Origin of the sequence: Hypnocyclicus thermotrophus (genome assembly GCF_004365575.1) — a bacterium.
GTDB lineage: Bacteria > Fusobacteriota > Fusobacteriia > Fusobacteriales > Fusobacteriaceae > Hypnocyclicus > Hypnocyclicus thermotrophus.
Genome location: NZ_SOBG01000001.1, coordinates 230687 through 288357, shown reverse-complemented (window position 1 = coordinate 288357; position 57671 = coordinate 230687). Strand labels below are relative to the sequence as shown.

Sequence of the window (57671 nt, the reverse complement as noted above, 5' to 3'; positions counted from 1 at the left end):
TATTGTTTTTTATATTTTTTTTATAATATAATATATATACAAGAGAACCTTAATATTCTCCCCTTTTAGTTTTCTAATTTTTGTGTAGAGTCACATGTCTGACTCTACTTTTTTTATTTGAATTTTAATATAAAAATGTTAAAATATATATAATATATTATTTAAAATATTTTATAAGAGGTGACTATGAAAAGAAAATTTATTATTTATATAATAACAATATTATTTATATCAAATTCTATTTTATTTTCATTTATTAGAATTTATGAAAATTATCATATGAAAAATTTTATTGATACTGAAGAAAAAAAATATGAAGCTTACTTAATAAGTGATATAAAATATTATTTAAAAGAAAATTTTTTAGAATCAAAAACATTTTTAATAAAAAAAGTAAATGAAATAGAAAATGAATTAATAAATTTAAATAAAATAAGTAAAACTCGAAGTAAATGGAATGAAGATGAATTGAATTATATTAATAAAAATAATCAATTTGAAGACATAATTATTTTTAATAAAAATAATAAAGTTGTTTTTTCAAGTAATGAAAAAAAATATTTAAATAAAAACATTTCCTCTATTCTTAGTGATCATACAAATTATTACTTTAATAAATTAAAAAAACAAGATTTTTATATTGGAGACATTTTTTTTGAAAATACTCAAAAAAAAGTATACTCAATATACAGAGATAAAAATTTTAATATAATTATTGGTGTAATTAATTTAGATAATTATTTAAACAAAGAGTTTTACCCAAATTATTTTAAAAATAATATTTTAAAAAAAATAGATAATTATAAATTTAATTTTTTCTTAAAATATATAAATATTTATGATGGTAAAAATGGTAGCTCTCTAATAAATGATAAAAATATTAATTTAGTTACATTAAATGAAATAAAAAATAAAGGTAAATTATCATTAGATGAAAAAAATTGGCATAAAAAATATATATTAGTTTCTGTAGATAGAGAAGGATTTATTAAAAACTACATTTTAGAAACTCATTATGATTTTTCTATCCTTTCACAATATACAAATGAACTCTTTCTTGTATTAGTTATAGAGTTTATTATTTTAATAATTGTTTTTGTATTTCTTTCTTCTATTATTTTTAATAATACTGTAACTAAAAAAATGGAACATATCATTTCAAATATCGAAGAATTAAAAAAAGGAAATTATAATATACACGATATTAATTTAATATCACAAGATGAAATATCTAGTATCGCTACTGAAATAAATAGATTAAAAAAAGAAGTAATCAGTAGAGAAAAAAAATTAATAAAATATGCTGTGACTGATGAGCTCACTAAAGTATACAATAGAAAATTTATTTTTTTAAGATTAAAAGAGCTTATTGATAGAAATATTCCTTTTTCTATTGCACTTATTGATTTAGACCATTTTAAACAAGTAAATGATAAATATGGTCATCAAATGGGCGATAAAATCTTACATGAATTTGCTAAATTATTAAAAAAATTCACTACTAAAAATGATATTGTTGGTAGATATGGTGGCGAAGAATTTATAATTATTTTACCTCATAAAAATATAGTAGAAAGTTATTTGATTCTTGAAGACATTCAAACTTATTTAAATAAAAAACCATTAACTCATAAAATAAATATTACTATGAGTGTAGGTATAACTGAGTTTATAGAAAATATTGATAAAACCATTGCAAAAGCTGATGAACTTTTATACTATGCCAAAGCAAATGGAAGAAATAGAATTGAGGTTGAAAATAATGAAAAAGATATTATTCAATAGTTTAATCCCTTTTATAATTGGATTATTTATATTCTGGAGTATTTCTTTTTATAATGATTTAGATAATTTTTCTATTAAAGTAGGAAGTAAAATTCCTTATGGGTATTATGTAATTTGGAGCATATATATAATCATTTTTATTTCTATGATATATCCTATTATTAAATTATTTTTATTGCAAAAATCTCTTAAAAGACCATATATTTATTCTAGTCCTGATGAAAAAAGAGATTTTTATTATAAATACAAAAAAAGAATACTCAAAGAATATAAAAAAAGATTAAAAAAAAATTATATGCAAGAATATATTAATCGTAATTTAATAAAATCTCTTGAAAATGCAAATAGTATAAATGGAATTAAAACCATTTTAAGAGAAATAGAAAAAACTACAGATAAAAAATGTGATAAACTTATAAAAGATTATGCAAAATCTATTTTTGTATCTACTGCCATATCACAAAATGGTACTTTAGATGCTATTTTTATATTAAAATTACAAGTTGAACTTATTTGGAAAATAGCTCATTTATATAATCAAAGACCAAAATTAAAAGAAATTCTTAATATTTATATTTCTGTTCTTGCAAATGTTTTAGCTGCATCAGCATTTTCAGATATAACTATTACTGAATTAGTTGATTCATTTTTAAAACAATTTTTATCCAGTTTTCCTATAATAAGTAAAATTGGTGGAAAAATAACTGATAGTATATTTGATGGTACTTGTAATGCACTACTTTCTTTAAGAGTTGGTTATCTTACAAAAGAATACTGCAAATATTCATCTGAATTTGATGAAAAATTAAGTAGAAAAATTAGCCGTGAAAATGCGTTAAAATCTATAAATGAAATAGGTATAAAAGATAATATTTCAAACATTTTTAAAAATAACATTAAAAAGTGATTAACAAAGGAGTAAATGATGATTGAATTGTTAAAAAGAGGTTTTTTAAGAAAAAATAATAGTTTAACTATTAAAGAAAATTTTTCTAAAATTAATATACAAAATACTGAAGATATTGAAAAAATAAAAGAAGAAATAGAAGCAATTAATTTAGTATTTGAAAAATTTAAAAAAAAATTTGATTTTTTAATTTTAATATGTTTAATTAGCTTATTTATAAATATTTTTTTACTTATTTATTTAATATTTTTTTTATTATAAGGTGATATTATGTATAAAACAGCTTTAATTACTGGTGCTAGTAGTGGAATGGGATATGAATATGCTAAATATTATGCTGAAAATCATTATAATCTTATTTTAATTGCTCGCAGAAAAAATATATTAAATAATATAAAATTTGATTTTGAAAATAAATATAATATTTATGTTACAGTCCTTCCCCTTGATTTATCTAAAAATAATTTTATTGAAATTTTAAATTCATCTATTAATAACATAACAATTGATTATTTTATTCATTGTGCTGGTATAGGAATTTTGAAAAAATTTATAAATTATGATATTGCAATAGATGAATCAATTATTCAAGTAAATATTTTATCAATAGTTAAATTATTAAAATATTTACTACAAAAAATGGAGAAACAAAATTATGGTAGAATATTAGTTGTTTCTTCAACGGCAAGTTTTCAGCCAGTACCATATATGAATACCTATTCAGCATCCAAATCTTTTGTTACAAATTTTATTATATCCTTAATTGAGGAAAATAAAAACAAAAATATCTTTATATCTTTATTTTGTCCAGGTGCTACTAATACAGAATTTTTAGAAAAATCAAATATTACGCCTAGTAAATGGAGAGGAAATATTCCTAACGCTGAAAAAGTAGTAAACTATTCTATTAAAAAATTTAATAATAACAAAAAACTTATTCTTTATGGCAATTATAATAAATTTTTAATTTTTATTCAAAAATTTTTACCACGTTTTTTTATCCCTAAAATAATTAGTTTAACTATAAAAAAAGGCTCATCATAATTAAAATAAAATTATTTTAAATACATTATTTTTTTAGAGTCATAATTTTCTTTAATAAATTTTTCTTTAATAAATTATTATTTATATTACTTTTTTTTATTAAAATTACAGATATTAATGCTGTTAATGGTACTGTTGAAATAATTCCTATACTTCCAGCAAAACCATTTATAGCTTCTGTAACAATAATTGGCATATTCATAAATTGTAAATATTGCATATTATATCCATAAATTAACATCATTAAATTTAAAGAACTTCCTACAAAAGCCAATATCAAAGTATTAGCCATAGTTCCAGTTATATCTTTTCCAATATTCATTAATGCAGTAAAAAGTTCTAATGTTGATATAGTTTTTTTATGTTTATATATTTCCGATGCAGAAGAAGCTATAGACATTCCTACATCCATTATCGCACCGTGAGATGCTATTAAAATTGATACAAATAGTAATCCTTTTATCTTTATATTATAATCTCTAGCTACATAAAGTAATTGTTGACCTTTATCCATTGTAACTCCAGATAAACCTGCTAATTTCCCTGCTATATAAACTAATGTCCCTGCTATAATACTTCCACCAACAGTTCCTAATATAGCAGATAGACTCTTTTTATTATATCCACTTATTAATAAAAAAGATATAATAGTTGTTATTGATATAGTTATTATAGAAACCATTATTGGATCTTGTCCTGCAAAAATACGTGGTAATATAATAAAAATTATATTACTTCCTGTAATAATTAAAGAAATTAAAGATCTAATTCCCTGCTTTTTACCTAACATTATTAATAACATCATAAATAATCCACCAAGTATATATACTACATAATCCCTTTTATAATTATAAACCCAAATAGAATCTTTCCCGTTCTCTTTTGTTATCCCTACAATCATTTTAATCCCTTTAACAGCCTTTGCATTATGCATTACACTCATTGGATTAATTACTACAAATTCTTTTCCTTTTAATCTCCCGGTTAAAATTTTTAATTTTAATGTTTGACTTCCATTATATCTATTGTCAATAACTTTATCTTTTTCCAATCTTTCTTTTATTATATTTTCTACAATTGCTACCTCAAATTCTTGTTTAAAGTATTTTTTTCTTTTACTTTGTTGATTTAAAAAATTAATTTGAAAAATAATTAAAATTAAAAACAAAATTGCAGAAATTATTAAATCCATATACTTTTTCATACATTATCTCCTTTTATTAATAATTAGAGAAGAGCCTTACGGCTCTTCTTTTAATAAAGATATATAATTTGTCCTACTTTCAATCTATTTGGATTTTTTAATCCATTTAATTGAGCAATATCTTTCCACTCAATATTTTTATCCTTAACTATTTTACTTAATGTATCTCCTGGTTTTACTTTATATCTTATAATCCCTTTTATATCAGAAAGTTTTATAATTCCTTTATTTTCTAAATCTCTTATATTTAATGATTTTATATTTTTTGTTCTTCCATCACTTGATGTAGGTATTTTTATTTCACCTTTTTTGACCATATCAAACACTTTATTTTTTAATGGATGTTCCAATATTACTCCTGTAATTTTCCAATTATTATCTACTTTTGGTGATATTACACCATTTTTTTCTTCTTGTACATATTTTATAATTAATGCTCTAATTCTTCCTGAATCTTGCATTGTAGCATAAGAATCATAATATTTATCTGCAGGTGTTACTAATTTTAACCCTAATAATGTTCCAAATCTATAATTATTTACAGCTAATTTATATATTTTGTTTTCATCTATCGGTTTCCCTTTAAATTTTAAATTTTCTATTCTATTTCCAGCTTCTTTAGATAAATTTATATCATAAGTAACTCCAGAAAACATATCATAATTATATCCTCTTACATTAGGATTAAAACTAACTGTTAAATCTCCATATTGATAAATATTATAATAAGATGCTGACCATTCCATATATTTTTTTAAATTTTTACCTGTTATCTTTACTCCTATTAAAGTATTAGGATATTTATAGATATATGCTACATCTTTTTTCTTAAATTCTCCTTTTTTCAAATTACTTCCAAAATTAAATAGTGCTGCCGATGAAACATCTGCTTTTGAATAAAACATTTGCACATCATTTATTAAATCTATTATAGCTGTATCTTCCACTTGTGCTGTTGGCATTGTTGTTACTTTATCAGCTTTTGTAATATAATCTACTCCTTTTATAAAATCATCTGTTATTTTTCCTACAACTTTATTAGCATCTTCTTTAGATTTTTTATCAACAAATTCAAATTTATCTAAGATTTCTTTATCTTCTTTAACTTTTATAGTATCAATATTTTCTAGTTTTATTGATGCAACTTTATATTTATCCTTATTTTCAGAAACTGTTATAACTGCTTTTGCTACTGCTGCACCATATTTCCCAGGTTCTATTAATTGTACTCCATTTCTGTTTTCTATATATTTAGCATGTTCATGTCCACCAAATAATACATCAAATTGAGGAAATTTATCAGCTATATCATAAAGTCCTGCTCCTCCATATTCCCCTTTTCTTCCTAAATGATAACTACCTATTAATACATCATATTTCCCATTTAATTCATTTAATACTTTTTCTGTTTCATCAATTAATTTTGTAAATCTTAACCCTTCAAAATGCTCTGGACTACTTGCTTCCCAACGCGTTACATTAGGTGTTATCATTCCAACAATTGCAACTCTAACTCCTTTTATATTAAATATTTTATATGCTTTTACAAATCTTTCTTCATTATCTGTATTGTAAATATTTCCTGCTAATACTGTTCCATTAAATCCTTTTATATTTCTTTTTAAAAAATTTAAATCAAAATTAAATTCATGATTACCTAATACCCATACATCATATTTCATTAAATTTAATGATTGAATCATTGGATGAGTTGGTAAATCATTAAATAATTCTGCACTATTATCTTGAACCGTATCTCCATTATCAATTAATATTGTATCTGGATCTTTGGCTTTTTCTTCTTTTATAATTGTCATGATTTTAGCTAATCCTGCATCTTTATCTGGTGCATCAATTGCATAATCATATGCATAAATTCTACCATGTATATCTGATGTTTCCATAATAGTAATCTTTTTATCTGCTCCAAATATCATAACACTTAATAAAAACATAAAAACTAATGATGCTCTTGCTTTTAAAAATATTTTTTCTTTTCTCATTGATTTCTCCTTTTTATAGTTTTTTATTACAAAATTAATATATTCTAAATTATATATCTAAAATACAATATTGTTATTTATTATTTATAGAAACTATTTTTTATAAAAATCAAATATATCTTTTTTAATATTTTAATAGAAATAACAAATTTTAATATAATTCTTTAACTTTATTCTAATATTTCTTTTGCAAAGCTTCCTTCAACTTCTTTATTTAATAAAATTTCTTCAATTGTAGCAGCTATATCTGCAAAAGTTTCTCTTTCTCCTATATTTACAGATTTTACTCCTTTTCCATATACTAATATAGGAATATATTCTCTAGTATGGTCTGTTCCTTTGTATGTAGGGTCACATCCATGATCAGCTGTAATTATCAATACCTCTTTTTCTTTCATATTTTCTATTATTTCTGGTAAATAATTATCAAATTCTATTAATGCGTTTGCATATCCTTCTGGATTTCTTCTATGACCATAAACCATATCAAAATCAACTAAATTTGTAAAAATCAATCCTTTTGTATCTTCTTTTAACGCTTTTATTGTTTTTAATATTCCATCTTTATTATCTTTATTTGTTCCTCTTGAATCAGTTACACCTTTTCCTGAGAAAATATCACTTGTTTTTCCAATCGCTATTACATCTAATCCTGCAGCTTTTACTTTATCAAGTATTGTTTCCTTTGGTGGTGCTATTGAATAATCATGTCTATTTGATGTACGAGTAAATTTACCTTTCCCTTCTCCTACATATGGTCTAGCTATTACTCTAGCCACTGGTGACATTTCATTACAAATTTCAAGAGCTATTTTACAAGCATTATATAATTCTTGTAAAGGAATTATTTCTTCGTGTGCTGCTATTTGAAAAACTGGATCAGCAGAAGTATAAACTATAAATGCTCCTGTTTTCATTTGTTCTTCTCCATATTCATCAAGTATAACAGTACCAGAAGATGGTTTATTCGCTAAAACTTTTCTTCCTGTTCTTTTTTCAAATTCTTCTATTACTTCTTTTGGAAATCCATTTGGATATGTAGGAAATGGTTTTTCTAAAATAACTCCTCCTATTTCCCAATGTCCAGTAGTTGTATCTTTTCCTTTTGAAGCTTCTTTAGCTTTTCCATAAGCTCCATTTGTTTCTACTAAAGGATCTACTCCTTTTATATTTGTTAAATTTCCAAGTCCCATTTTTTGCATATTTGGTAAACTTATTCCATCAACTGCTTCCGCTATATGTCCAAATGTATTTGAACCTTCGTCACCAAAATCTTTTGCATCTGGTAACTCTCCTACTCCAGCACTATCTAAAACTATAACTGTTACTCTTTCTATATCTTTCATATTATACCTCCTAATTCCTATATCTTATATTAATAGTAAAATATTAAATTTTTTATAAAATCTACTTAAAAAGCGCATTATTTTCTTTCTTTATACTATTTTTTTAATTACAAAAATAGTAAAAGGGGCGCTATAAACGCCCATATATTAATACTCTCCTTCTTTTGCTTTTCCTGTAGTCATTAATAATACTCCTGAACTAGTCCCTAGTCTAGTTACTCCCATATCAATATATTTTTTAGCAGTTTCAAAATCTCTTACTCCTCCAGAAGCTTTTATTTGTGCTTTATCCCCTACTACTTCTTTCATAAGTGCTACATCTTCAAAAGTTGCCCCACCTGTTCCAAATCCTGTAGATGTTTTTACAAAATCAGCTTTAGCATTTACAGATAATTCGCAAGCCTTTCTTTTTTCATCATCTGTTAAATAACAAGTTTCTAATATTACTTTTAATACATTATCTCCAATAGCTTCTTTGATTTCTCTAATTTCTTGCTCTACTTCATCATATTTTCCTGATTTAAGCAATCCAATATTTAAAACCATATCTATCTCATTTGCTCCATCTTCAATACATTTTTTTGCTTCAAATACTTTAGCCTCTTTACTCATAGCCCCTAAAGGAAATCCAATTACAGCAGCTACTTTTACATCGCTTCCTTCTAATTCTTTTTTAGCTAAATTAACATAGCTACCATTTACACAAACTGAAAAGAATTTATATTCTTTAGCTTCTGCACAAAGTTTTTTTATATCATTTACTGTTGTAGTTGCTTTCAATACTGTATGATCAATGTATTTATTTAATTCCATTATTATTCCTCCATCATTTATTTTAATTTATTTAAAAGCTGTTTTTTTTCATCTTCAGTTATAAATGCTGATTTAATTGCATTTTTATTAAATTTGTTTATATCTTCTAAATCTATATTAATATAGCTAGATAAAAAGTCTACCTCTTTTTGATAGTTAGTATTTGATACAGTCCTATTATCTGTATTTAAACAAGCATTTATATTATTTTCAACATAAAATTTTAGTGGATAATTACGAAAATCTTTTATAGCATGGGTATGCAAATTACTGATTGGACAACACTCTAACGCGATATCTTCTTTTTTTAAACAGTCTATTAATCTTTCATCTTCATATGATCTTATTCCGTGCCCTAATCGTTTCGCACCCAAGCTAATAGCTTCCCAAACACTTTCAGGACCTCTAGCTTCACCTGCATGTATCGTAAAAGGTATCCCTTTATTTCTAGCTACATTAAAAACTTTTTTAAATATAGTAGCTGGATAATTAAATTCATCTCCAGCAAGGTCAAGTCCTGATACCCCTTTTCCTATATATTTTTCTGTTAAATTTAATATTTCAAAAGCTTTTTCTAAAGAAAGATGTCTCATTATACAAAGTAGTAAAGTAATTTTTATATCATATTTTTTAGTAGCTTTTTCTATTCCTTTCAAAACAGCTTCTACCACTTCTTCTAAATTTAATCCTTTTTCTAAATGAAAATGTGGTGCAAATCTTATCTCAGCATAAATATAATTATCTTTTGCTAAATCTTCTACAAGTTCATAACTTACTCTTGAAAGATTTTCTTTTGTTTGCATAACTTTACCCGGTATTTCAAATTTTTTTAGATATTCTACTAAATCTTTATTATGCTCATCTACACTTAAATATTTTTTTAATTTATTTAAATCATATGTAGGTAATTCAATATCATCTTTTTTTGCTAATTCTAATACTGTACTCGGTCTAAGTGACCCATCTAAGTGAAGATGAAGCTCTACTTTTTTTATATTTTGTATATTCATGAGACTCCTCCTAATCTCTATATTAAAGCCATTAAATATTTACACTTTTTATATCTAAAATTACATCTTTTTTCTCTATTTCTTTTTCTGATATTTCATATGCTTCTTTTAAAAGTTTAATAGAAGAATTTAAATTTTTATCATCATTATAATAAATAGTAGCCAATAATTCTCCTTCTTTTATTTCATCACCAATTTTTTTATTAAGCACAAGCCCTACAGCATGATCTATAATATCTTCTTTTGTAGCTCTTCCTGCACCTAAAACCATAGCAGATTTTCCTATCATTTCAGCTTCTATTTTACTTACATGTCCTGTTTTATCTGATTTAACTTCAAGTTTATTTTTAGCTGTTGGTAATAATGAATAGTCATTTACAATACCTGGATTTCCTCCAGCTTCTTTAATAAATCCTTTTAACATTTCAAGAGGTTTTCCACTTTTGATCATGTCCCATACTTTTTCTCTACCCTCTTCTAATGTTTTTACATCTCCTTTTACTTGTAATCCAACTGCTGCTAAAGTTTCAACTAAATAAGTAAATTCTTCTGGCCCATTTCCTTTTAAAGTTTCTATTGCTTCAATAACTTCTAAAGTATTTCCAACTGCTCTTCCTAATGGTTGATCCATATCAGTAAGTACTGCTACTACTTTTCTATCAAAACTATCTCCTATATCAAGCATTGTATTAGCAAGGTCTGTAGCATCTTTAAGTGTTTTCATAAATGCTCCACTACCTACTTTTACATCTAATATTATTCCATCAGCATATACTGCTAATTTTTTACTCATTATACTACTAGCAATAAGAGGAATACTTGGAACAGTAGCTGTTACATCTCTTAAAGAGTATAATTTTTTATCAAGTGGAACTATTTTATCTGAATATCCCATAAGACCTATTCCAGTTTTATTTACCATATTTACAAGTTCATCTCTTGTTTCAGGAAAAGTAAACCCTTTTATTGATTCAAATTTATCAATTGTTCCTCCGGTATGTCCAAGACCTCTTCCAGAAAGTTTTGCAGTTCCTATATCAAAACTTGCAAATATTGGTGCTAATGCAATAGTAGTTTTATCTCCTACTCCACCAGTACTATGTTTATCTATTAAAAATTTATTTACACCTTCAAATTTTATTAAGTCTCCCGAATGCATCATTTTTTCTGTAAAAGTTTTTAATTCCTTTTTTTTCATACCATTAAAATATACAGCCATTAAAAATGATGACATTTGATAATCAGGTACATTTCCTTCTAAATATTCGTCTAATAAAAAACTAATCTCTTCACTAGTCAATTCAAAATTATCTCTTTTTTTTTGAATAATATCTACTGCTCTCATATTGCCATTCCTCCTAAACTATAATTTTATACCCTTAAACATTCTATATTAATATATTCTATTTTTTATTAACGAATCCTTCCCAATCTTTTAAAAATCTTTCTATTCCTGCATCAGTTAAATGATGTTGTGTCATTTTTTCTATTACTCCATATGGTATTGTTGCAATGTGTGCTCCTGCTTTTGCACACTCTTTTACATGTAGTCCATTTCTTACACTTGCTGCTATTATCTCTGTTTTTATACTATGTACTTTAAATATTTCTGATATCTCTTTTATTAAAGCTACTCCATCTACTCCTATATCATCAAGTCTTCCAGCAAATGGACTTACATAAGTTGCTCCTGCTCTTGCTGCTAATAATGCTTGATTTGCACTAAAAATTAATGTTACATTTGTTTTTATTCCTTTTTTAGTAAGTATATTACAAGCTTTTAGTCCATCTATTGTCATAGGTAATTTTATTACTATATTTTTATGAATTTTTACTAATTCTAATGCTTCTTCTACCATTTTATCTGCTTCTAATGATACTACTTCTGCACTAATAGGCCCATCAACAATAGTAGTAATTTCTGTAACTACTTCTTTAAAATCTCTACCTTCTCTAGCAATCAATGAAGGATTAGTTGTTACTCCACATATTACACCCATATCATTTGCTTTTTTTATATCTTCTACATTTGCTGTATCTATAAATATTTTCATATATTTATTCCTCCTATTTTTCTTTTTTTATTAATTCCAATATATCTAAATATCCAAAATTATAGATAAATTAATTATAATATGCTTATCACATTAAACATGTAATCGATTACAACATTTCTCTTCGAAATCCGGGATTTTCTCCCGGACTCTACTATATTTAATATTACCCTTAAATTTCCAATATTTCAAGTATAATTTTATTAATTTTTAAATAATATTATTAAGCTTCGTTTTTATCATATGGTTTCCCTGACGCACTAGGTGCTACCGCTTTACCAACTACCCCTGCAAGCGCAAGAAGTGTTAAAACATATGGTAACATTTGAATAAATTGCGGTGGAATAGCTTTTACATATTGTTGTGCTAAAGTTTGTAATCCATCAGCAAATCCAAATAATAAACTTGCTAAAAGTATTCCTTTTGGATTCCATTTACCAAATACTACCGCTGCTAAAGCAATAAATCCTCTTCCTGCTGACATATTTTTAGTAAATTGTGCTAAAGCTCCTATTGATAAATAAGCTCCTCCAAGTCCTGCAAACATTCCTGATAATATTACTCCAATATATCTTATTTTATCTACATTTATTCCTACTGTATCTGCCGCTAATGGATGTTCTCCAACTGCTCTCATTCTAAGCCCTATTACAGTTCTATATACTACAAATATTGCAACAAATGCTAATATATAAATAATATAAACTATTATTGACATCCCAAATAATTGTGGTGTTTTTGGTACAGATGGAGTATTTCCTGATTGATTAAACAATACTCTAAGCATAAATACTGTAAATCCTGATGCAAATAAATTTATCGCAACACCTGATACTGTTTGATTTCCTTTATATTTTATACTAAGTACTGCATGTACTGCTGCCATTAATCCTCCAGCTACCATACCAGATATAATTCCTATATAAGGATTTCCAGTATAATATGATCCAATTGCAGCACTAAATGCACCCATTAACATCATACCTTCAAGTCCTATATTTACAACACCTGTTATCTCTGAAAATGCTCCTCCAATAGCTGTTATTAAAATTGGAGCCGCTTGTCTTATTGTGGCTAAAATTAAACTAATAAATATACCCATTATGCTTTAGCCTCCTTTTTCTTAAATTTTTTAAGTAAATCAGAAAGCATATTTTCTGAAGCAATTAGTAATATAATTACTGCTTGAATTATTATAATGATTTGACTTGGAATAGAAGTGTTAAATTGCATTGCTCTTCCTCCAACTCTTAGTGTTGCAAATAAGAACGCTGATATTAATACTCCTATAGGAGTATTTTTACCTAAAAGTGCAACTGCTATACCATCAAATCCATATTCTGCCATTAATCCTTGTCTATATGTATATTGTCCAACTCCTCCAAGAACTCTTTCAGCTCCTGCAAGACCAGCTAATAATCCACTAATCCCTAAAGTTAATAATAATATCTTTTTAGCATTTATACCAGCATTTTCTGCTGCTGTAAAATTAAATCCTACTGCTTTTATTTCATAACCAAATACAGTTTTATTAAAGATAAACCATACAACAACTACTGCTACTAGAGCTATAATAAATCCTACATTTAAATATACTCTACTATCAGGTAACAATAATGGTAATCTTGATATTTCCATTACTGGAGGTGTTTGAGGTGTTGGTCCAAGAGGTCCACCTTCTTTTAAAGGATAATTCAAACAATATTGTTCAAAATTACTAGCTATATAGTTTAACATAATCGTACTAATTACTTCATGGACTCCAAGCTTTGCTTTTAAATATCCTGCTATTGCTGCCCATAAAAATCCTGCTATTGCTGCGATTAATACTACTACATATACGTTATTTATAAAATGATTATTAACAAATGCTCCTACTGCTGCTGCTGCAAGTCCACCCATAACTACCTGTCCTTGAGCTCCTATATTAAACATTCCAGCTTGATAAGCAAACATTATTGCAAGTCCACTAAATATCATAGGTGTCGCTTCAAGCATCGTTCTTGCTATACCTCTATCGCTTCCAAATGCTCCACCAAATAAATATCCATATGCAGTTAATGGATTTTCACCAAGATAAATTATAACTCCTCCACCAATTACAAGTGCGATTAATACCGATAAAAAAGGTATTGCTAGCTCTTTTAATTTATTTTTCATCAAGCTTACCTCCTGCCATTAATATTCCTAATTTTTCTTCTGTAGCATCTTTTCTATCTAATATTCCCATTACTTTTCCGTGGAACATTACTACTATTCTATCACTTAAGTTTAATATTTCAGAAAGTTCTGAAGATACTACCATAATAGCTTTACCTTCTTTTTTTTCTGAAAGTATTATTTTATGAATAGATTCAATAGCTCCTATATCCACTCCTCTTGTTGGTTGAGCAGCTATTAAAAATTTATGATTTTTTTCAAGTTCTCTAGCAACTATTACTTTTTGTTGATTCCCACCTGACATTCTACCAAATATTATTTTTGGTTCTCTAGGTCTTATATCATATTTTTCAAGATATTCTTTTGCTTTTTTTGTTATTTTATTAAAATCTCTAAAAGCTCTCAAAATTCCTTTTGCATATATATCTTGATGTTGTCCTAATGCTAAATTATCTTCTAATGTATACTGACTTATCGCTGCTCTTTTCAATCTATCTTCTGGTATATGAGACACTCCTTTTAATGTAGCTTCTCTAGGAGTTATATTAGCAAGAGGTTCTCCTTCTAATGTAATTGTTCCAGCTTCTATTTTTCTAAGCCCTGTAAGTACATCTATGAGTTCAGATTGTCCATTCCCTTCAACACCAGCTATTCCTACAACTTCTCCAGCTTTTATTGTGAACGAAACATCATCAAGAGCTAATACTCCACCTTTATTTCCTTTAACTTTTATATTATTAACTACTAATAAATCGTCTCCTAATTCTACTTCAGGTTTTTCTACATCAAATAAAACTGCTCTTCCAACCATCATATTAGCAATTTTTTCTTTTGTAGCGTCTTTTACTGATAAATTTCCTACATCTCTACCTTTTCTAATAACTGTAATATTATCCCCAATATCTAAAACTTCTTGTAATTTATGAGTAATAAATATTATTGTTTTTCCTTCAGCTATTAAATTGTCCATAATTTTATAAAGTTCTTTTACTTCTTGAGGAATAAGAACTGCTGTAGGTTCATCAAATATTAATAATTCTGCACCTTTAAATAATATTTTTAAAATTTCAACTCTTTGTTGCATCCCTACAGATAAATCACTTATTTTAGCATCTGGATCTATAGCTAATCCATATTTTTCAGATACTTTTTTTACTTCTTCTCTAGCAGTATTAATATCTAATTCTAATCCTTTTTTAGGTTCTACTCCTAGTATCATATTTTCTGCTACTGTAAGAGTTGGCACAAGCATAAAATGTTGGTATACCATTCCTATACCTAGTCTTGCCGCTTCTCCAGGACCATTTATTATTTCTTTCTTACCATGAAAATATATATCACCTGATGTTGGTTGATATAATCCGTTTAATATTTTCATAAGAGTAGATTTCCCTGCACCATTTTCTCCAACGATTGCATGTTTTTCACCTTTTCTTACTCTTAGAGAAACATCATCATTTGCTACAACTTTCCCTTCTAAGAAAGTTTTTCGAATATTTTTCATCTCTAATATATAGTTGCTCACGGATACCCTCCTAATATCAATTTATTTTTTAAAACGTTTTTTTATTTTACTTAAAAAACTTATACTAAGTCAAGATTATTTTTTATTTTGTTAGTTTTACTTTTAATTATTTTAATTCTGATACTATATCTACTACCCATTTACAAAATCTTTCACCTGTTTTTACTGCAATATCAACCACTGCTTCATGAGAATGAGCAGTTTGTGCAATTCCTGTCGCCATATTTGTAATACATGATATTCCTAATACTTTTATACCTAAATAATTAGCTACTATTGTTTCAGGAACTGTAGACATTCCTACTGCATCTGCTCCCATTATTGACATCATTTTTATTTCTGCAGCTGTTTCATATGACGGTCCTGTTGTCCCTAAGTATGTTCCTTCTTCATATTTTTCATTATTTTTTTCAGCTACTTTTTTAGCTAAACTTATAAGTTCTTTTGAATAAGCTTCTGACATATCTGGGAATCTTACTCCAAATCTTTCATCATTTTTACCAATCAATGGATTTGTTCCAAACATATTTATAAAATCCGTAATTAGCATTAATGTCCCCGGTTTAAAATTTTTATTTATTCCTCCAGCTGCATTACTTACAATCATATTTTCTATTCCAAACTGTTTCATTACATAAATAGGATATGTAACTTGTTTCATTTCATAACCTTCATAATAATGGAATCTACCTTTCATTGCAAGAACTTCTACTCCATTAATTTTTCCAAATACTAATTTACCTGCATGTCCTGCAACTGTTGATACAGGAAAATTTGGTATTTCTTCATAAGGTATTTCTATTTTTTCTTCAATATAATCAACCAAATCTCCAAGTCCTGAACCTAAAATAATTGCTACTTTTGGTCTCATTTCTACTCTTTCATTTAAAAATTCTACTGTTTCCATTACTTTATTATACATATTATTCCTCCTAAAAAAAAATTAAGCTATTTCTTTGATGTAGTACTCATCATTTGATTTTTTAAATCCTATTTTTTCTAAGTATTTTTTATGTGTTTCATTATTTGTTTTAGTCTTTAATTTAGTATAACCTCTATTTTTAATAAAATCTATATTTTGATTAAAAAAATAACTCCCTAATTTAAAATCTCTATATTCAGGTGTTACATAATCTATATTAATAAAAAATGTTTTATTATTTTCTTGTGATTCACCTACTAAAATACCAGCTGTGTGATTATTTCTAAGCATAAAATAATATTCTTTTTCTCCTTCTAAATCTTTTACATCAAAATATTTTTCTATCTCATTATAATTTGTACTGATAAAATATTTTAAATATTCTGATTCTTTCTCTGCTCTTATTATTTTAAAATCTTCTTTTTGTGTATATAATTGCACTAAATAATAAATATTTATAAGTACAATTCCAGCATTCATTCCTCCAGTAGGTATTGACCCTATTGCAAATCCATATGCTGAAAAAAGTAATGCTCCAAACAAATTAAACCATCTAAGTCTAAGAATAGAGCTCATTGTAAGTGATACAAGAACTATAAATGATGCCAAATATCCTAACCAATCTAAAAAACTTATATCCATTTCTACCTCCAATTATTTATTTTAATATTTTTTCTGAGCCTCGAAGTATTAATTCTGGTACTACATGTATTCTATTAATAGGTATACTTTTATTATTTATTCTATTAAATAGCATATTAAATGCTTCTTTTCCCATCTCTTTAGGATTTTGACTTACTACTGTAAGCTCCACGCCCAACCAGTTTAAGATTTCAATATCATCAAATGCAACCAGAGACACATCTTTATTAATTTTTATTTTTCTTTCATTAAAATACCTTACACAGGCAATAGTTATATTATTATTTCCTGCTATTATCCCTTTTGGTATATCTTTATTTGAAAAATGTTTTTTTATTATTTTATAACTATTTTCAATACTATTAAAATCTGCATATATAATATTTTCATTTTTTATATCTATATTATAATCTTTAAAAGCGTTTTTATATCCTATCACTCTATTATTTGCTACAATAGAGTTTTTAGCCCCTGTAAGTATAGCTATATTACTATGTTTATTATCTATAAGAGCTTCTGTAAGCAAGTATCCTGCCATTATATCATCTGTAAATACTCCATCATATGGTAAATTATCTATGTATTTATTTATTAATATAAGAGGCATATCCAATGTTTCAAGCGTTTTTTTCAATAGTTTTTTATCTTTATTACTCTTTTTTAATGCACTAATTAAAAGTGCTCCTTTTAATCTTTGTTCTTTTATCATTTTGAGCGCATTTATTTCTTTTTCCATATCAGAATCTGTATTATAAAAGATTACATGTAAATTATTTTCGCTAGCGCTTTCCATTATTCCTTTTATAACTTCAGTATAAAAAACATTAGTAACATCTGGAACTACTACCCCTATTACATCACTTTCCTGTTTAGATAAATTTCTAGCAAGTGCATTTGGTATATAATTAAGCTCTTCTATTACTTTTAGTATTTTTTCCTCTGTTTCTTTCTTTACGTTCCCTTTTTTATTAATAACTCTAGAAACTGTAGCTACAGAAACATTACATAATTCTGCCACCTTTTTTATATTCATTTCTACACCCCTTTGATGTAAACGGTTACATTAATCAATAGTTATATTACTATATTTTTTATAAAAAGTCAATAGTTTTTTAACTTTTTTAACGAAAAAAATACATTTTCTATGTTTTAAGAACGAAAATCTGAAATTCCATTACATTTTATCCTATTTTATTCATCCAAAATTAGTTTTTTTTATGATACTGTTTTCATTTCAAAAGATAATATATAATTTATATGAAACTCAATATTTATCTATACCTCATTTAAAGTAAATAAAATTACTTTTTTCTATATTTTGTTTCCTAAATCAAGAAATACTTATTTTATATTTTATCATAAATTTAGATTTCATATTTAAAATAAATTGTTACTCCACTTAAGATTATTTCTTTCGTTTTTCCTATTTTAAAATTCTTATTCATATCCCCCATCATATTTGCATTTATATTATTTTTTTTGTCTTTATTGTTTTTATTTTTATATTTAATACAATTGGAATTATTTTATTTATACCTATAATAAAATTATTTTTTATCTTTCTCTCATATCCTATATTTAATATATTATAATACATATATTTTGGTATATCATAATATATATTTTCTGTTTTGTATTTTTCTGATATTTTAATAAAAAAAAGATTAAGAAGAGTTTTATAATATTCTGTCATTAAATAAATATTACTGTTATTTTGTATAATACCAAATTTATTATTTAATATAAATTTATTTCTATAATTTTTTTAATATAGTCATTTTCTAATTCATAATTTTCTATATCTATATTAGCTTTCCCATAAAAATATCTATCCAGACTACTTGTAACAAAAAATGCATTATTTTTAGTTATATCAAAATATGAAGTTGAATAAATCTTTCTATAATTAATCTTTAAATTATTTGTTCCTAATGATATTAAATACCATTTCCCATTAAATTTTCCTAATTCAGATACGTTATTTAATTTAAAATTTGTTTTAAAACTATTAATATCATATATAAATTTATATTTACCTTTTTCTATACTATATTTATAACCTTTATAATCAAAATCATTAAAAATAAAGTTACCATAATTTGATATAAATTTATAATTTTGATTAATATTTTTACTATATTTAATACTTATTTTATATTTTTTAAAAGGAATTGTTATTCTATTTGATATTATATAATTTTTACTTTTTTCCATTTCTAATTTCTCATTATCTAAATAAAAATACGGTATTTTAAAATTTATACTTTTATATTCAAAACTATAATATTTAAAATCTAATCCTAGATTTAATAAATCACTAAAATAATCTATTTCTGGAATTTTATTTTTTTTTCAACATAGTTTACATTAAAAAAATTGTAATCTATAAAATAATTTTGAGAATATATTTTATACTCAGTATTATTATATAGATTACTATATTTATAAAATATTTCATTTGAAAAAATATTATTAAATAATAATAAAAATAATAAAATATTCTTTTTCATATTTCTCCTTAGACTTTTTAAAAAAAGCTCTGTATTTACAGAGCTTTTTATTTTTAATTAATAACTTTTTCCTCGCTAGTTTTATTTCCATTTTCATCATACATGTATTTCATTAATATTTCTTTTCCATTAGACTCATATACTAAAACAACTTCTTCTATGAGATGTCCGTTTAATTTATTTTGATATAATCTATATTCCCCAGTTTCATTTCCATTTTTATCACTTATTATTACTTTTACTGTATTATTTTCATCATCATATTCATATATATATTTTGCTACTAATTCATCTTTTTCTTCATCATATACTTCTGCTTTTGTAAATTTATAATTACTATCATACTCTCTTATAACTATAAAATGTTTCCAATACATTTCTCCATTATCTAATATTACTGGTCTTTCTTCATATGTTTCAACTTCTAATATATCATCTTTTAATAAAGTTGGTATACCATCAGGGAAAATTCCACCTAATGTAGAATTTAAAAAATTCACTTCCATTTCATAATCTGCTTTGTCTAAATTTGTTATTCCTTGTGTCAAATCTATCATCATTTTTTTCAAATCAAAAGTGTATAATTTTGATAAATTAATTCTAAATGATTCTCCATCTTCTGTCTTAATTATTGCTCCTTCATCACTTAATGCTTCTTTTATTATTTCTAATCCATCTAATAAATCATCTTTCTCTACTTGAGAATCAAAAGAAATAATATTTGCCTTATCTGACAAATTATCAACATTATATACAGATATTCCATCTATACCTTCTATAATTTCTGTTATTGCTTCTTTTATATAAGTAAGAGCTTTTTGTTGATAATCATTATTTACATCAAATGTAGATAGATCTTTAAAATAACTATTTAAAAATTCACTTAATGTATTTGAATTTGAATATAACGAATCAAAATTTTCTATTAAGTTTTCAAATATAGTATAATCAGCTTCATCAGAAATATCAAAAGAAGCCAACCAATATACTTGAGACACAAATACTTTAAATAATCCACTCATTATTTCAAACACTTCTGGCGTAATAATTACATTATATCCATCTGTTAAATTTTACTATCTAATACAACTGTTTCACCTACTAAATAAGAATTTTCTATTAAATCTACTATATTATCTAATTTGTTCAATACATTTTTTGATTGTAGATTATAAAAAGTAGAAGGTTTATAAAAATCTAATGCATATTTAAATGTTTTATAATCCGTATCATTTTTAAGCTGATTTACCAATGTAGTATTATTCAATCCATCTAATATTTCGTCTCTAATAGTGGTTTCAAGCTCTTCTGTACTTAATATAGCTTTAAATAAATAATTTATAGCATTACTATTACTTTTATTTTCTATATTTCTTATACTATCATATACTTCGGATAATGATTTTGGGTTTAATACATTAAAATCATCTGCAGTTATATTCCATGTTAAAATATTTGATGTATCTAATATTCCATCATTATAATCATCTTTCAATTTATCATTTACTGTTTCAATATCTTTTCCTACTTCTTTTGCATCAAATGTGACTATAGTTTTTGTTTTAGTTGTTATTTTTACTTTGGTTTCTCCATTTATTGTAATTTTTTCTTCTTTTACTATTTTTATAGTTTTAAATTCTAATTCTGGTACATCCTCTGATTCTGATTCACTAGAAAATTCTAATACTATCTTTTGTTTTACTGTATCTGTTGATTTTACAATAATTATTATCTTATCTTCCTGTACTTCTCCTAAATTATTATCTTCTATTATAGTTTTTGTTACTTTTTTTAGTTTTGTTTTAATAATTGTATTATTTAATTTAACTTCTGATTTAGTTTTTGTTTGTATCACAACTTTATTTCCATCTTTTGTTTCTATATTCTCGCTTTTTGCAACTATTTTATTTTGTATTTCATCTACTTCAATATCACCTAAATCAAGACTTTTATTTATTTCCCCAACAGTTTTATCACTAGTATCAAATCCAAGTTCATTTAATTTTATTCCATACTCATTTAAGAAATAAAACATATATTCTCCTGTAAAAACAGATACAGAAAACGAACCATCATTTTTTATTTCACCTTTTATAGGTTCTTTTGTTTCAAGCTAAAATATATTTATATTTTCCCGTAACACTTGTTCCTGTTGTATTAAAAGCTATACTTCCATTAGTAGTTGCACTTGATATTGTCGATAAATTACCAGATACCGTTACAACTGACGCACTTCCTCCTCCAGTATTTATAGTATCTGTATTATTATCTTTATTCCCAAAACAACCTGTAAAAAACGTCATTATTACCAATAAATTTAGAATTATTACCCGTTTCATTATCCCACCTCTTTCATATATTAATTACCTCTATTATATTATACTACTTAACTCTACACTTTTCCTCAAAAAAAATAAAACTTTCAAAAATTAATTTGAAAGTTTTATACATAAATTTTTTCTTTTACTTTCTTTTTGAGTTTAATATAGTCTTTAAATATAAACCATGGAAAATAAAAATTATTTATATATTTAGGTATTTGTAATTTAGGATTGTCTAAAATTCTATATATCCATTCACTTTTTAAATCTCTTATAAATTTAGGAGCTCTTTTATAAAAACCAGCTTCAAAATCAAAATATCCACCTACAGTGACTACTATAAGCTTTTTTTCTTTTATAGTTTTAAAATTATTTTTCACCCAAATCTCTTGTATTGGACTACCCTTCCCTACAAATAGAACTGAATTATCTTCTATTTTAGAAAAATCAAGTCCCCTATATCCGTTTTGATAATAATATATATCAATATTTTTTGAATTTAAAGATTTTACACACTTTTCTATATTTTCTTGAGTAGTACCGTAAAGTGCTATCTTCATATTTTTATCATTAAAAAATTTTATTAATTCTGGATTTAAATCTGTTCCATTTAAATTTAATAATGTTTTTCCATATAAAACTTTTATATATGTTAAAAGTCCTACTCCATCTGGTAAAATATAACCTGAATATTTTAAAGATTCTAAATAATCTTTATCTTTTCTAGCTTTTACAAAAGGAACCCAATACATATAATTAATAATTAAAAAATTTTGAATGTTCTTTTTTAATAATATCTCATTGAATAATTCGTTATACGATTCAAATCCTGTTATCTTTAGATCATTTACTAATGTTATTTCATCCATATTTCACTCCTTTTTTACATCGCTAAATAATACTATTCCTTTTTATTTTCATCTAATAATAATTTTTTAATTTTAATAAATTTTTTATTTTTTAAATTATCCATACTTTCTACAAATCCCCAATTATTTGATGCCCCTGATTTATACCACATAAATAAGCTATTATCTGTATATCTATCCCAAATATCTAAATATTTTTTCATAAGTTTTACATAATCTTCTGTCTGTATAAATTTTTGTTCTATTTCATTACTGGATTTAAAATCATTTCCTGCAATATCTATTCCACCTTCATATGCTAAAAATTTTATATTGTATTTTTTAGAAATTTTTACATTTTCTTTGTATTGTAAATCTAATGGTGAATTTTCTATTTTATTATTAATAAAATTATATATATCATTAAAATTTTTATTATCTGGATTTTCTACATTTATATAAGCGCCCCCTGCAAATCCATAAAAGTATTTATTTGGTTTTCCATAATATTTTTTTATATATTTAAGTTGTGTTTTTATTACATCTGTCCATACAATTTGAGCACCTATTATTATTCTAACTCTATTATTTATTTCACTTTTCCCAAAAATTTCACTAAAAATTTTATTAATTTTTATAAGTTTTTCTACTGCAATTAATGTTGCTTTAAAATATTCATTTTTCACTTTATATTCTTTTAAATTCTTATTTTTTTCTATTTGTTCTATATACTGTTCTTTTAACCATGTATTTTGTGGAAAAATAGTATTCCAATATTCATTACTATATTCTATATAAATATTTAAGTTTTTATTCAAGCCATTTTTTAAAAGTAATGCTAAACTTTTTATATATTCATTATTTGCTTTATATGGAATATTTATCCAAATATCTTTATTTAATGTATTAGCTATATCTATTATATATTCCCATGCTATTCCATCTTTTTTATTTTGAAAAATATCTTCTTTTTTAGTTCTATCTTTCCAATTCTCGATACTAGTTTCATTTATTCTTTTTAATTCCATAAATCTAAGCACTTTAAAATATTTATGCATTTCAATAAATTCTTCAGTAAACACTTCATTATTTTTATATTTTTCATCTATTATTTTTATATTTTTTATTCCACTACCTATATGTTTAAAAGACAATATTAATTGTGTATTATCTTTAGGTAAATAAAGTTTTGCACTATATCTATTATTTGTTATTTTTATATTTTTTATAGTTCCAGTTGATTTTATAAATTTTATTTCAGGTACTTTGTCTACAATATCAAAAGTTAAATTATATATTTTATCATAATAATTTTTTCTTCCACTGTATACAACTATCCCAAAATCTTCTATCGGCCATCCATTATTATCTGTTTTTATTTCGCCTATTTTTTTCCATGGTTCATTACTATCTCCAAACCCTCTAGCTTGTTTTATAAGGTCTGTAAATAAACTCATATTACTCCAGTCATATATCCAATCAACATTCACACCTATGGACATCGAAAATAATGACGTATATATGCTCAAAAATAGTATTAAAAAAAATTTCTTCATCTCTTACCTCTTAATTATTCTTGCTGGTACTCCTACTACAGTACAATTGTCCGGTACATCAGTTAATACAACTGCTCCTGCACCAATCAAAACATTATTCCCTATTTTTATATCTCCTATTAAAATTGCTCCTGCACCAATATCTACATTATCTCCAATAATTGGAGCTTTTGTTTCTCCAACTCTAGCTATTCCTAATGTTACATTATGTCTTATTCTACAATTATTTCCTATCTTGGAGTAACCATTAATAATGATCCCTCCTTGATGATCAATTTTAAAATTTTTACCTACTTCTACTTCACAAGGTATTTCTATCCCTTTTCCTTTTATATAAAAAAATAGTATTTTATAAATTAATGAGAATGGTTTTCTAATAAAAGAATTTTTTATTCTATATCTCCATCTTCCAAATCTATAAATTAGCATAGCAATAAATCCCCATTCAATTTTTTTATTATAATTCCGAAAATCTTCCCTTATATTTTCAAACATATTTTTCTCCTTTACACTCCACACACCCAATAAATTTAATATCCTTTCCAAGGAAAAGCCGGAGAAATTTTTCCACCTTTTGTATTTTCCCATGCCTTTTTAATCATTTTTATAATAATTCTTGATTCCTCTTTTTTTAAATTATTATTTTTATTTTTTAATGTTCTAATAATATTCCATGTTAATTCCATTAATTTAGATGAATAAGCTGTTATTAATCCAAAATTTTTTCTATAATATAAATATTGACTCTGTAGTCTCCATAATGTCATCTGCATTCCATTTTTAGATATTAACTTCTCTGAAAATATACTCGTTGAAGCTCCTCCTAAATGAATTACCTCTACTTCTGGATAATATATTATTTTATAGCCTTTTTCCTTTATTTTTAAACAAAAATCTACTTCTTCATAATACATAAAATATCTTTCATCAAATATTTTTTTCCCTATAATATCACTACGTATAAGCATAAATGCTCCAGTTACCCAATCACACTCAAACTCTTTATTAAAATTTTTATATGTCATTAAAGATTTCCCAAAAAAACTCGACTTATTATATTTACTTGCTATTCCACTAAGTACAAAAAAATCTTGTAAAACTGTTGGAAAAGATCTTGGTGATGGTTGCCAATCACCATTTTCACATTCCAGCTTAGCACCTAATACCCCTATTGTCTTATCACTTTCTATTTTTTCAAGCGCCTTTTTTAAATTTCCTTTTTTTATAAATGCATCAGAATTTAATAATAAAATATATTTACCTTTTGCCATTTCATATCCTAAATTATTTGCTATCCCAAAACCATAATTTCCTCCACTTTTTCTAAGGATAATATCATCTTTAAATTCTGTTTCAAGCATTTCTATTGTCCCATCTCTTGAATCATTATCTACTACTATAATTTCATGGGATATTTCCATAATTTCTTTTTTTAATTCATTTATGCATCTTTTTAATAATTCACGCGTATTAAATGATACTATTATTACAGATATATCAATCATTATATTCTATTACCTTTCTTTATTTTCTGTCTGTTCTTATCCATTCTGTATTTTTTTTAGAATGGCTTAATATCAACGGTAAGTTTATAATTTTCCAAAATATATATTTTGGTACTTCAAAAATAATTAATAAATCCTTTAATTTTCCAAAATATAATACAGATAAAACTATATGAAATGAGATAATAAAAATATTTATTAAAGAATAAATTTTAAATCCAGTTCCTCCTATAATTCCAATAATTAATAATAACGTTACTTGAAAAGCTAATGGTAAAATCATAAGATCTAACAAAGGTTCTATTAAATGAAATTTCCCTTTAAATACCTCTTTTAATAATTTAAAAAAATATTTTTTTTGTAAATAAAATTTTCCCCCTTCCCATCTAGCCCTTTGACTTTTAGCTCCTTCTTCAGTAGTAGGAAAATCAGAATATACAGCCGTATCTTTTAGAAATTTTACTTTTTTACCTGAATTAATAATCTCTAAATGATATTCAATATCTTCTGCAATAGAATTTACATTATATCCAATTTCATCAATAAGTTGTTTCGATAATGCAAACCCATTTCCTAATATCCCTGCTGAAATTCCTAATTTTTCTCTGCCTAATGGTCTAAGCCCATTCATTGACATAAGTGCTAAATGCATTAAACTGTTTCTTCTGCTAATATATGGTTCGTTTACAAAATTTAAGCATTGTACTGCTAATGCACCATTTAAAAAAGCATTCCCAAATTCTTCTATTAAATTTTCTTTTATTATACTGTCTGCATCAATGATAATATATCCATAATAATTTTCATTTTTTAACTTTTCCATTGCATATTTTAATGCAAAACCTTTTCCTCTTTTTTCTTTATTATTTCTCTCTAAAACTTTTACATTTTCAGATTTCGAAATCTCTATTGTCTTGTCAGTGCAATTATCTGCAATAACAATTATATCATACGAATATCCTAAATCACTAGATTTTTTTATACTTTTAATACATCTTTTTATTAATTTTTCTTCATTATGTGCAGGTATTAATACTGCTAACTTTATATCTTTTTTTATTTTTTTATTTTTTTTATCTTTTAAAAATACATTAGAAAAAGTTAATAAAGTTATCTCCAAAAAACCAGGTAAAGTACATATAACTAATATTATCGAAACAATCAGTAACATTTTTCCTCCTAATTAAATTTTATTAATCACTTATATTTTCTTCAAATAATTCTTTTAATTTAATTATATTTTTTCTTATATCGTATTTTTTCTCTATTTTTTTTCTTGCATTATTTTTTAATTCTTTATAATTATCACTGTTTTTTATAATCTCAATTAATAATTCACTTAATTCATCAATATTTGAAGCTTCTACTAAAAACCCATCTTTTTTATCATCTATAAGTTCTGGAATTCCATTTATTTTAGTAGAAATAGTAATAATTTTCTTAGACATTGCTTCCATCAAAACTATTGGAACTCCTTCAGCAAATGATGGCAATACAAATATATCACTACTCTCAAGAGCTTTTATAACTTTATCATTATTTACAGGCCCTAATATTTCTATGTAATTTTCCAAATTCGATTTCTCTACTTTTTCTTTTAAATTTTTTAAATATTCTCCACCTCCAATAAATGTTACTTTAAAATTTTTTGTTTTTTTTATAACTTTCTTTACTGTCTCTACTAATAATAATTGTCCTTTACTTGGCACTATTCTTCCTACACATAAAATATTTATTTTATCATTTTCTTTTTTTTCTTTTACAAATTCATTTATATTATTAAATTTTGATAAATCTATACCACACCTTATAATATTTATTTTATCCCAATAATCTGGTGTAGATTCTCTCATTAGTTGACTCTGACAAAAATAACTAATTGCTCTTATAAATTTTGCATTTTTTATTTTTTCAACAATTAAATTTTCTTTTACATTGTAAAAAACATCAGGTCCATGTACACTAATACTATATTCTATTCCTTCAAACTCTTTAGCAATTAAAGCTACTGTAGCTGCTGGATTTGCAAAATGTATATGTACATGCTTTATATTATTTTTCTTCATATAATTATGTAAAAGTATTGCTTCTATAAAATATCCCACTGCTTTAATAATATTTTTTACTCCATTTTTTACAGAAAGATTATAGGTATAATTTAATATATTAATAAATTTTAATGGATTTATAATAAAATATTTTAATACTATCAATAAAATATTTTTTTTATTTTCTTTTTTTATATAGTACGTTTTATTCAATCTTTTTACATAGTCATCACTAAATTTTTCTATATTTTTAGGATAATTTATAGAACTAGTATATATTTCAAAATTTTTCGATAATTCATCAACTTCCACATCAATAAAAGTATGAGAAAGTGCTGGATATTCACTGCATAAATAAAGTATTTTCTTCATAATGTTCCCCTTTATTCTTCAAAAAAATATTTTAATCTCATTTTTAGTAACTCTTTTTCCATTTCGTCATCATATACTTTTGTTCTTGTTTTTATTAAATCATACCAAGGATATTTTTTAGTTTGTTCTTCAAGGCGAATTATATAATCTTTGGTAAGTCCTATTACTTTTGCCGGTACTCCACCAACAATTACACCATCTGGGACATCTTTTGCTACCACAGAGCCAGATGCTATTATAGAATTATTTCCTATTACTACATTTGGCATAATAGTTGCTCCATATCCAACAAAACAGTTATCACCAATTACTACTTTTCCTACTTTATCTAATACTTTTCCTGTTGCTGTTGCAAAAACTGCTACTGCTCCTTCATGACCAATAATTGTACACGCTGATAAACATGTATTATTACCTATTTTTACATATTTAGGATCTGTAAAACCAGCATATGGATTTATTCTACATCCTTCACCTATTGAATATAGGTAATTTATTTTTTTTAAATACTCCGCATATTCATCACTTCTTGGTTTACATATTTTTCTATATAATCCCATATATTTCTTGTCTCTTATTGCGATTTTATATACTAATTTCCTTATTATTTTCTTTATCACAAGTCTTCCCCCTTGAGATTTTTATTAAATTTATTTACAAATATATTTAATACAATAAATAGATTTATATAAAAGTTATATGTAAAAAATTTCTCTTTGAAATAATAATATAATTTTATAAACCTGTTTTTATTTGATAAAAAAATTAGTGTAAACACTTCTATTTTTTTATTCATATCTCTTTTATATTTTTCTTTTGTTTTACTATAAAATAAAGCACCTGCTTTAATTTTTTTATAAAATATAAAATATCTATAATATTCATCACGAATTTTAGATATAATATTTAGATAGTCACTACCTATACCAATTTGGTTTTTATTATGTATTCTATAATACATTGTTGGATTTTTTATAAAATATACATTACCATAAAGTTTTGCATTTTTAAAAATATAAAAATCATACAAATAATCAGAATAAAAATTAAATGGTAAAATTTTTTCTTTTAATTTTTCATTAAAAATCATTGTAGAACCTTGTGCTATATTTATCCCCATTAGAAATTTAGAGTCATTATATTTATAAAATTTTTTCCCTATATGATTTCCAAATTCACAATTATTTTTATAAAGTATAGAGTCTGAAAATACTAATGCTGGTTTATCATTTTCTATTTCTTTTATTTTTTTTAAAGATCTTTCAATTTTATCTTTAAACCATATGTCATCTTGGTCACTTATCATTATATATTTTGTATTACTAATATTTATTAATAATTCAAAATTTTTATTTATACCTATATTTCCTTTATTATCTTCTATTAATTTTATTCTATTATCTTTTTTTATATAACCTCTAATAATTTCCACTGTTTTGTCACTAGAGTTATCATCTCTTATGAGTAATTCAAAATTTTTGTATGTTTGATTGAGTATTGAATTAATTTGTTCTTTTATAAAATCTTCACCATTATAAGTAGCCATTAATACTTGTACTTTATCCATTTATTTCCCCTTTAACTTTATCTCTTCTAAATTTATTTCTTTAAATATAAACAATATTCCAAAATATATTAATCCACCTAAAAATGTTATAATTAAAATGTTTATATAAATTTTATAGTCTAAATATGATTTTACTTTTAACAAAACTATTCCCATAATTAGACTATACAAAATATATTTAATTCTAAAATCTATTTTTATATTAATATATTTTTTTGTGTAATACATATGTAAAAAAGAAACTATAAAACTAATCATTATTGTTCCAATTGCTGCACCATTGTGTTTGTATAATGGAATAAAAATAATATTAAAAACAAATCCTACAATTACTCCTATAATATTTATTTTAATAGCTGTTTTTTCCTTTTTATTAGAATAAAGTTGTATTGCAAAAAAATTTGTTAATACTGAGAATAATATTATTATACTCATTAATCTCGAAGTAAATATTGACGCTTTAAACTCATTACCTGCAAGTAATAAAATAATTTCATCCGAAAGAATAAATATTCCTATAATTGACGGATAAACTATCATCAATATGTACTTTAACCAATTTTGAGATATTATATTTGCTTCATCTTTTTTATTATTTCCATATACATTTGATAATCTCGAATAAAAAATAGCTCCTAAACTTATTAAAAGTCCTATTACTATTCTATTTATTCTAATTGCTGCGTTGTATATCCCTACATTCCAATCGCTTGTAAGAAAACCTAACATTATAATATCCATTGTTACTTGTATTGTAGACGCTAAAGTTCCTATAGTTATAATTAATATTGGTTTTATTCTACTATAAATTTTCAAATGAAATTTTTGATCATAATTTATAAATTTTTTACTATAATAAAAATTTATCAGCATTTGTATAAAACTAGATAATAACAATAAAATTGGTATAAAAATTATATCTTTTTCATTTTTAACAAAAATAAATATTGATATAATATATAAACTTTGTATTATTATTCCTCTTGAAACTGTATAGCTAAACTTCTCAAGCCCCGTATAAAGCCACTCTATACTAACACTATTTGTTATTATTCCAAATCCAAATATTAAATAAAAAACAAAATTTTTATTATATTTTTCAAAACTAATTATTGTTATTAAATATAAAAAAAACATTGAAAATGTAAATAATAATGTAATTATTAATATTTCTTTAAAATTTTTTGTTAACTTTCTTTTATTATCTCTTGCTATAGCTATTTCTCTTGCTCCATACATCGAAATACCCATTGTGGGAATAAGCATAAAATAATTTGAAAAAGTTGTAGCAAAATTAATAATCCCCATCCCTTCTGGACCTAATACTCTTGATAAATAAGGAAAAGTAATTAAGGGAAAAACTAATAATGATATATTTTTTAATATTACCATAAGTACATTTTTTTTTATTGATTCTGCCATTTATTATGCTCCTCTTATAGTATTCTTTTAAATTTATATTCTACTTTGTTATCTGTACTTAATATATATTTTTCATAGTTTGCAGATATAATACCAAACATTATATATAATATAAGATCTGTAGTATACATATTTGCTACGAAGAAATAATTTATTACAATAAAAAAAATTACTACTATCGCTAAATTTACAAATTTCATATCTTTTTCTAATATACATTCTTTTATCTCTTTTAATTTTAGATATTCATAATATGCTCTAAAAATAAGAAACATAAAAAGTGAAAGAGATATTATTCCACCAGTAAATACCCGATATAAATAAAAATTATCTATTGTCATCGTATCTTCATTATTCCAAGCATATCCCACTTTACCAGTATATTTTATATTTCCACCATAACCTATCCACATACTTTGACCTATTAATTCATCTATATTCATAATTAAATTTAATCTATAATTTGCACTATCATCCAGAACTTCTTCATGACTAGAAAATTCTTGTTTAAATACTATAAAAAATATTATTCCTATAATAAATAAAAATTTATAATTAATTTTTTTTCTTTCTAAAAAATATACCAAATAAAATATCATTAAAAAAGCAATTGTCCCTCTTGATATAGAAAATACTACACCGATAAATGTTAAAACAACTGATATTCCCCAAAATATTTTTTCTTTTTTTATCTTTGTATGTACAAAAAAATATACTGAAATTATTGAAAAAATCGAATAACAAATCCCTGCGATTATAGGATGTGGAAAAAATAATTGTATTCTATTGAGTCCCCAACGTGGCGCTTGTTGTAAAAAAGGATAGCTACTTAACCAAAAATATTTTATAATATATTTCCCTTGAAACATCTCCATAGGTGCAAAAATAAGCATTAATATGTTTATTATTACTATTATCTTAAGAGATTTTTTTAATAATTTACTATTTCTAAAATAATATCTAGCAAAAAAATACAAAAAATAGTTTTGTATTAAATCACTTTGAAATACTCGAAAACTAAATCCAAACTCACCTTTTATTATTCCAATAATAAATTGAGCCACTATATAAAGTAAAATTAAAAAATCAAAATAAGTAAATTTTGCTTCGTAAATTTTAAAAAAAACGTACCAAGCAGAGATAACTAAAAGTGATGCAATAGGAATCGTTATCTCCATAAGTGGTAAACTATTTAATTGAAAGAAAAAACTATTTGGAAATAAAAATATAGAAGGTAATACAATATATATAAATGATTTTTCACTTTTATTTTTTAATACAAAACTAGCTGATATTAACATTGAAATAAATATCAAAATAATTGCTTTAGCCATATTTTTGTCCTATCTTTTAAATTTTCCCACTCTTCCCCAATTTATTACTGTTGTAAAGCTGTCTATTTCAAATTGATTTATAAGCTCAACGGTTTTTATAAGTTTACTATGTGTTGTATAATTCCCATGAATAACAAGTACTGCAATATCAGATTGTAATAACAAATATTCTGTCATTGCTGATTGCATAACTGGAGCTGAATCAATAAATATAAAATCATATTCTTGTTTTAAATCTTCTAAAATTTCTTTTATTGTTTTATTTGTAATATTGATTATACCGCCCATATGAAGAATATCTATATTTCTTTCATAATCTTTATAAATACATTTATTTAATTTTTTCCCCGTTAAATAATCTTTTAATCCTAAATTTCGATCTATGTCTATATGCATTTTTTTAGCGATATTTGCACTCTCTGTATTTAATTCAAGAATAAGTACCTTATCACAATTTTCCCTCATTGTATGAGCTGCATTTATTATCAATTCTGTTACACCAGATTTTTTATCCACCCCATTTATCACTGCTATTTTAGCTCCATGTTTTTCTCTTTCTATATTTAATTTTGTTACAAGACTTTTTATCGCTTTATATATAACACTATGTGTATTATATAAACTTGCTGATATAAAATTTCCTTTTTTTAAATGTGATATAGGCCATGCCGACGAAAATCCTAATGCATATTTTACATCTTGAGGAGTTTTAATCCTTTGATCTAATATTTCATATATAAAACATAAAAACGATATCCAACCAAAAGCTAATACTAACGCAATAACCTTTCTTTTCATAGCATCATTTCCAGCTGGTCCATATACTTTGCTAGCACTTTCCAAAATTTTTAAACGACCAGGATTTTTAGTTTCAGAAATAAGATATGATATCCTATTTTTTATCTCACTAAGAGAAGTTTTTAATTGTAATATATCAAAATTAAGTTCTTGTGCCTCTAATATTTTTAATGAAATTTCTGAATATTTTCCTCTTATTTCTTCAAGTTGCTCTTTTATAGCTTCTTCTTGTTTTTTTGCTGATTCATAATTTGTTTTTGCATTAAGTTCTTTTATTTTAAGGTCATATTCTCTAGATTTTTCTATATTTTTTTTCAGATTATATTTCGTTTCTTTTTCTAATTCTTCTATTTTATTTTGATAAACTTTTATTTTTCCTAATATTTGTTTTTCCTTATTACTTCCTTTTGGAATGGAGTCAAGTTCATCATTTAATTTATTTATTTTTTCTATGTAGTTTAATTTTATCTCTTTATATACACTATCTTGAATTAAAAGAGATTTAATCTCTTTTTCTATTGGCATTTTCTTTATAGTTTCTATCTCATTTTTTAATTCAAAATATTTTTTTTCTTGTTCAATTTTATTTTTATAAACTTCTACATATGAAGTTTCTAAACTATTTAATTCTGATTTATAAGGCATATCACTAGAATCAAAATTACCAGTTCCTATTTCTTGAGCAATTTTTTTTACTAAAACTAATTTCCCTTGAATTTCTGATTCTATTTTTTTCTTTTCTTCAATAAGATATTGTATTCTAAAATTATCTTCTATTATTTTATTATCATTAGATTCATTTATATACTCTTTCATTAAATAATTAATAAAATGTTCAATTCCTATTTTTTGTTTTGATTGTAATGAAATTTTTACTAAATGTGTATTAGATAAATATTCTACTTTTATTTTTCTTATAAATATATTTACTAAAAAATCATTTATCTCATCAGAACCATAAAGTGCTTTCAATTCTTCTTTTGTTAATTTTTTTAAAGCACTCTTTACTATTTTTTTACTTGTAATTTTTTTTATTTGCGTCCCTACATATTTTTCGTAATATTGAGTAATACTATTTTGAGATACCTCAAAACTATTTATTGAAAATGTAGGAACTATAACTGGATCTATTTCTAAAATACCTGTTGATTCATAATATATCTGAACTGTGTTTTTCAATTTATTCCACACAACAAAAAAAGATAATATTCCCACAATCAAAATTAAAATTATATGTTTTTGTAAAATATAAAAAGGAATTATCTGTTTTCTTTTTTTTAATTTCATAAACTTCTCCTATTTTAAGTTATTAATATTGACTGCTGTATCTGTAAATAAATTTATTGCTTTTAAAGGTTCCAGTACATTAATTAAAAAATCATTAAAATTTGACATATTATTTTTTTCAACAAATACCATATCTCCAGGTTTTACTATTAATTTATTGTAATTTATATTTTTTATATTTTTAAAATTTAATACTCTTATATCATATTTTTTATCATTTTTATGTATATAATATACTTTTTCTAAATCAGAGTTTTTTGTAAATCCTCCACTTCTTAATATTACATCAATTAAGGTTAGATTTTTTTCATATTCTAATTTACCTGCCCTAGTAATTTCCCCATAAACATATATATTTTTTTCTTTTATCTTATCAATAGACACGTAAATTATATCATTATCATTTAAATATACATTTCCTATTAGATTATTATTTATGATCATATCAACCAAATCTATAACAATAGCTTCATTTTTACGAATAATTTTACAATATATTTTCGTATCCATTAAATCTTCAAAATTAAGATTTATTCCTCCTGCTTTAGTAAGTATTTTAATTAAAGTATCCTCATAATTTGACTTGTATTCTCCAGGTTTTGCAATATTTCCCCAAACATATACACTGTTATTCCCTTGCTTTAAATTGATTATATAATTCAAATTATCATAATAATTTAAAAGTTTTTTATTTATCTCATTTTGCAATTGAAAAATAGTTTTATTTTCTGCTATTATTTCTCCAATATCTTTTAAATTAATTTTTCCATCAGGAGTTATTTTTAATTCTAATTTACTAAATGATATATCATTTGGAATAAGCTCTATTATATCTCCTTGCTTCAATTTATATTCTTTTATTTTTTTATTAAATTTTTTTATTATTTCTGCAGAAGATAATTTTATTTCACTATCACTAATAGTTTCTCTTTTAATATTATTATCTTTAAAATTATATAAAGTTTTTGTATTATTATTACTACAACTTATTGTTAACATTAATAATAATATTATAAAAAAAAATCTCACTATTTTATTCCTCCAGTAGATAATCTCATCTTATTATTTTTTAAAGGTTTTTTTAATAATTTTCCTAAATAAAATCTTATGCTTCCTAAAAATTGTGGTAAAACAACAAGCGATACATGCCAAGCATATTTTTTACCCTCATCTTTATTTAAATTATAAAGAATCATAAACTTACTTACTAAAAACAATCTTGGTCTAAATAATAATAATAGCGAACTCAATATAGCAAATAAAGTAATTCTATAGTCTATTATCACAAATAATAAAGCAATAATGAATAATATTAAAGAAATTCCTCCTCTTACTAGTATTCTTTTTAGTTCTTGTCCCCACATATCTTTATACATATAGTTGATTTCTGCAAATGCATATCCACTTCTAAAACTTCTTTTTAAATATTGTCTAAAATTTATCATAGCTAAGTCATGATATGTCATTACTCTATCAATTTTCAAAATTTTATATCCTAAATTTCTAATTCTATAAGAAAGTTCTGGGTCTTCTCCAGCTATTAAACTATCTTTATAACCATTTGTTTTTTCTAAAACTTCTCTTTTTATAAAAACATCTCCACCAAATTCTAAAACATTTCCAAATTTTGGATTCCATTCAATATTTCCTATCCAATTATAAAAAGATATATATGGATAAAGTTCTACTCTTTTTCCACAAACGGCTCCAATTTTATCATCTTTTTTTATAAAATTTAAAGCCTCATTAAACCAGCTTAATTCAAGAGTAGTGTCAGAATCTATAAATTGAACATATTCTCCTTTTCCTTGCTGCCATCCAAAATTTCTTTGTGCTCCAGGAGTAGGATTTTTTTTATTAAACTTTAATATATTTACAAACTTATATCTACTCACTAATAAAAGTGTATTATCTACTGACCCACCATCTACATAATATACTTTTATTTTTTTATCACTATTTACTTTTATAACTCCTTCTATACTATTTAGACATCTAACTATTGTTTTTTCTGCATTTAGTCCTATTATAACTATATCTATACTATTCTGTATCATAATTAGCTCCTTTTTTTATTAATACTGTTTTTATAGTTTTTAATATAATTATTATATCAAGCCATACTCTCCAGTTTCTTATATATAACAAGTCTAATTTTAATCTTTGTTCAAAATCTAAATTATTTCTTCCACTTACTTGCCATATTCCTGTAAGTCCTGGTTTTACTGCAATAATTTTTTTATAATTTTCTCCCATATCATCTTTTTCTCTAAATAAATATGGTCTAGGTCCAACTATACTCATATCTCCTTTTAATACATTTATAAATTGTGGAAATTCATCAAGACTTGTTTTCCTTAAAAAATTTCCTATTTTTGTTATACGTGGATCATTTTTTAATTTTTTATTTTTTTGATATTCTTTTCTTGCTTCTTCATTTTCCAAAAGCATTTTTTCTAGCACTTCATCTGCATCTTTTACCATAGTTCGAAATTTTATTACTTTTATAGCTTTTCCATTTAATCCTATTCTATCTTGGACAAAAAATACTTTTCCAGCATCTTCTTTTTTTATTAAAAAGTATACTATTGTATACATTGGGATTGATAAAGTAACGCCTATCAAAGCTCCTGTTATATCCATTATTCTTTTAATTATTTTTTTTGTAGGATTCATAAGATTTTTATGAGAAACAAGAGTGATTACTTTATTCCATGAAAAATTGAGTAAAAAATTATGACCTTGATAAAAATCTGGAATAAGTTTTATAGTAGGAGCTATATCTTCAAATTGAAAAACTATATCATTTATTGTAGATTTATTTAATTTTGATGAAACAATAATTAATTCTTCTATATTATTATATTTCTTTATCATCTCTTTTTTTATAGTATCCATATTATTAACATCATCAATAATTTCATACCCTTTTATTTTATTAAAAGATAAAAAATTTAAATTCTCTAAATAATTAGAAATATTATCAAAATTTACTTCATCACTTATTAATACTACATTTTTTATATTTAAATTTAATTTTCTTAAAACATACCTTAACACCATTCTATTTATAACAAATATAATAAATAAAAACAATAAATATAACCATAATTGATAAAAATTATAATTTTTATCAATTATTAACCAAAAATTAGATAAAATAATACCGAATATTAACAAAGAAGATGAAAATTTATAAAGTTCTTCCCATATATTCCAAAAATCAAAATTATATATTTTTTCAAAATAAAAAATCAATATTAATAAAAAAGTTTCCAAAAGAGAAAAATTAAAAAAAATAGACTTAAAAATAGATTTATCGAAAAATAAAGTAACTTTATTAAAAAAAAGAATAGAAAAATTAATAATTAAAAAATCGTTTATTAAAAAAAGAAATACTAAAAAGTATTTTTCAAAAAAATTTAATTCAATTTTCTTCAACATAACCACTCCCACTTATATAATAGCACATATTTACCACACAATGTTAGAATATCATTTTTCATTAATTTTGTAAATACCTTTTTTCGATATAAATACATTTTTTTTAATTTCGGGACTTTTTATGTAAATTTTCATATATAAGTCTTTATTCTGAACTTATATTTATTTATTTATTGTATCTCCAAATGCATACTTTTTAAAGTTTTATTATTTTTTATTTTTATTTTACAATTTTGGTATATCTTTATCTTTTTTTATAATAATACCCCCCTTATAAATATATTATAAGGGGGGATAGATTGAATTAAAGGGTTTAAACACCAATGTCTTGGTATTTATTAGGTAACTATAAATTAGAGATTATCTCTTTTGCAGTATCCATTTCTAGTAATTTATTTGCATATTGTTTTGCATCATCATAATTTGATTCTAAAATAACTTTTTTAACTCGTGGGATAGACGTTGCACTCATAGAAAACGCATCTAAACCAAGTCCTAAAAGAAGTTTTGTTGCTTTATTATCTCCAGCAAATTCACCGCACATAGATACAGTTATACCTTCAGCATGGGCTCCTTCTATTGTAACTTTTATTGCTTCAAGTACAGCTGGATTATATGTATCATATAAATCGCTAATAATTTCATTCCCTCTATCTACTGCAAGAGTATATTGAGTTAAATCATTTGTTCCAATTGAAAAGAAGTCAACTTCTTTAGCAAAATATCTTGCTCTAAATGCTGTTGCTGGTGTTTCTACCATTATTCCAACTTTAATTTCTTCATCAAATTCTATATTTTCTTTTCTCAATTCTTTTTTACACTCTTCTAATATTTTTTTACTTTCTCTGACTTCATCCAAAGAAATTACCATAGGTAACATTATTTTAATTTGACCATATTTAGAAGCTCTAAGGAGCGCTCTAAGTTGTGTTTTAAACATATCTTTCTCTTTTAGACATACTCTAAGAGCTCGGTATCCTAAAAACGGATTCATTTCTTTAGGTAATTTTAAATATGAGAGTTCTTTATCCCCGCCTATATCCATAGTTCTTATAGTTACAGGCTTACCTTGCATTTTTTCTGCTACTTCTTTATATGCAGCAAATTGTTCTTCTTCAGTAGGTAATTTATCACTATTCATAAATAAAAATTCTGTTCTATAAAGTCCTATACCTTCAGCACCATTTGCTAACACTCCTGTTAAATCTTTTGGACTTCCAATATTTGCCCAAAGATTTACTTTATGATTATCTATTGTAATAGCTTCTTTATCTTTTATTTTTTTTAACTCTTCTTTTTCTTCTAAAAACTCTTTTCTCAATTTAGAGTATTTATTTTTATTTTCTTCGCTTGGATTAACTATTATAAATCCGGTATTTGCATCTACTATTATTTCAGTTCCATTTAAAATTTTATCAGTAATTCTAGCTACACCAACAACTGCCGGTATTTCTAAAGTACGTGCCATTATAGCTGAATGAGCTGTTTTCCCACCAATTTCAGTAATAAATGCTCCTACATTTTCTAAATCCATTTGAGCAGTATCTGAAGGTGTTATATCTTTTGCTATTATGATAGAATTTTTTGGTAAATTTGATAAATCTAAAATATCTACTCCTAAAATATTTTTTATCCATCTTTTACCAATATCACCTAAATCAGCAGCTCTTTCTCTTAAATATTCATCTTCTAATGCTGCTATCATAGCACAATATTCTTTTATTCCTTCATTTAAAGCATATTCAGCAGTATATCCTTCATCTTCTATTTTTTCTACTACTTCATCAAAAAGTTCTTCATCTTCTAAAAGCGTTATATGACCATCAAAAATAGCCGCTTTATCATCACCCATTTTTATTTTAGCTTTTTCTCTAATAGCTTCTAATTGAATTTTAGTTTTTTCTCTACCTTCTAAAAGTCTTTGTTTTTCTTCATCAAAAGTAATATTACTTATTTCTTTTATATCAAGCTCTACTTCTTCATAAAGAAAAACTTTACCTATAGCTATACCTGGGGAAGCGTCTATCCCTTTAAAAAATTTTTCCATACTCTCTTCTCCTTAAAAATTAATCTTTTAAGTTAGCTAATACCTCAGCTAATTTCTCTACAGCTTGCTTAGCATCATCTCCAGTAGCCGTCACTGTCACTTCTGTTCCTTTTTTTATTCCTAATGATAAAATTTTTAATAAAGATTTTGCTTTTACTTCTTTTCCATTTGCTGATAAAGTAACTTCTGAATTAAATGATTTTACCTCTTTTACAAATTCATTCGCTGGTCTTGTGTGCATTCCTGTTTCATTTGTTATTATTACTGTTTTACTCGCCATAATTACATACCTCCATATTTAATAATTTTATTTTTGTTTTGTGTTTTTTCAACACACTGTTCTATTTTAGTTTTATAAGTGCTATTATAATGTTTTTTGATTAATATAATAATAATATTTTTTTATAAAAAAGTCAAGTTTTTTTGAAAATAAATGAGCCTTTTTATTTAAAAAAATATTTTTTGTAGACAAATTTATTGTTTTTAAAGGTTTTTTTATGGTTTTTAAATTTTTATTTTTTTTTAAAATTTTTTTCTTGATTGACATAGAAAAATATTTAAGATAAAATATTTGTATAGAATCTGAGGTGAGAATTTTGAAAAAAAACAATAATCTATTAAGTAAAGAAAGATTTGAAATAATCAAACCTTTTTTAGATAAAGAAAAAAATCTAATCGATGTAAGTCGTGAATCATTAGTTCCATATAGTACTTTAAAAAGATGGGTTAGCGCATATAAAAAAGATGGTATAATGGGATTAGAAAGAACTGTAAGAAAAGACAAAAATAGTTTTAGAAGTGTAGATAAAGAAATTTTAGATTACTTAGCTTTTTTATATCAAACTGAATCTAATTTAAAAATTTTAGATGCACATAAAAAACTAAATAAATTTTTAAAAAGTTTAGGTAAAAAAGAAATAAGTTATGATACCGTTTACCGTATTATAAATAATTTAGATCCTTTTGTAAAAAAATATGCTTCTAAAGATATAAAGTCTAAATATTCAAATCAAATTTTTGAATTTTATTCAAAACAATTAGATATCGATATCTATGATTGTTTGTCTAATAACTATAAAAAGCCTTTTTTACATATTATATTTGATAATTATTCAAAAGCAATTTGTAGTTATTATTTAACTTTCGAAGAAGCTAAATTCAATGATGCTCTATCATTACTTCGTTCAGCTATTTTAGCAAATGAATCAAATTCTTTTTTAATATACGGAAAACCCGAAGAATATATTTTAAATAATTTTAAAATACAACACAGAGAATTGATAGAAACTATAAAAAAAGATTTAAAAATTGATATCAATTTTATCACTTCACAAGAAGAAAAAATGAAAAAATTTTTTCAAGATTTAAATAATATCTTTTTAAAAGATTTAAAATTAAATAGTAAAGAAGAAATAACTTTTTTAAAATTTGATATAATAATAAAAAAATATATAAATGAAATTTATAATTTTAATAAAAGTGAAAAATGGGAAAAAAATTTAGAAAGAATAGAAATCATTACAAAAAAAGATTATTTAAATGCTCTTCTTCAGCCAATTGAAAGCACTAGAAAAATCAATAATGGTATAATTAGATATCAAACTTATATTTATAAACATAAGTTATTAAACTTATACACCGGAGAAAATGCAAATATTATAATCAACCCATTTGATCTTAGTAAAATAAAGATTTTTATTGAAAACATATATATATGTGATGCAGAATGTGAAGATTTAATTAATATTAAACCAACTATTTACCAACTTAAATATCTTGGAGATAATTAATGAAAAATTATAAATTTTTTCAAAATAAAAATTGTGAATATTTCCCTTGTCATAAAGATGTCGCACAAGAAAACTTTAATTGTTTATTTTGCTTTTGTCCTTTATATTTACTTGATAAAAAATGTGGTGGAAATTATAAATATATTAATAACATAAAAGATTGTAGCAACTGTAATGTCCCACATATAAAAGGAAATTATGATTTGATTTTGAACATATTAAAAAGAGAGGTTTTTTAAAAAACTCTCTTTTTAATATGTTCAAAATAGTTTATATTCTTTAGAGATAGCAATATATGCTTTTACTCCGTTAATTAATATCTCTTCATCAAAATTGAATTTACAATTATGTAATGGTTTGTCATAACCCTTTTCTTTATTTTCAGTACCTAAAAAGAAAAATTGTCCTGGAATAGTTTCTTGATAATATGCAAAATCTTCTGCAAGCATTATAGCTCTTATTTCTTCATACTTTAAGTCACTATTTTTAATAGCATTATGAAATCTACTATATAAATTTTTATCATTAATAACTGCTGGATAAAGGGGCCTTAAATCAGTTTTTATTTCTATTTCAAAAGCTTTTTCAAATCCTTTATTAATTTCAGAAATTCTATTTTTTATAATTTCAAATACTTCTTTATTAAAAAATCTCATCGTCCCTTCTATTCTGGTATGTTCTGCTATTATATTTCTTGCTGTTCCACCTTCTATTTTACCAAATGTAAGTACAGCATTTTCCATAGGAGAAATATTTCTAGAAATAATACTTTGATATGCTTCAATAAGTTTTGAGGTTATTATAATAGTATCTATGGCAGTATGTGGCATAGCACCATGCCCACCTTTTCCATATATATCTATATCTATTTCAGCTGTAGCAGACATAAATTCTCCAGATTTTGATGCTATTACTCCTTCTTTTATATTTGGAAATAAATGAAGTCCAAATATTCCTTCTACATTATATTTATCAAAAATTCCTGTTTCTACAATATTTTTTGCTCCTCCAGGCCCTTCTTCTGCAGGTTGAAATATTAATAAAATATTTTTTTTAAATTCTTTTATACTGGATAAATATTTAGCAAATCCCAGCATAATAGACATATGCCCATCATGACCACATGCATGCATTTTCCCTTTGTGAATACTCTTAAATTCTATATTATTTTCTTCTTCAATATTTAATGCATCTATATCTGTCCTAAATGCTATTGTTGTATCTTCTTTACCTTTTATAAATACATATAATCCTGTTTCGCAAATCTCTTTTACTTCAAATCCATATGATTTTAATGTATTTTTTAAATATTCAGATGTTTTAAATTCTTCAAAACCTGTTTCTGGTATGGTATGTAATTTTCTTCTATGATTTTTTACCTCATTTTTTATTTCTTCAAGCATTCATACTCCCCCTTATTTTGCTTTTTATAATATTAAAAAAATAATAACATATTTTATCTTTTTATACAAATAATTTAGCATTACAAACTTATATGAAAAAAATAAAAGAGTGTATTGTTATACACTCTTTTATTTTCAAAAGCTTTTTTTAAGTAGTTTTATTTTAATAAAGCTATTTAAAAGAAGTTTTTATTTTGATATTGCATCTACCGGACATTTTTTTACGCATAAACCACAACTAACGCATTTTCCAGTTATTTTATAAGCTATTTCTGTTTTTTCAATAGCTTCTTTTGGGCATATTTTTTGACAAAATCCACATTCAATACATGTATGTTCATCTATTATATACATATTTACCTCCTATGCCACTTTTTTATTTGATTTTTTTAATTTTAATTCATTTATTAATCCTGTACTATATCCCATTGGACAAACTTGACACCAACTTCTTGGCTTAAACATTAAACCTAATAATACACTTATTATTGACGATGCTAACATAAATCTAAATATTGCAAATCCAATTTTTTTAGGATTTCCGCCTGAATGATACATAGAAAAACTAAGCATACCAATCATAATAAATAGTATCATATTTTTAAACCATTTTTTTCTCATAAATTTTGGTGTATTATTGTTTAATGAGAATTCTCCTAAGAATTTTCCTAAAAATGATCCTCTTGGACAATAGTGTGAACAATGAATCTTTCCATGTCCTTTAAAAGCATGAAATAACGGAATTGTCATACAAGCTAACCCTAGCAATCCAAAATGATAGTCAACTATTCCTAATGCAAAAAATGCAAAAATTAATACCCAACTCCACTCCTGATGATTCTTTTTCTTTAATAATTTCTGCCTCATATCTACCTCCTAAAACATATTATATTTTTTTAATATGTTTTATATTATATTAGTTTTTTATAATATGTCAAGTTTAATTTAATTATTTTTTTATATTGTTAACTATGCTTACACATCGTTCGATAAATATTCATTTTTTCGATTTTAGAATTTTTAAATGTATAAACATCAAAAAATATTTGCATTTTCCCTTTCAATATAATATAATTAATTTAAATTTGTAATAATTACAATTTTAGATAATAAATTTTTTTTGTTTAAAGGATTCATTAAAAATAATTATTAAATTACTTATGAAATTAAATTTTCTATAAATAATAAAGGGGGAAACAATATGAAATTAGGAATGATTGGACTTGGAAAAATGGGAAGTAATATGGCTAAAAGATTAATTAATTTTAATCATGAAGTAGTTGTTTATGATGTAAATATCGATAATGTAAATTCTCTTAAAAAGTATGGTGCTATTGCAAGTAATTCTATTGAAGAATTAATAAACTTATTACCCGAACAAAAAATTATATGGGTAATGGTTCCTGCCGGTGAAATTACTGAAAATCTTATTAATAAATTATCAAACTTATTAAGTAAAAATGATATTATCATCGACGGAGGTAATTCTAATTATAAAGAAAGCGAAAGAAGAGCAAGCTTTTTAAAAGAAAAAAAAATTGAATTTGTTGATGTAGGTACAAGTGGTGGAATATGGGGATTAACCGAAGGATATTGTCTTATGGTCGGTGGAAAAAAAGAAGTTTTTGAAAAAACAGAACCTCTTTATAGATCTTTAGCTCCAGAAAATGGTTATATCTATACTGGTCCTAGTGGTTCTGGACATTTTGTTAAAATGGTTCATAACGGAATAGAATACGGAATGATGCAAGCTTATGCTGAAGGCTTTGAATTATTACATTCGAAAAAAGAATATGATTTAGATCTGCATGAAATATCTAAAGTGTGGGATCACGGAAGTGTAATTCGTTCTTGGTTGCTTCAGCTTATTTCAAATATTTTCGAAGATAAAGATTATATAAAAGATATTAGAGGATATGTCCCTGATTCTGGAGAAGGTAGATGGACTGTAGAAGAAGCTATTTCACAAAGTGTTTCTATGCCTGTTATTACTTTATCTTTAATGCAAAGATTTCGTTCAAGAAAAGAAGAAACTTTCTCTGATAAAGTTCTTGCTGCACTTAGAAATCAATTTGGTGGACACGAAATTAAAAAGGGGGATAAGTAATGAAAATAGAAGATATTTGTGAGCTTGATGTAAAATTTAAAGTAGATGATTTTATATTAATTATATTCGGTGGTGCTGGTGATTTAACAAAAAGAAAGTTAATTCCATCTATTTACAACTTATTTTCTCATAACTTCTTAAATTCTAACTTTAAAATAATTGGTTTTGGTCATCCTTATAGAAAAGGTTCTTACCATGATTTTATAAGAGAATCGATTGATGAATTTGTTAATGATAAATCAGATAATATAGATGAATTTATTAACCATTTTGATTTTATAACAGCCGAATTTGACGATAATAAAGCTTTTTTAAAAATGATAAATAATATAAACAAAGAAATTCATGAACATATAATTTTTTATTTTGCTACACCTCCATTTTTTTCAAAAATGATTATTAAAAATATTGGTGAAAACAAAGATAAATTTAATGATTTTAAAAAAACAAGAGTTGTAATGGAAAAACCTTTTGGTGAAAGTAAAGAATCTGCAAAAAATTTAAATAGTCTTTTACACAACTATTTTGAAGAAACACAAATATATAGAATAGATCATTATTTAGGAAAAGAAACAGTACAAAATATATTATTTTTTAGATTTAGTAACATTATTTTAGAACCTATTTGGAATAGAAATTATATTGACCATATACAAATAACAGTTTCTGAAAGTATTGGAATAGAAGGTAGAGGTCGTTTCTACGAAAAATCAGGAATAATTAAAGATTTTGTTCAAAATCATATTATGCAGTTAATATCATTAATCTCAATGGAACCCCCAGCAGATTTTAATGCAAATTCTATAAGAGATGAGAAAGTTAAAATTTTAAAATCTATACGTAAAATGGATGAAAAATATATAAAAGATAATATAATTCTTGGGCAATACTCAAATAATGAAAATATTGCGGGATATAGAGAAGAAGAAAATGTAGATCCTAATTCTAAAACACCGACTTTTTTTGCAGGAAAATTTTATATAGATAATTGGCGTTGGGCTGATGTACCTTTTTATATTCGAACTGGAAAAAGACTCCCTGAAAAAAGTACTGAAATTTATATAAAATTTAAAGAACCACCTTTAAAACTAATTAATGACCATTGTAATTTTTATGATTCGAATTCTATAATATTTAAAATTCAACCAAATGAAGAAATCTGTATGAATATAAATATCAAAAAACCTGGTATTGGAAATGTAGTTCATTCTACTTTTATGAATTTTAACTATAAAGAAATTTTTGAAATTAATAAGTTAACTGAGTATGAACGTTTATTAATTGACTGTATAGACTCTGATCTTACTCTTTTTGCTAGACAAGATGAAATAGAAGAGATGTGGGAAATTGTAGATCCACTTTTACATTTATGGGCAGAAAATAAATTACTACCTAAACAATATCCGGCTGGTAGTTGGGGACCTTTTGATTCTATAAAAATTATTGAAAAAGACAATAGACATTGGAGGAAATAAAATGAATAAAATAAATATAGGACAGGATTTAAATAATTTATCTCAAAAATTAGTGAATTATTTTTTTAAAATTTATCTTAATAAGCCTTTACTTAATATTGCTCTATCAGGAGGTAATACTCCAAAAAAATTTTTCCAATTACTTTCTGAAAAAAAAGAAATTAATTGGAATAATATAAATATCTTTATTGTAGATGATAGACATGTGTCCCTTGATTCAAATGATAGTAATTATAATCTAATAAAATCTTCCCTCATAGATCATATTAATATTCCAAAAGAAAATTTTCATTTTATTCCATATCTAAAAACATTAGAAGAAAGTAAAGAATTTTATGAAAATGATATAGTTAAATTTTTTAACTTATCAGAAAATGAATATCCTAATTTTGATTTTATATTATTAGGTATAGGAAATGATGGGCACACAGCTTCATTATTCCCTGAAAATTTTAATCAAAATAGTATAGAAATAACTACAGTAGCTAAAAATATAAATAGAATAAATTATGATAGAGTCTCTTTAGATCTTCAAACTCTAAATAATAGCAATTACATTGTATTTTTAGTATCTGGAAAAAATAAAAAAGAAATACTACAGAAAGTTTTAAAAAAAGATAAAAAATATCCCGCGAGTTATATAAAAGCTAAAAAAGAGTTAATTTTCTTTGTGGATAATGCAGCATACTAAAAGGTATAAAACATTTTGAGAACTAGTACATTTATTAGTTCTCTTTTTAAATTTATAAAATTTATAAAAATTTTCAAAAAATAGAAAAACCCTCTTCTTAAACGAAAAGGGTTTAGAGAGATGGTAAACTGCGTTTCCGCAATTTGTTTGCAGCAATAAAATTATAATATATATTTCCTTTGTTGTCAAGAAATATTAAAAGATATTTTCTTTTAAAAAGTTTGTTTTTCGTATATTTTTTTCAAAAAAAATATTTTTTATTTCAAATGAGAAACATCAGATAACAATTTTATTTCAAAATCATTATTATAACTAAATATAGATAAACTTGTATTTTCTATACTATCACCGTTCCAAAACTCTTTTAATTCATATTTATTAATAATATTTATAAAAGCTTGTATTGTTACTTCGTGACTTACTACTAATATTTGTTGATTTTTATGTTTTTTTACAATTTCTTCAAGAAAATTTCTACATCTTTCTAATAATTGTTGAAATGTTTCCCCTTGATAAATAATAGGATTGTAATTTTGAGGATTATTATAATGATCGTCCCATTCTTTACTATATTTTTTTTTAATTTCATCTATTTTAAGTCCTTCAGCTATCCCAAATCCCATTTCTTTTAATTCATCACGTAAAATAATCTCTTGTTTTTTATAATTACTCTCTCCCAAGATATTTTTTGTTGTTTCTACTGCTCTTGATATTGGTGATGAGTATATTGCGTCAAACTTTATATCTTTTAAACGTTTCCCTAACAATTTTGCTTGTTCTATCCCTTCTTTTGTTAATTTTGATTCATGTTGACCTTGTATTATTCCTTTTTCATTCCAGTCAGTTCTCCCATGTCTTACTAAATAAATTTCTAACATTTATTTCCCCCTTAGTTAAATCTTAATAATTTTTTACTAAATTTTAATTTAAAAATATTATATATGAAAACATTTATTTTTTCAAGAAATTTTAAAATAATTTTATTTTTGTAATAATTACATTTTTACTTGCTAAATTTTTTTTAGCAAAAAAACTTACTTGATTTTATTATTTTTAAATGTTAACCTGTTTATGAGGTGATAATATGTTTTTTATAGGATTTTTTGCTGGAATACTTACTACTTTTCTAATTATAACTATTTTTTTTATTGTTTTAAATGTTTTTTATAAAAATAAAGAAAAAGTGGAAATATATGATAGAGTAAACGTTAATGATGATAAAATAAACAAAATAATTAAAGACGCTAAAAAAAATATGATATTTAATAAAAATTTTAATTTAAAACAAAATTTATTTTATTTTAAAGATAATATATTTGAACTTATAAATAAAATTTCAAAAGAGTATTTTCCCTCTTCACAATATCACTTATATGAACTTACTTTAGAAGAATTTTTATATCTTAATATTCATATTTCAGAAAAATTAATAAAATTATTAGATACTCCTACATTTAAATTATTAAAAAAAGTTAGAATTTCTCAAATATTATACTTGAATGATAGTAAAAATAAGTTTTTAGAAATTCCGTTAATAAAAAAAGCTAATAAACATAAATTAATTAATAAATTGCAAAAAACTTGGATGACTTTAAATATAGCAAATCCTAGGTACTGGACATTTAGAATTTTAAGAAAAACAACTATACTTTCATTATTAAGGTTTTTAGCGTATAAATCAATTAGTATAGTAGGAGAAGAAGCCAATAATATTTATTCCAAAAATTTTAAAAATACATCTTTTAACTTAAAAACTAAGAATGAAAACCAGTAAAACCAAAAAATATCATAGATATTAAACTAATAACCAGGGTATATATAAGCTCTGGTTTTATTAATTTTGATTTATAATCAATATAATCATATAAATTTTGTATTACATAAAGTGAAACTCCTATAAAAAATGTATTCAAAATAGCATATATTATAAGTGCTAAAAAAGTATACTCTTTTATAGTTAAATATAAAAATATTGTGTAAAGTAGAATAATATTTTTATATTCACTCTTATTTTTAAATAAAATTTCATACACCATTGTAGCTATTAAACTTATTACTAATATATTTATAGCAAAAGAGTTAATCTTAAATAACTTTACTATCCCATAGCTAACAACATTTGCGAGTAATATATTTATAAAAAAAATTTTTAAGAATTCTTTTATATTTTTTATTTTAGAAAATATTTCTATCCCCACAAAATATTTAAATATAAAGTTATTAAGTAAAAGTCCTATTAAAAATAATTTTATCGTTAAAACTATCATAAACTATCACCTTTTGAATTCATAAATATAAAAATAAATACAAGTAAAAATAATCCTCCTGCACTGTAAGTTAAAACTAGTGAACCCTCAAATTTTGTTAAAATTGTTTTATTAAAAATTTTACCGTATGAAAAAAATTCTCTTATAATTCCTAAAAATAAAAATAAAAATATATTTTTTATAAAATATTTTATCTCTAATTTATTTATATATTCCAAAGCTAAAATAACTGTAAAATATAATATTGCCATATATTTTGCATCTATATACCAACTAAAATTCATATAATCTAAAAAAAGATAAATAAAACTAATCAATATAGATACTGCTATAAATATATAACTTTTTGTAATATATTTTTTTATAAAATAACTATATATAAACACTATTAAAAATAAAAATAAACTAAGGATAGCTGCAAAACTATTTACAGTTCCAACTGCAAGAACAGCTATCGGATAAATAAATATTGTATCCAAATCATTTCCTCCTTTTTCATCTTAAAACTTTTAAAAATCTATCGGTTCTAAATCTAAAAAATCTACATCCTCCATTTCTAAAGAATTTTTTCCTATTAATTCATCATAACTTTCAAGTACTTTTATAATAGTTTTATAAGAATTTAAATATGTAAAGGTTGCTCCTGTCATTGCATCCACTTTTTTATTAAAAATATAACTAGAATCTCTGTTTATCCATAAATTTTTCCATTTTTTACTAGCTACATATGATCCTAAGCCTTCTGTTTCATTTTGAGAAAGTACTTCTAATCTTTTTATTCTTCCTTCTATATCCAAGGCTAATAAAAATTTAATCATATTTTCACTATAGCCCTTACTTTCAAAAATAGTTATGTATCCAACTATTTGATTTTCCAATTCTATTGGAACAAATGAATAATCTCCTTTTATCTCTATTTTATCAGAAGTTTTAGCATTTTCACCATAAATTTCTTTAATAAATTTTTGTTTTAAACGATTTTCTTTTTTTATTTTAATTTTTTCTATCATATTATCAGTTTTATTAATTATAATAACAGATGATATTACGACTATTATAATTAAAAAAATAGTTTTAATCTTTTTCATGTTTTTTTCTCCTCCAAAACTTCTAGATAAAGTATGTTTATTTATTGTTGGAACTAAAATATTAGCTAATAATATTGCAAAAGTAATCCCTTCTGGATTTGATGTAAAATCTCTAAAAACATATACAAATAAACCTATAACAATTCCATATATAATAAGTCCATTATGAGTATATGGTGAAGATACCATATCAGTAGCCATATATACACTTGCAAATATTACTCCGCCAAGAAATAAATACATAATATCTCTTCCTGAAATAACATATAAAATTCCTAACGTTCCTAAAATTGATATAGGAGTTCTTAACTTAATATGCCCTTTATATTTCAAATAAATCATTCCTAATATTATTGCTAAAATTGATACTTCTCCAATAGATGTAATTCTTTTACTACTTCCTATTAAAATATCTTTATAAAAACCTAATTTACCATTAAAAAATGTAAATATTGTTTCACTGCCTATATATTTCAATTGTGGAATAATAGAAGCACCTACTGTAGTATCAATATAATTATAACTATATTGTGGATAAGATATCATAATATATAATCTACCTAAAAGGGCTGGATTAAAAGGATTATTACCTACGCCTCCAAATATCATTTTCCCTATAAATATTGAAAATACACTTCCATAAATAACCACATGATATGGAATACTTATAGGTAAAGTAAAACAAAATAACATAGCTGTAACTATACTACTTCCATCAAATACTTGATTTTTAAGTTTAAAACTTTTTGTAATTAAAAATTCTGTAAATAAAGACGTAATAATTGAGATTAGTAATATATATATAACTTTAACTCCATAGATATAAATAGCTGCTGTTAACACTGGTAAAAGTGCAATAACTACATCGTACATTGTTGATTCCATTGTATAATTTGTACGAATAAATGGAGCAATTGATTTTATATTATTTTTCATTGTTCCCCCTTAATTATTTTTATAATTTACTCCCGTCCAAATAGCTTTCATAAGTGGTTGATTTACAGGACAAATATATTGACAACATCCACATTTTATACATTTATTTAATTCATACTCATTCATTTTTCCTAACTGATTTCTTCTATAATATTCAACATATTTTAAAGGAATAAGATTCATTGGACAAACATCTACGCATCTCCCACATGATATACACTCTTTTTCTGGATATATATTTGCTTCTTTTTTAGATATAGCAATTACACCATTTGTCCCTTTAATAATCGTAGAGTTTTTATCTATTTCTACTCCCATCATCGGTCCGCCTAAAAATTTTTTATAAACTTTACTTTCATTAATTTTACAATATTCAAGCAACTCCTTTATATCTGTTCCTATTGGTACAAGTAAATTTTTAGGTTCTTTTATAGCTTCTCCACTAATTGTAACAACTCTTTTAGTAAGAGGTTTATTATTAAAAATCGCATTATAAATTGCATAACAAGTAGAAATATTAAGTACAACAATATTTTCATCAATAGGAAGTGTTTTTATCTCTTTATTAAATATACTTTGAATAAGTTGCTTTTCTGCTCCTTGCGGATAAATTGTTTTTAATTTTTTTATTTTATATAACTTTTTTTTATTTGAATTTTCTAAAATTTTTATGGCTTCATGTCTGTTTTTTTCTATTCCTATTATTATATGTTTTATATTAAATAACTTTTTTATAAATTCCAGTATCTTAATAATCGAATTATATTTTTCTATTATTACTCTATTATCTGCATTTAAATATGGTTCACATTCTGCAGCATTTATTACAAGATTTTCTATTTTTTTCCCATTTGGAATATTAAATTTTTTATAGGTAGGAAACATCGCTCCCCCCATTCCTACTATTCCATATTCTTTTAATAAATTTATAAATTTATTTATTGTGTCAATTTTGATTTTTTTATTTTCAACTTTATTTTCTTCATAATCATTTTTTATTTCAATAAAACCTTCAGTAATTTTTTCTATTTTTCCTGAAATAGAAGAATGTATGTTAGGAGAAAAATTTTCTATCGCTATTACCTGTCCACATAATATCTCTTCTCCTTCTTTAACAATAGGAAAAGCTTTTGTTCCTATATGCTGTTTTAAAGAGATTTTAACTCTTTTTGGAATAAAATTTTCTATTTTTTTATTTTCTGTTAATTGTTTTTTATCTTTAAGATGTATACCTATATATTTTCTATTCATCTTTCCTCCATAAATGTAAATTTTTCTATTCAGACTAACAATTCCTTTTATTCTATTTTATATTGTAATCCTAACATAAAAAATTATTATTTTCAATTCTTTATAATATTGATAAAAAAATAGAAATTTTAATATTTTTATGGTATGATTTAAATGTAAAAATTTTAAAAAGGAGTGAATAACATGAAAAAAAAGATAATAATTTTATTATTAATATTATCTAGTATTACTTTTGCTAATATTGATGGACTAGGAGGAGCTTCTTTAAATGAACATCAAACAATTAAAGTTTATAATAATTTAGTTAAAACTGCTAAATTAGCTATTAAAAAGAATGATTTTTTTGTCAAAGAAGAGATTTATGATAATATTGAAAACTTTATTAATATAGTTAATTCGTATAAAAACAAATCAGGTCATGCTACTGAAAAAACTAAAAAGATGATAAATAATCTTAATAAAATAATTCTAAAATTAGAAACAATTGATGGTTTAGGCGGTGCCTCTATAAATCAAAAGTCAATGGTTGAAAGATATAAAAAAACAATTACTCTTGCTGATAAAGCGATAAAAACAGGAAAAAACAAAAATATAGCTAAAAGAGAAGTAAATGATTTATTAGATTTTATTACTAAGTGGAAATCTTCTCAAAGTAGTGGTGCAAAAAAATATTTAAATGATTTTGAAAAAACTCTTAAAATGAAGTATAATAAATTATAATAAAAAAATTTGTTACATTCTTTTTTAGTGCGCTATTAAAATAAAAATAAATCATTGAAAATATTAAGTTAATGTATGTTTATAATTTTACATAAAAATAGGTATTTAAGTACCTATTTTTTAATTTTATAAATAAGGTATTTACTATTAAAAAAACTAATTGACAAAACTATAAAATAATGATATTATATTTTTGCTCGCGAGGGTGGCGGAATTGGCAGACGCGCTAGACTTAGGATCTAGTGTCTACGACGTGAGGGTTCAAGTCCCTCCCTTCGCACCATAGATTATAAATATAAACTATCGAGTTATTCGATAGTTTTTTTATTTTGAATATAACTATTTTAGTATATGTGAACATCTCTTAAAAATCTAGGAAAAATCCTAGATTTTTTTATTTAATAACTATAAATTTTATTAAAAATCATTGACTATATAAAAAAAATAGAGTATATTTTTATTAATATAAATTTATTTGAACGTTCAAAATTTAAAAAGAGTTTAAAAAGAGGTGGTAAACTAATGGAAAAAATTATCTTTAAAAATGAAAAAAATCAACTAAATATCTTATTTTATAATGAAAATATTGTTAGATTTGTATATGGGGATTATATTCCTAAAAAAAATATTACAGATGCAGTTATTTTAGAGCCTACTAAAATAGAATTTACTAAAGATAAGAATAAAATATATACTAAAAATTTTGATATTATTATAAACAATAATTTAACTATTAAAATTTTAAATAAACAAGATGAAATTTTATTAGAAGATACAAAAATAGAATTTAAAACACATGAAAAAATAAAAAATAAACTTGAAAATACAGAATCTTTAGATAGTGTATTAAGCGAAAGAGATTTAGAAATAATTAATCCTATAAAGGTTGAGAGAAAGGTTACTTTTGAAAAAGGTTTTTATGGATTAGGAGAAAAATATGGTTTTATTAATTTAATAGATAGGGATACATACAACTGGAATACAGATGTTTTAGGAGTTACTACTATGCATAATTCTGCTCAAAGAGCTTATCATACATCTATACCATTTTATATCGCTACTGATGAAAGCAAAAGTTATGGGATATTTTATGATACTTCATATAAAACATATTTTGATTTTAAAAAATTATCCGAAAATGTAGTTTATAAAGCTGATGGTGGAATCCTAGATTATTATTTTATTTATGGAAAAAATATTAAAGATGTTGTTCAAAATTATTCCAATTTAACAGGAACTTTAAAATTACCTAGAAAAGACTTTATAGGTTTTCAACAATGTAGATGGAGTTATATGAATACAAAAGAAACTCTTGAAATAGCCAAAAAATTTAGAAAAAATAATATCCCAGCAGATGTTATATATTTAGATATTGATTATATGGAAAATTATAAAGTTTTTACTATTGATTCAGAAAATTTTAAAGATTTTAAAAATATGGCTAAAGAACTTCATAAAATGGGATTTAAATTAGTTGTAATTATTGATCCTGGTGTAAAAGTAGAAGATAGTTATAAAGTATATGAAGAAGGAATTAAAAATGATTATTTTATAAAAGACAAAAATGGTGAAGTATATATAGGTAAAGTATGGCCTGGTGATAGTAGTTTTCCTGATTTTTTAAGAGATAAAGTAAGAAAATGGTGGGGAGAATTACATAGCAATTTAATAAAAATTGGAGTAGATGGATTTTGGAATGATATGAATGAAATAGCAGATATGTCTAATGATACTAAAACATTACCAGAAGATTCATATCATATTGACGATAATGGTATTAAAAGATATCAAAAAGAAGTACACAATTTATACGGTCATTATGAAGCAATTTCTACATATGAAGGAGTTAAAAAGCTTCAAAATAAAAGACCATTTATATTAACACGAGCAGCTTCAGCTGGAACTCAAAGATTTTCTTCATTATGGACAGGTGATAATTCATCTGTATGGGAGCATTTAGAAGGAAGTATACCTATGCTTCTAAATTTAGGACTTAGTGGCTATAGTTATGTTGGATCCGATATTGGTGGTTTTATAGATGATACAAATAAAGAATTACTTATTCGATGGACACAACTTGGTATTTTTTATCCTCTTTGTAGAAATCATAGTGTTATAAATTCTAGATATCAAGAACCATTTGCATTTGATAATGAAACTACTGAAATTATAAAAAAATACATAAAATTAAGATATAAATTTATTGATTATTTATATAATTTATTTAGAGAAAGTAGTATAAAAGGTAATCCAATACTCAGACCATTATTTTATCACTATCAAGAAGATATTGAAACACACAATATAAATGATGAATTTTTATTCGGTGAAAATATTTTAGTAGCTCCAATAATTAGACCAAAACAAAATAGAAGATTAGTTTATTTACCAAATGGGAAATGGATAAACTATTTTACAAAAGAAGAGTTTGAAGGAAATAATTATTATATAATGAAAGCTAATTTAAATGAATTATTATTATTTGTAAAAAAAGGTTCTATTTTAATTGAAAATAGTGAAATGAATTATATTTTTGAAAATAATGATAAAATAACGATTCATATTTATGCAGATGAAAATAATTTGAGTAAAGAGTTTTATTTTGATGATGGAATAAGTTTTGAGTATAAAAATGAAAAATATTCTATAATAAAGGTAGAAAAAATAGATAATTCAGTAAAAATAAGTAAAATAATTGATAATTATATATTACCTAAATTTGATTTAATAATACATAAAAAAAATGATATCATTAAATTTGAAAATATTCAATTTGATAATATTTATAATATATAGCAAAATTCTAATATAATCACATTATTAAAAAAGTTTTAAAGGAGTAACTATGTCTATAACAATAATTGATGTGGCAAAAAAAGCAGGCGTTTCTCGAACAACAGTTTCTAATGTGCTTAACCATCCTAAAAGATGTAGTAATGAAACTAAAAAAAAAGTGCTTGCAGCAATAAAAGAGCTTAATTATACTCCTAATTTTGCTGCAAAAACATTAGTAAATAAAACTTCTAAGCTTATTGGAATTATTTTACCTGAATACATTGATAATAATTTTCTTACGGGAAATCCGTTTTATAATACTATTATTGATGGTGTTAATTCTAAACTTACTTCATTAGATAACGAATATGATATTATAATAAATTATTTACACTCAAAAAAGAAAAAAGAAAATATTATCGAATGGGTTAATATGAGAAATATTGATGGATTAATTGTTATTGGAGAAATATCTAAAAATTATATAAAAAAAATAGAAAAAAGTAACATCCCCTGTATTTTTATTGACAACTATGTAGATTATCCAAAAAATAGCATTACTTTAAATATCGATGATAAATTAGGTGGCTATTTAGCAACAAAGCATCTTATAAAAAAAGGTTATCAAAAAATTTCATTTTGTAGTAGCAACCTAAAATCTAGTAAGGTAAATTCTCTAAGATATAAAGGCTAT

Annotated in this window: 56 protein-coding genes and 1 tRNA gene (1 of these 57 cut by a window edge); 14 read left to right on the top strand and 43 right to left on the bottom strand. The window is 23.8% G+C overall.

Going from position 1 to position 57671, the window contains the following annotated elements; genetic code table 11:
* Window positions 1-186: 186 nt before the first annotated feature.
* Genes EV215_RS01380 through EV215_RS01365 form a run of 4 tightly spaced genes read left to right on the top strand, consistent with a single transcriptional unit; the run spans window position 187 to window position 3736 of the window.
* Entirely contained in the window at window positions 187-1785 is a 1599-nt protein-coding gene (locus tag EV215_RS01380) for a sensor domain-containing diguanylate cyclase (RefSeq protein WP_134112144.1), read from the top strand.
* Window positions 1763-2692: a YcjF family protein gene (locus EV215_RS01375; protein ID WP_166667303.1), complete on the top strand. Its 930-nt coding sequence runs from the start codon at window positions 1763-1765 to the stop codon at window positions 2690-2692. Before EV215_RS01380 ends, EV215_RS01375 begins: the two co-directional genes overlap by 23 nt.
* An 18-nt stretch (window positions 2693-2710) precedes the next feature.
* The gene (locus EV215_RS01370; protein ID WP_134112140.1) at window positions 2711-2953 is read left to right on the top strand and encodes a hypothetical protein; all 243 of its coding nucleotides are present in this window, start codon (window positions 2711-2713) and stop codon (window positions 2951-2953) included.
* A 9-nt stretch (window positions 2954-2962) separates the two neighbouring features.
* A complete protein-coding gene (locus EV215_RS01365; RefSeq protein ID WP_134112138.1) occupies window positions 2963-3736 on the top strand; it encodes an SDR family NAD(P)-dependent oxidoreductase in 774 nt (257 codons plus the stop codon).
* Between the two features lie 25 nt (window positions 3737-3761).
* Here the strand turns inward: EV215_RS01365 and EV215_RS01360 are convergent, their stop codons facing one another.
* From EV215_RS01360 to EV215_RS01200, 35 genes are all read right to left on the bottom strand, one after another.
* On the bottom strand, window positions 3762-4940 hold the full coding sequence (locus EV215_RS01360; protein ID WP_134112137.1) for a YibE/F family protein: 1179 nt from the start codon (window positions 4938-4940) through the stop codon (window positions 3762-3764).
* A 50-nt stretch (window positions 4941-4990) separates the two neighbouring features.
* Complete coding sequence (locus EV215_RS01355; protein ID WP_134112135.1) at window positions 4991-6943, bottom strand: 5'-nucleotidase C-terminal domain-containing protein; 1953 nt, start codon at window positions 6941-6943, stop codon at window positions 4991-4993.
* 170 nt (window positions 6944-7113) lie between these two features.
* A complete protein-coding gene (locus EV215_RS01350; protein ID WP_134112133.1) occupies window positions 7114-8289 on the bottom strand; it encodes a phosphopentomutase in 1176 nt (391 codons plus the stop codon).
* Window positions 8290-8436: 147 nt separating this feature from the next.
* A complete protein-coding gene (gene deoC, locus EV215_RS01345) occupies window positions 8437-9102 on the bottom strand; it encodes a deoxyribose-phosphate aldolase (protein ID WP_134112131.1) in 666 nt (221 codons plus the stop codon).
* Between the two features lie 17 nt (window positions 9103-9119).
* The gene (gene add, locus EV215_RS01340) at window positions 9120-10112 is read right to left on the bottom strand and encodes an adenosine deaminase (protein WP_134112130.1); all 993 of its coding nucleotides are present in this window, start codon (window positions 10110-10112) and stop codon (window positions 9120-9122) included.
* A 31-nt stretch (window positions 10113-10143) separates the two neighbouring features.
* Complete coding sequence (locus EV215_RS01335) at window positions 10144-11457, bottom strand: thymidine phosphorylase (RefSeq protein ID WP_134112128.1); 1314 nt, start codon at window positions 11455-11457, stop codon at window positions 10144-10146.
* A gap of 58 nt (window positions 11458-11515) precedes the next feature.
* Window positions 11516-12166: a fructose-6-phosphate aldolase gene (fsa, locus tag EV215_RS01330; RefSeq protein ID WP_134112126.1), complete on the bottom strand. Its 651-nt coding sequence runs from the start codon at window positions 12164-12166 to the stop codon at window positions 11516-11518.
* Window positions 12167-12389: 223 nt separating this feature from the next.
* Complete coding sequence (locus tag EV215_RS01325; RefSeq protein ID WP_134112124.1) at window positions 12390-13268, bottom strand: ABC transporter permease; 879 nt, start codon at window positions 13266-13268, stop codon at window positions 12390-12392.
* On the bottom strand, window positions 13268-14326 hold the full coding sequence (locus tag EV215_RS01320; RefSeq protein ID WP_208320306.1) for an ABC transporter permease: 1059 nt from the start codon (window positions 14324-14326) through the stop codon (window positions 13268-13270). Before EV215_RS01320 ends, EV215_RS01325 begins: the two co-directional genes overlap by 1 nt.
* A complete protein-coding gene (locus EV215_RS01315; RefSeq protein ID WP_134112120.1) occupies window positions 14316-15851 on the bottom strand; it encodes an ABC transporter ATP-binding protein in 1536 nt (511 codons plus the stop codon). Before EV215_RS01315 ends, EV215_RS01320 begins: the two co-directional genes overlap by 11 nt.
* A 106-nt stretch (window positions 15852-15957) precedes the next feature.
* Window positions 15958-16773, bottom strand: a complete 816-nt coding sequence (locus tag EV215_RS01310; protein ID WP_134112118.1) for a purine-nucleoside phosphorylase — start codon at window positions 16771-16773, stop codon at window positions 15958-15960.
* 21 nt (window positions 16774-16794) lie between these two features.
* Window positions 16795-17415 (bottom strand): GNAT family N-acetyltransferase, encoded by a 621-nt coding sequence (locus EV215_RS01305; protein WP_134112117.1) that lies wholly within the window; start codon window positions 17413-17415, stop codon window positions 16795-16797.
* Between the two features lie 16 nt (window positions 17416-17431).
* On the bottom strand, window positions 17432-18448 hold the full coding sequence (locus tag EV215_RS01300) for a LacI family DNA-binding transcriptional regulator (RefSeq protein WP_134112115.1): 1017 nt from the start codon (window positions 18446-18448) through the stop codon (window positions 17432-17434).
* 432 nt (window positions 18449-18880) lie between these two features.
* Window positions 18881-19108, bottom strand: a complete 228-nt coding sequence (locus tag EV215_RS10465; RefSeq protein ID WP_166667302.1) for a hypothetical protein — start codon at window positions 19106-19108, stop codon at window positions 18881-18883.
* 44 nt (window positions 19109-19152) lie between these two features.
* The gene (locus tag EV215_RS01295; protein ID WP_134112113.1) at window positions 19153-19629 is read right to left on the bottom strand and encodes a hypothetical protein; all 477 of its coding nucleotides are present in this window, start codon (window positions 19627-19629) and stop codon (window positions 19153-19155) included.
* 113 nt (window positions 19630-19742) lie between these two features.
* Entirely contained in the window at window positions 19743-19925 is a 183-nt protein-coding gene (locus EV215_RS10460; protein ID WP_166667301.1) for a hypothetical protein, read from the bottom strand.
* A gap of 53 nt (window positions 19926-19978) precedes the next feature.
* Window positions 19979-20947 (bottom strand): hypothetical protein, encoded by a 969-nt coding sequence (locus EV215_RS01290; protein ID WP_134112111.1) that lies wholly within the window; start codon window positions 20945-20947, stop codon window positions 19979-19981.
* A 44-nt stretch (window positions 20948-20991) separates the two neighbouring features.
* Window positions 20992-21960 carry a hypothetical protein gene (locus EV215_RS01285; protein ID WP_134112109.1) on the bottom strand — a complete coding sequence of 323 codons (969 nt, stop codon included), beginning with the start codon at window positions 21958-21960 and terminating at the stop codon, window positions 20992-20994.
* A gap of 73 nt (window positions 21961-22033) precedes the next feature.
* Window positions 22034-22264, bottom strand: a complete 231-nt coding sequence (locus EV215_RS01280; RefSeq protein WP_134112107.1) for a hypothetical protein — start codon at window positions 22262-22264, stop codon at window positions 22034-22036.
* Between the two features lie 104 nt (window positions 22265-22368).
* Window positions 22369-23115 carry a WecB/TagA/CpsF family glycosyltransferase gene (locus EV215_RS01275; RefSeq protein ID WP_134112105.1) on the bottom strand — a complete coding sequence of 249 codons (747 nt, stop codon included), beginning with the start codon at window positions 23113-23115 and terminating at the stop codon, window positions 22369-22371.
* 32 nt (window positions 23116-23147) lie between these two features.
* Window positions 23148-24551 (bottom strand): hypothetical protein, encoded by a 1404-nt coding sequence (locus tag EV215_RS01270; protein WP_134112103.1) that lies wholly within the window; start codon window positions 24549-24551, stop codon window positions 23148-23150.
* A 102-nt stretch (window positions 24552-24653) separates the two neighbouring features.
* Complete coding sequence (locus EV215_RS01265; protein WP_134112101.1) at window positions 24654-25145, bottom strand: serine O-acetyltransferase; 492 nt, start codon at window positions 25143-25145, stop codon at window positions 24654-24656.
* A 35-nt stretch (window positions 25146-25180) separates the two neighbouring features.
* Window positions 25181-26155, bottom strand: coding sequence for a glycosyltransferase family 2 protein (locus EV215_RS01260; protein ID WP_134112099.1), 975 nt, complete (start codon window positions 26153-26155; stop codon window positions 25181-25183).
* Window positions 26156-26174: 19 nt separating this feature from the next.
* Window positions 26175-27326: a glycosyltransferase family 2 protein gene (locus EV215_RS01255; protein WP_134112097.1), complete on the bottom strand. Its 1152-nt coding sequence runs from the start codon at window positions 27324-27326 to the stop codon at window positions 26175-26177.
* Between the two features lie 22 nt (window positions 27327-27348).
* A complete protein-coding gene (locus tag EV215_RS01250; protein ID WP_134112096.1) occupies window positions 27349-28575 on the bottom strand; it encodes a glycosyltransferase family 4 protein in 1227 nt (408 codons plus the stop codon).
* An 11-nt stretch (window positions 28576-28586) separates the two neighbouring features.
* Window positions 28587-29195: an acyltransferase gene (locus EV215_RS01245; protein WP_134112094.1), complete on the bottom strand. Its 609-nt coding sequence runs from the start codon at window positions 29193-29195 to the stop codon at window positions 28587-28589.
* Entirely contained in the window at window positions 29192-30142 is a 951-nt protein-coding gene (locus EV215_RS01240; RefSeq protein WP_134112092.1) for a glycosyltransferase family 2 protein, read from the bottom strand. Before EV215_RS01240 ends, EV215_RS01245 begins: the two co-directional genes overlap by 4 nt.
* A complete protein-coding gene (locus EV215_RS01235; protein WP_134112090.1) occupies window positions 30143-31564 on the bottom strand; it encodes a flippase in 1422 nt (473 codons plus the stop codon).
* A 14-nt stretch (window positions 31565-31578) separates the two neighbouring features.
* Window positions 31579-32898, bottom strand: coding sequence for an O-antigen ligase family protein (locus EV215_RS01230; RefSeq protein ID WP_134112088.1), 1320 nt, complete (start codon window positions 32896-32898; stop codon window positions 31579-31581).
* A 9-nt stretch (window positions 32899-32907) separates the two neighbouring features.
* Complete coding sequence (locus EV215_RS01225; RefSeq protein WP_134112086.1) at window positions 32908-34983, bottom strand: AAA family ATPase; 2076 nt, start codon at window positions 34981-34983, stop codon at window positions 32908-32910.
* Between the two features lie 9 nt (window positions 34984-34992).
* Window positions 34993-36012 (bottom strand): SLBB domain-containing protein, encoded by a 1020-nt coding sequence (locus tag EV215_RS01220; RefSeq protein ID WP_134112085.1) that lies wholly within the window; start codon window positions 36010-36012, stop codon window positions 34993-34995.
* Window positions 36012-37040, bottom strand: coding sequence for a glycosyltransferase family 2 protein (locus EV215_RS01215; protein WP_134112083.1), 1029 nt, complete (start codon window positions 37038-37040; stop codon window positions 36012-36014). Before EV215_RS01215 ends, EV215_RS01220 begins: the two co-directional genes overlap by 1 nt.
* Complete coding sequence (locus tag EV215_RS01210; protein ID WP_134112081.1) at window positions 37027-38427, bottom strand: exopolysaccharide biosynthesis polyprenyl glycosylphosphotransferase; 1401 nt, start codon at window positions 38425-38427, stop codon at window positions 37027-37029. Before EV215_RS01210 ends, EV215_RS01215 begins: the two co-directional genes overlap by 14 nt.
* A 346-nt stretch (window positions 38428-38773) precedes the next feature.
* On the bottom strand, window positions 38774-40474 hold the full coding sequence (gene ptsP, locus EV215_RS01205) for a phosphoenolpyruvate--protein phosphotransferase (RefSeq protein WP_134112079.1): 1701 nt from the start codon (window positions 40472-40474) through the stop codon (window positions 38774-38776).
* A gap of 19 nt (window positions 40475-40493) precedes the next feature.
* A complete protein-coding gene (locus EV215_RS01200; RefSeq protein WP_134112078.1) occupies window positions 40494-40754 on the bottom strand; it encodes an HPr family phosphocarrier protein in 261 nt (86 codons plus the stop codon).
* A gap of 316 nt (window positions 40755-41070) precedes the next feature.
* On the opposite strand from EV215_RS01200, the gene EV215_RS01195 reads away from it, so the two are divergent.
* Both EV215_RS01195 and EV215_RS01190 read left to right on the top strand, forming a co-directional pair.
* Complete coding sequence (locus EV215_RS01195) at window positions 41071-42264, top strand: Mu transposase C-terminal domain-containing protein (protein ID WP_134112076.1); 1194 nt, start codon at window positions 41071-41073, stop codon at window positions 42262-42264.
* Complete coding sequence (locus EV215_RS01190; protein WP_134112074.1) at window positions 42264-42503, top strand: cysteine-rich small domain-containing protein; 240 nt, start codon at window positions 42264-42266, stop codon at window positions 42501-42503. Before EV215_RS01195 ends, EV215_RS01190 begins: the two co-directional genes overlap by 1 nt.
* 21 nt (window positions 42504-42524) lie before the next feature.
* Here EV215_RS01190 and EV215_RS01185 read toward each other — a convergent pair whose 3' ends face one another.
* From EV215_RS01185 to EV215_RS01175, 3 genes are all read right to left on the bottom strand, one after another.
* Entirely contained in the window at window positions 42525-43667 is a 1143-nt protein-coding gene (locus EV215_RS01185) for a M20 metallopeptidase family protein (RefSeq protein WP_134112072.1), read from the bottom strand.
* Between the two features lie 189 nt (window positions 43668-43856).
* On the bottom strand, window positions 43857-44021 hold the full coding sequence (locus tag EV215_RS01180) for a 4Fe-4S binding protein (RefSeq protein WP_134112071.1): 165 nt from the start codon (window positions 44019-44021) through the stop codon (window positions 43857-43859).
* 9 nt (window positions 44022-44030) lie between these two features.
* Complete coding sequence (locus tag EV215_RS01175; protein ID WP_134112069.1) at window positions 44031-44534, bottom strand: 4Fe-4S binding protein; 504 nt, start codon at window positions 44532-44534, stop codon at window positions 44031-44033.
* 334 nt (window positions 44535-44868) lie between these two features.
* On the opposite strand from EV215_RS01175, the gene gnd reads away from it, so the two are divergent.
* From gnd to pgl, 3 genes are read left to right on the top strand one after another with little or no spacing between them, the layout of a single operon-like run.
* Window positions 44869-45774: a phosphogluconate dehydrogenase (NAD(+)-dependent, decarboxylating) gene (gnd, locus tag EV215_RS01170; RefSeq protein ID WP_134112067.1), complete on the top strand. Its 906-nt coding sequence runs from the start codon at window positions 44869-44871 to the stop codon at window positions 45772-45774.
* Entirely contained in the window at window positions 45774-47249 is a 1476-nt protein-coding gene (gene zwf / locus EV215_RS01165) for a glucose-6-phosphate dehydrogenase (protein WP_134112065.1), read from the top strand. Before gnd ends, zwf begins: the two co-directional genes overlap by 1 nt.
* A 1-nt stretch (window position 47250) precedes the next feature.
* Window positions 47251-47940, top strand: a complete 690-nt coding sequence (gene pgl, locus EV215_RS01160; RefSeq protein WP_134112064.1) for a 6-phosphogluconolactonase — start codon at window positions 47251-47253, stop codon at window positions 47938-47940.
* Between the two features lie 257 nt (window positions 47941-48197).
* On the opposite strand, the gene EV215_RS01155 is transcribed toward pgl, so the two are convergent.
* A complete protein-coding gene (locus EV215_RS01155; RefSeq protein WP_134112062.1) occupies window positions 48198-48818 on the bottom strand; it encodes a histidine phosphatase family protein in 621 nt (206 codons plus the stop codon).
* Between the two features lie 206 nt (window positions 48819-49024).
* On the opposite strand from EV215_RS01155, the gene EV215_RS01150 reads away from it, so the two are divergent.
* Window positions 49025-49714: a hypothetical protein gene (locus EV215_RS01150; protein ID WP_134112060.1), complete on the top strand. Its 690-nt coding sequence runs from the start codon at window positions 49025-49027 to the stop codon at window positions 49712-49714.
* Here EV215_RS01150 and EV215_RS01145 read toward each other — a convergent pair.
* From EV215_RS01145 to rsxC, 4 genes are read right to left on the bottom strand one after another with little or no spacing between them, the layout of a single operon-like run.
* On the bottom strand, window positions 49695-50207 hold the full coding sequence (locus EV215_RS01145) for a hypothetical protein (protein ID WP_134112058.1): 513 nt from the start codon (window positions 50205-50207) through the stop codon (window positions 49695-49697). The two genes, EV215_RS01150 and EV215_RS01145, sit on opposite strands and share 20 nt — an antisense overlap.
* Window positions 50204-50686 (bottom strand): hypothetical protein, encoded by a 483-nt coding sequence (locus tag EV215_RS01140; protein WP_134112057.1) that lies wholly within the window; start codon window positions 50684-50686, stop codon window positions 50204-50206. The genes EV215_RS01145 and EV215_RS01140 overlap by 4 nt, the downstream gene beginning before the upstream one ends.
* A 30-nt stretch (window positions 50687-50716) precedes the next feature.
* Window positions 50717-52231, bottom strand: coding sequence for an RnfABCDGE type electron transport complex subunit D (locus EV215_RS01135; RefSeq protein ID WP_134112055.1), 1515 nt, complete (start codon window positions 52229-52231; stop codon window positions 50717-50719).
* A gap of 9 nt (window positions 52232-52240) precedes the next feature.
* Window positions 52241-53482, bottom strand: a complete 1242-nt coding sequence (rsxC, locus tag EV215_RS01130; RefSeq protein WP_134112053.1) for an electron transport complex subunit RsxC — start codon at window positions 53480-53482, stop codon at window positions 52241-52243.
* A 183-nt stretch (window positions 53483-53665) separates the two neighbouring features.
* Between rsxC and EV215_RS01125 the strand changes: the two genes are divergently transcribed.
* The 4 genes from EV215_RS01125 to EV215_RS01110 form a co-directional block, all read left to right on the top strand.
* A complete protein-coding gene (locus EV215_RS01125) occupies window positions 53666-54202 on the top strand; it encodes a hypothetical protein (RefSeq protein ID WP_134112051.1) in 537 nt (178 codons plus the stop codon).
* Window positions 54203-54401: 199 nt separating this feature from the next.
* Window positions 54402-54485 (top strand) — tRNA-Leu (locus EV215_RS01120).
* 239 nt (window positions 54486-54724) lie between these two features.
* Entirely contained in the window at window positions 54725-56998 is a 2274-nt protein-coding gene (locus EV215_RS01115; RefSeq protein WP_134112049.1) for a glycoside hydrolase family 31 protein, read from the top strand.
* A 49-nt stretch (window positions 56999-57047) separates the two neighbouring features.
* A protein-coding gene (locus EV215_RS01110) for a LacI family DNA-binding transcriptional regulator (protein ID WP_134112048.1) crosses the window boundary here: on the top strand, window positions 57048-57671 show its 5' portion. The gene runs 390 nt beyond the window's last position; only the first 624 of its 1014 coding nucleotides appear in the window; it begins with the start codon at window positions 57048-57050; the stop codon falls past the right edge of the window.

Coding starts and splice junctions, on each gene's coding strand:
- EV215_RS01380 (WP_134112144.1), top strand. CDS start 187: ATGAAAAGAAAATTTATTATTTATATAATAACAATATTATTTATATCA.
- EV215_RS01375 (WP_166667303.1), top strand. CDS start 1,763: ATGAAAAAGATATTATTCAATAGTTTAATCCCTTTTATAATTGGATTA.
- EV215_RS01370 (WP_134112140.1), top strand. CDS start 2,711: ATGATTGAATTGTTAAAAAGAGGTTTTTTAAGAAAAAATAATAGTTTA.
- EV215_RS01365 (WP_134112138.1), top strand. CDS start 2,963: ATGTATAAAACAGCTTTAATTACTGGTGCTAGTAGTGGAATGGGATAT.
- EV215_RS01360 (WP_134112137.1), bottom strand. CDS start 4,940: ATGAAAAAGTATATGGATTTAATAATTTCTGCAATTTTGTTTTTAATT.
- EV215_RS01355 (WP_134112135.1), bottom strand. CDS start 6,943: ATGAGAAAAGAAAAAATATTTTTAAAAGCAAGAGCATCATTAGTTTTT.
- EV215_RS01350 (WP_134112133.1), bottom strand. CDS start 8,289: ATGAAAGATATAGAAAGAGTAACAGTTATAGTTTTAGATAGTGCTGGA.
- deoC (WP_134112131.1), bottom strand. CDS start 9,102: ATGGAATTAAATAAATACATTGATCATACAGTATTGAAAGCAACTACA.
- add (WP_134112130.1), bottom strand. CDS start 10,112: ATGAATATACAAAATATAAAAAAAGTAGAGCTTCATCTTCACTTAGAT.
- EV215_RS01335 (WP_134112128.1), bottom strand. CDS start 11,457: ATGAGAGCAGTAGATATTATTCAAAAAAAAAGAGATAATTTTGAATTG.
- fsa (WP_134112126.1), bottom strand. CDS start 12,166: ATGAAAATATTTATAGATACAGCAAATGTAGAAGATATAAAAAAAGCA.
- EV215_RS01325 (WP_134112124.1), bottom strand. CDS start 13,268: ATGGGTATATTTATTAGTTTAATTTTAGCCACAATAAGACAAGCGGCT.
- EV215_RS01320 (WP_208320306.1), bottom strand. CDS start 14,326: ATGAAAAATAAATTAAAAGAGCTAGCAATACCTTTTTTATCGGTATTA.
- EV215_RS01310 (WP_134112118.1), bottom strand. CDS start 16,773: ATGTATAATAAAGTAATGGAAACAGTAGAATTTTTAAATGAAAGAGTA.
- EV215_RS01305 (WP_134112117.1), bottom strand. CDS start 17,415: ATGGATATAAGTTTTTTAGATTGGTTAGGATATTTGGCATCATTTATA.
- EV215_RS01300 (WP_134112115.1), bottom strand. CDS start 18,448: ATGAATATAAAAAAGGTGGCAGAATTATGTAATGTTTCTGTAGCTACA.
- EV215_RS10465 (WP_166667302.1), bottom strand. CDS start 19,108: ATGACAGAATATTATAAAACTCTTCTTAATCTTTTTTTTATTAAAATA.
- EV215_RS01295 (WP_134112113.1), bottom strand. CDS start 19,629: ATGGAAAAAAGTAAAAATTATATAATATCAAATAGAATAACAATTCCT.
- EV215_RS10460 (WP_166667301.1), bottom strand. CDS start 19,925: ATGAAAAAGAATATTTTATTATTTTTATTATTATTTAATAATATTTTT.
- EV215_RS01290 (WP_134112111.1), bottom strand. CDS start 20,947: ATGAGTGGATTATTTAAAGTATTTGTGTCTCAAGTATATTGGTTGGCT.
- EV215_RS01285 (WP_134112109.1), bottom strand. CDS start 21,960: ATGTTTTATTTCTTAAATGAGTATGGAATAAAATTAAATGAACTTGGA.
- EV215_RS01280 (WP_134112107.1), bottom strand. CDS start 22,264: ATGAAACGGGTAATAATTCTAAATTTATTGGTAATAATGACGTTTTTT.
- EV215_RS01275 (WP_134112105.1), bottom strand. CDS start 23,115: ATGGATGAAATAACATTAGTAAATGATCTAAAGATAACAGGATTTGAA.
- EV215_RS01270 (WP_134112103.1), bottom strand. CDS start 24,551: ATGAGTTTATTTACAGACCTTATAAAACAAGCTAGAGGGTTTGGAGAT.
- EV215_RS01265 (WP_134112101.1), bottom strand. CDS start 25,145: ATGTTTGAAAATATAAGGGAAGATTTTCGGAATTATAATAAAAAAATT.
- EV215_RS01260 (WP_134112099.1), bottom strand. CDS start 26,155: ATGATTGATATATCTGTAATAATAGTATCATTTAATACGCGTGAATTA.
- EV215_RS01255 (WP_134112097.1), bottom strand. CDS start 27,326: ATGTTACTGATTGTTTCGATAATATTAGTTATATGTACTTTACCTGGT.
- EV215_RS01250 (WP_134112096.1), bottom strand. CDS start 28,575: ATGAAGAAAATACTTTATTTATGCAGTGAATATCCAGCACTTTCTCAT.
- EV215_RS01240 (WP_134112092.1), bottom strand. CDS start 30,142: ATGGATAAAGTACAAGTATTAATGGCTACTTATAATGGTGAAGATTTT.
- EV215_RS01235 (WP_134112090.1), bottom strand. CDS start 31,564: ATGGCAGAATCAATAAAAAAAAATGTACTTATGGTAATATTAAAAAAT.
- EV215_RS01230 (WP_134112088.1), bottom strand. CDS start 32,898: ATGGCTAAAGCAATTATTTTGATATTTATTTCAATGTTAATATCAGCT.
- EV215_RS01225 (WP_134112086.1), bottom strand. CDS start 34,983: ATGAAATTAAAAAAAAGAAAACAGATAATTCCTTTTTATATTTTACAA.
- EV215_RS01215 (WP_134112083.1), bottom strand. CDS start 37,040: ATGATACAGAATAGTATAGATATAGTTATAATAGGACTAAATGCAGAA.
- EV215_RS01210 (WP_134112081.1), bottom strand. CDS start 38,427: ATGTTGAAGAAAATTGAATTAAATTTTTTTGAAAAATACTTTTTAGTA.
- ptsP (WP_134112079.1), bottom strand. CDS start 40,474: ATGGAAAAATTTTTTAAAGGGATAGACGCTTCCCCAGGTATAGCTATA.
- EV215_RS01200 (WP_134112078.1), bottom strand. CDS start 40,754: ATGGCGAGTAAAACAGTAATAATAACAAATGAAACAGGAATGCACACA.
- EV215_RS01190 (WP_134112074.1), top strand. CDS start 42,264: ATGAAAAATTATAAATTTTTTCAAAATAAAAATTGTGAATATTTCCCT.
- EV215_RS01185 (WP_134112072.1), bottom strand. CDS start 43,667: ATGCTTGAAGAAATAAAAAATGAGGTAAAAAATCATAGAAGAAAATTA.
- EV215_RS01180 (WP_134112071.1), bottom strand. CDS start 44,021: ATGTATATAATAGATGAACATACATGTATTGAATGTGGATTTTGTCAA.
- EV215_RS01175 (WP_134112069.1), bottom strand. CDS start 44,534: ATGAGGCAGAAATTATTAAAGAAAAAGAATCATCAGGAGTGGAGTTGG.
- gnd (WP_134112067.1), top strand. CDS start 44,869: ATGAAATTAGGAATGATTGGACTTGGAAAAATGGGAAGTAATATGGCT.
- zwf (WP_134112065.1), top strand. CDS start 45,774: ATGAAAATAGAAGATATTTGTGAGCTTGATGTAAAATTTAAAGTAGAT.
- pgl (WP_134112064.1), top strand. CDS start 47,251: ATGAATAAAATAAATATAGGACAGGATTTAAATAATTTATCTCAAAAA.
- EV215_RS01155 (WP_134112062.1), bottom strand. CDS start 48,818: ATGTTAGAAATTTATTTAGTAAGACATGGGAGAACTGACTGGAATGAA.
- EV215_RS01150 (WP_134112060.1), top strand. CDS start 49,025: ATGTTTTTTATAGGATTTTTTGCTGGAATACTTACTACTTTTCTAATT.
- EV215_RS01145 (WP_134112058.1), bottom strand. CDS start 50,207: ATGATAGTTTTAACGATAAAATTATTTTTAATAGGACTTTTACTTAAT.
- EV215_RS01135 (WP_134112055.1), bottom strand. CDS start 52,231: ATGAAAAATAATATAAAATCAATTGCTCCATTTATTCGTACAAATTAT.
- rsxC (WP_134112053.1), bottom strand. CDS start 53,482: ATGAATAGAAAATATATAGGTATACATCTTAAAGATAAAAAACAATTA.
- EV215_RS01125 (WP_134112051.1), top strand. CDS start 53,666: ATGAAAAAAAAGATAATAATTTTATTATTAATATTATCTAGTATTACT.
- EV215_RS01115 (WP_134112049.1), top strand. CDS start 54,725: ATGGAAAAAATTATCTTTAAAAATGAAAAAAATCAACTAAATATCTTA.